A 44,749-nucleotide genomic window follows, 5' to 3' on the forward strand; every position below is an offset into this window, starting at 1 on the left:
GGCTTTAGTAAATAGTCAGACGCTCCATAATGAATTGCTTTTTGTGCATATTCAAATTCTGAATGTCCAGACAGAAAAATAACTTGCGTTGGTAATTTCTTTTGGAATACTGTTTTCAACAAGTCAATCCCACTAATTTCTGGCATTCGAATATCACTAATCAATAAATCTGGGGCATCCCGTTCAATTTCTTCTTTTGCAATAATAGAGTTATGAAAGGTTCTAACGGAAGTAAAACCATATCTTAACCAGTTGATTAGATTTTTTAAATATTCCACTACATATTTTTCATCATCTACAATCATTAGTTTCAATATTTTTCCTCCTTTATCCTTTTTATTTTTATTCTGCGTTCTTTATTAAAAATCGTACCGTTGTTCCACCCCAATCATTTTTGACAAATTGAAGACGACTTGCTTCTCCAAGTATATTAATCAACCGTTGATTCACATTCCAAAGGCCTACTCCATGGTCTTCCAACGGAGGGGAAGAAGCATTAATTTGTGTATATATTTCTTTTATTCGTTTTTCATCCATACCGAACCCATCATCAGAAATTTCAACAACCCATTCTCTTCCTACCTTTTTACCATGAATAGAAATCCTTTCAGCTCCTTGACGTGCCTCAATTCCATGAACAATTGCATTCTCCACCAGCGGCTGAAAAATAAGTGGGACAATTTCTTGCTTTTTTAATTCTTCCGCTACATCAATCGAGAACGTAATATCTTTTCGAAGAGACATAATGTGAAGATAGGCATCAATCATTTTTAATTCCGATTCTACAGTAACGGTCTGATGGGTACTGGTTGTTATACTTTGGTAATATTCTGCTAGATATAACGCCATTTCTTCCACTGCATCGGCATTCATATGAGCCATTGAGACAATATAAGAAAAATTATTATAAAGGAAATGAGGATCTATTTGTGCTTGCATTTGTTTCATTTCCGCATTTTTTCTTAATTCATTTTCTTTTTGTAGGGTCATAATAAGCGTTTGAGTATTCTCTGACATTTCATTAAAATTTTGGAATAACGTTCCAAATTCATTATTAGGAATCGTTTCTATCCTTGTCACGTAGTCACCCTGAGTTGCTATCCCTAAATAAGTTGAAAGGGTTTGCACTTGTTTATAGATATCCGTATCAAACTTATAAATTAAAAAGATTCCATATAATGTAATAACGAGTAAGTTGATAGAAAAAATAAGATTAAAGGTGTCAATAGGTGTTGTGGATTGTTTGGAGTCCATATACGTAATCAAGCTCAAATTTAAACGTGGTATTTTTGTCATCACGAATGAAGAATCCTGATAGTAAAAGGATTGAATTTCCTTTCCATTTTCCCACTTCGTAGCCACTTCTTTTACAACCTGTTCATCCACAATAGTATTTGAAAGAACTTCTCCATTATCTGTAAGAAATAAACCAGAAAATTTTTCATCTACAGATACCTTATCTACAATTTCATCCAGATATTGATCACTTAACTTTACGATAATAATATACTCAGAACGAGATACTATATTACTTTTTTGATAAGGGTACCCTAAAAAGAAATACAAGGAACCATCGATCACATGCCATCCTTTTTCTTTTCTTTCAGCAAAAGGGTAGATCGTTGGCATATCAATTGGAGAACTAACCGCTTCTCGTGTCTCTGGCCAATATACCGCGATTCCCTCAATCGCACGACTAGCGAGTAATTGATCTTGAAAGCGAGTAAGAATCAATTCTTTTGCTAGTAATTGTTCTAGATAAGAATCACTTACCTTTCTGGATTGGTAATAGCGAATATTATCTTCACTTAAGTATTGTGCCCCATATATTTCAGCTTCTCGCACCGTTTCTGTCAGCCGATTTTTCATATAAAGAACTTGATTGACAGCAATTTCATCCAACGACTCTCGTAGAGCACGTTCTCCTTTAATATTTAATAATGATAGGAGAGCAAGAATTAAAACTAAAAAAATACTGAAAAATAGTACAAACTTTTTTATGACACTGTTTTTCATTTTCCTCATTTTTTTACTCCTATCATTTTTAAAATTTTCTAGTTATTTAAATGTAATAACTTGGGTATCATCTAACTGGACTGAATCGTAAAAGGACATCTCCACATTTTCACCTTCTAATTTTAAAGGTAGAGCTACGTAACCGGATTCAAAATAATGGTCTGCATTCCATCTGTCTCCAAAATAAAGAAATTGATCATCATATGTTTTCAAAATAAAGGATGGTTGCGAATGATAGGTTGTTTCATCCCCAAATTCTTGTAAAGAAGACCAATCCTCTTCTATCCCTTTGCTCGATGCATATTTGCCTTGATTTGGATACCAACCGGTACAAAATGAGGACAACAAATAATACACTCCTTCTTTTTCTACAACTGCAGGAGCTTCTCGATACTCTCCTTGCCATAATCGATGTACAAGCTTATCAATATTTAAATAATCTTCAGATAAACGATACACATGTAAATCTCCATTGTCTCTTGCAGCAGAGATGAAGTAAGCAACATCATCTTTATCTTGATAAAGCGTACAATCTCGAGACATATATCCAAATGGATTAAAGTGTCCATGATAAGTGAAGTCTCCATCTGGAGTATCACAAGTTGCTACTGCACAGGCTGCATCTGTATAATCATTTCCATTTTCATAATGAGTCCATAAAACAAATGTATTTGTACTCTTATTATATAACACTTTTGGTCGTTCTAAGTTCACTTTTTTCCCATCTTCATTTATTAATTTACAAACCGTACGAACTCGATACTCTTCCATCTTTGAATCTGTAGTTAAAATATGATTGCGGAACTCCCAGTTCACTAAATCTTTTGAACGGTAACAACTCACGTAAATATTGTCTCTTCTATCTTCTCCATACCAATAGTAGTAATTATCTTTTTTAAGAATATGTCCTCCATGGGCATGAATTGGATTCCCTTCGGTATCCTTCCATAATTCCCCATTTTTTAATTTATTCATCAATATCATCTCTTCCTCTCTAGTGTATGATTATTAGCAAAAGATAGCTGGAATTTCTTTTGGCTTTTGTTTAGTTGGTTCCTTTTCATTTATATGAATCGAATATAGTTGTTTATTCGTTTCTTTTACTATTTCTGTCATGCTCAAGTACTCTTGCATACAAATGTCCACAAAACCGATTTGGTAATTTTCTCCATCATATCTACCTAGACAGCTTTGATCATTCAACATAAAATAATGGGCTCCTACAAAAGCTGGATGAGAAGCAGCTTGTTCCATATAGTAACGATACGCAACTCCCCGTTCTTTCTGATCCAAAACGCCTCTTATACCTGTAGCAGTAAGTCCTTTATCAATGGATCCAAAATGAAACTCTCCAATCATTACTGGCTTATCAATAATAGCTGCAATTTCTTCCATTTTTTTATTAGGTGAGAGTTGATAGCTATTAATAGAAAAAACATCAAAATAGTTTGCACCCGAAAGCATCATTGGATCCGCAACATAAGCATAACGCATTCCTAAATTTAAATGATGTGGATCTACTTCTCTACACGCTTCTGCTGGAACGGATACGTAACGTTCAATCATTTCCTTAGAAAAAATTTCTAAATCCTCTTTAGCTTTATCAGAATAGGAAGTTGCTTTCCGAAGCGGTCTATTTAAATCATCAAAATCAATATAATCTGTTTTCCATAATTCATTAAATAACTGTATAGTTGAATATTTTCCTCTCATTTTTTGGATAAATTTCTTTTTAGATCCACTTTTCGCTGGATTTTCTAACATTTCTTCTGCTATATTCAAATTATATACAAATCCCCAAGCTGGTTCATTGCGCATAAAATATCCAATTAAGAAAGGGTCTTTTTTAAAAGGTAATAAATTTTGTGCATATTTTTTTGCTTGTTCAGAATATTCTTCTGAAAAAACATCAGGAAAATCACGAAATATTTTTTCTGTTGTAGATGGAAACGGAGCATTTCCTACAGAATCTAATGGAATCACATAAGGCATTTGTACTTGTTTTATAAATTTTTGAGAAGACCAGTTACCAATTGTATTCATTCCCCATTTGTGTAGATACATTCGGGTTATTTTATACCATGCCTCCCACCAATTTTCTTTTGAAAATACGCTAATGAGGTTCTGGATTCCAAAATCTACAGAATGATTATCTATTGCTTGTTCATCTAAATGGTTCACTAGCTCACCTAGATATGGTTGAACAAATTCAGTCCCTGTATGTGTACCCGGATTAATTCCATCTATACCCATTGAAAAAAACGGATAACCATCTGGTGTAACAAAGATCCATTTACCATCTATCTTCTCCGTTCGAAACCAGCCGGTAGCTTCTACTTGTTGACTACTTGATCCGTAATAGTCTCCTTTTCCTTCGGCATGTTTATAATCAAACTTTTCTGCTTCTTGTAAGAGGCTTTTTAAAATATGTTCCAACTGATTTTGACTTGATATTTTTGAATCCCATTCTTTTTTATTCCATTGACCCCATTGATCAATAAGGATTTCTGGATTATGGATTTCTTCTTCTTTTTTATTAGATAATTCTATAGAATCAATAATCAGTTCTCTTGTTGAGTGGAATTTTCTCGTGGATAAAACAACCTTTGTAACCTCTTCTTTCCGAATCGGTTTACCAGTGACCATCATCCGCAATCTCCCTTTCGTTCTAGTAGGAAATAAGTTCTGACTATTCAGTAAAGAAAGTGAAATCGGTACGGTTACTTTGGTAGTAGGCAAAAGACTAAACGAAACCGTTAAAATTTCTTCTTGATTTTTTGTAGAGAAAATAAGATCAGTCGTAAGTGATTCTGTATTGGTGTTATGTAAAGTAATTATTAAATAATTCCAATTTTGTAAGTTTTTTCCTTGCAAACAGACTTCCTTGGAATCCATCAAGACTATTTCACTTCCTGCTTTATCAAGAATAACTTGCTTGTTTTTTCCATGTATAACTTTTTCATGATTTTTTAACAATTTTTTCAACTCCTATTGTTCATCGAAAAAGGCTCTTTTTTCGTTAGAAAAAAGAACCTTTTTATTTTGGTAAACCTTATTTTACGCTATCATACCATTCATTAATTTCTTCCGTAATCTTATCTCCACCTTTTTCATGCCAATCTTGAACAAATTGATCATAAGCATCAATATCTTTTTCACCGTAAATAATCTTCGTAAATACTTCGTTTTCTAAAGTATTTAACTGTTCTCCATTTTTTGCCATTGTCGCAGTTGGTACTCCATTAAAGGCATCTGGAATAAGTGTGTCTTGTTGCTCTGCAGAAATAGCGTACCCTTTAATATGAGTAGGTTTTTGCGAAGCAGCTTTCAGTTCAATACCATTTTCTGGCTCTTCTCCTTTATAAACTTTAGCAAATGCGTTTATTTCATTAACTTTAGGAGCATTCTTAAAGAATATCATTTTTCCAGCATTTATGACTTCATCCATTGGTTCATTAAATTCTTTAGGGTTGTAGGTAGGTTTTCCATCTACCATATCATAGTCATACCCTTCAAAGATTCCATACTGGAAATCTCCTTCTCCAAAACTAATATCATACATTTTATCGTAGTAGTCAAAGAAGGCTTCCATGTTAGTAAAATCTTTATTAAATACAAACCAACCATCGTTTGTTTCACCACTTTGATACGTTTTATCTTCTTTAATTCCTTCAATCCAAGGGTAAGCTCCAATTTCTGCTCCCTCTACGTTGGTTTCTAAGTCGGAAACAGTCCCATACATCCAAGGACGTCCTAAAACAATCCCAGCTTTTCCTGTTGTAAAGTCGCCCATAGCATCCCAAGGTTCTAATACAGCCATCTCTTTGTTTATATATCCTTTTTCATACCAATCTCGCAGAGTTTGTAATGCTTCTTTATTTCCTTCTTGAATGGAACCATATACTAGTTTTCCTTCTTCATTCTCTACCCACAATTTAGGAAGATATTTTCCAGTATAGGCACTAAAAATCATCACGGGATCACTAACCCAACTTGTATTGTATCCATTCTTCCCAGAGAAAGTGTATCCGTATGTGTCTTTTTTACCATTTTGATCTGGATCGTCATTAGTGAACGCGTCAAGCACTTGTTCAAATTCTTCCATGTTTGTTGGTGCTTCTAAACCTAAATTATCTAACCAGTCTTGTCTAATCAGCATAACTTGACTTTCTGTCAAAAAAGGTGCAATTGCAAAGCCATATGTCTTTCCATCTTTAGTAACAGGATTAAATGTATTTGGAAATTCATCATAAATTTCTTTTAAACGTTCTGGCATATACTGCTCCATGTCTTCTGATACTTCTTTTACTTGACCAGATTCAATTAAGTCTGCTAAGAGTTGCGTATCATATACGGGAACAACGTCAGGTAATTTTTCTGCACCTGTCAAAGCTAAACGAAGTTTTGTATTATAATTATTTGCGTCTCCACCTAGAAGTGTAGTATCTATTTTTATACCTAATTCTTCTTCTCCCCATCTAGTTAAAACGTTATCATTTAAACTTTCACCAGTTTTATACTTACCTGCTAATTCATCCTGCTGTTTCCCAACTGTAATTGTAACCATTGGATCATATTTTCCATCAACTTTTTCAGGCCCAGCTGTTGATTCAGTGCCTGCATCGTTTGTTCCGCCGCAACCTGCTAAAGTTAGTGCTAGTAAGCTTGTTGTCATAAGAAGTGTTTTCTTTTTCATTATTTTTTTCTCCTTTTTTTATGTTTTTTATTCTTTTACTGCTCCCATTACAATCCCTTTTACAAAATATTTTTGTAAGAACGGATAAACAGATAAGATTGGTAAAGCTCCAATAAAGATCTGTGCAGCTTTTAACGTTCTTTCGGACATAGCTGCTGCCGAATCGGCATCTAGTTGCATATCTTGCATATTTCCTTGTACTACGACAGTTTGCAAGAAGGATGCTAGCGGATATTTATCTGTACTAGACATATACAAAATTCCATCAAACCATGAGTTCCAATTCCCTACCATGATGAACAAGCCAACTGTAGCAAGTCCTGGTAATGAAAGTGGTAAGTAAATTTTTCTGAAAACGGTAAAGAAACTAGCTCCGTCAATCAGTGCGGCTTCTTCTAAAGAAATAGGTATCGTACTAAAAAAGTTTTTAATTAATATTAAGTTATAGGCTCCAAATGCTCCCGGTAAGATTAATGCCCAAATCGTATCTTTCAATCCAAGGCTTGTTACAAGGATGTAGTTTGGAATCAATCCACCTGAAAAGAGCATCGTAAATACGAAAAACCACATGAAGAAATTTCTACCTCTAAATTCTTTTGAAAGTGCATAACCTGCCGTAGTAATTAAAAACATACTCAAAAGTGTTCCTAAAAACGTTCTTTTTAGAGAAATCCAGATAGATGTTAGGAAAGTAGAGTTTGTAAATGTTTTAGAATATGCATTTACGGTAAAGTTTACGGGAAGGAACGTAACTAGATTCCCATTAGCCGCGGCTTTATCACTTAGAGATACTGCTAGTAAATGCAAGAGGGGTAACAAGCAAAGTAACGCTACAATAATAAGAAAAATAGTATTGAAAAAAGTAAATGCTTTATAACCTTTTGATTTATGATGCACGATATATTTCTCCTTTCTTTAGAAAATTTTATATCCAGAAACTTTATAAGCAATTCGATATGAAGTCATAATTAAAATCAAACTAACCCCTGATTTAAAGAGCCCTACCGCTGTACCGAATCCATATTGTCCATTCAATAGAGATGCTCGATATACATAGGTGTCAATAATATCACCGGTACTGTATACCAATGGGTTATACAAGTTAAAAATTTGATCAAATCCTGCATTTAATATATTTCCAAGGCTTAATGTTGTCATCACAATAACCATTGGTAACATAGAAGGAATCGTGATATATAATGTTTGTTTCCACCTGCTTGCACCATCCATTTCAGAGGCTTCGTAAAGAGATGGATCAATTCCGGAAAGAGTTGCTAAATATACAATCATTCCAAAACCAAAGCCTTTCCAAACATCACTTGCAATCACAACTTGTCGAAAGATACTTGCGTTCCCAAGGAAAAAGAGTGGCTCCATTCCTAATTTCATCATAAATTGATTGACAATCCCGTCCAATGACAAGATATCAATCATCATTCCTGCAACGGTTACCCAAGATAAAAAGTGAGGAAGGTAAACCAAAGTCTGAACACTTTTTTCAATCCTACTTGCCGAACCTCATTTAAAAGTAGAGCCATCGTTACGGGAACAATAATCCCGAAGATTAATTTTCCAGTTGCGATAATCAGTGTATTGATAATTGCTTGTTTTGCTTCGTCATAGACGAAAATTGTTCGAAAGTTTTCTAATCCAATCCATTCCGAACCTAAAATACCTAACCAAGGTTTATAATTTTGAAAGGCCATAATTAGACCGCTCATAGGAATATAAGAAAAAACAATTGCAAAAATCATGCTAGGTACTAATAAGATATATAAAGGCCATTTTTGTTGGAGTTCTTTTTTCCAAGACATTCTCCTTTTTTTCACCTTTACTTTTTTCTTTTTCAAAGTTTTCTGATTGTTGATTGATACTTCCTCCATGTTCTTGCTCCTTTCTTATCCGAGCCAAACTGTTTTTTTACTCATTACATGTTTCATTTCTTATAAATCAACTTTAACAGAAGCGCTTCTATTCGGACATGCTACTTTTTTAACATATAGGCTATTAAATTTACTTGTTGGAAACGGTTGCAAGACTTCACTAAAAAAATATCCCTCTTCCTATTTTAAAAGGAAGAGAGATATTTTTTTAATCGAGATAAATTTTTTTATATCCTTTAAATATAGCGATCCACAAACTTCCACATAGACTCCCAATATAATTCAGGATTTACAAATACCGCATCAGCATGTTCTGCACCAGGTATTACTACTTTTTCTTTCTCCACTTGTGCAGCTTGATAGACTTGATCTAACATCTCAAAGGGAACAAAGGTATCTTGATCTCCATGAATAAATAGCATCGGTGTGGTACTTTTCTTTACTTGATTAACTGCCGAAGCTTTATAAATATCAAAGCCTGCTCGTAATTTAGTTATACTATTCGCTGCATTCATCACTGGAAAATTAGGCAGTTTAAATAAATCGGCTAGTTGATACGAAAACACATCACTAACGGAAGTATATCCACAGTCCTCTACAATTACTTTTACCTGAGGAGGTAACGCTTCTCCAGATGCTGCCATAACAGCGGCAGCTCCCATCGAAACACCAAATAAGACAATTTCTGCATCTAGATTCTGATTCGTAATGGTTTTCACCCAGTCTAAAAGGTCCAGGCGATCATGCCACCCCATCCCGATATAATCCCCTTCACTTTTACCATGTCCACGTAAATCTGGAGCTAAAATATTGTATCCATGTTCGTAAAAAGGACGGATCCATCGAGTCATTTTAGAAGCTTGGTCCCCATAACCATGTACAGCAACTACCCATTTCGAGTTATTCATTTCATTTTCGTAAACTTCCGCATGCAATCTCAATTGTCGCTTATCCGTAGAAGTGAGGAAGCGTGCTTTAGGAATCTGTTGTGCTATAAACTGTTCATCTGCTATTTTTTCTTTTGTTTCTATATCTGGGTCAATGGATTTATTTTCATCTAGATGAGGATTATTTTGCAAAAATTCTTTTTCTTCTTTTGCATTTAGTGCATAGTTATAAAAATAATTTCCTAATCCAAAATAAACTCCTAGTGGAACAAAAGCCATTCCGAATGATAAAAGCGCTATCTTTTTTTTCATTTTATCGCGTCCTTTGTTTACGATTTACTTTTTCGTATTCTATATTAAGCTTTAAAATTATAAACTGGAGTTAGTACCGATTTTACTGTGAATGTTTCAGATGTACGAGATAAAATTTCCTCCATCGGCTTATATGCAAAAGGAGCTTCATCTAATGTATTTGGACGAACAGAAGTTGTGTATACTTCTTGCATCGCTCTTTTAAAGTCTCTCATCCGTAATTTTTTTTAGCTTGCGTACGAGATAGTAATCTTCCTGCTCCATGTGGGGCAGAATTATTCCAATCTGGATTTCCTTTTCCAACGGCTAAAATGCTACCATCTCGCATATTTATCGGGATTAAAATCTCTTCTCCTTCATGAGCCGAGATGGCCCCTTTACGAATGATTTGATTAGGCACATCGACATAATTATGAATCGTATCAAAAGTAGAAATAATTTCTACTTTCATCTTTTGGATAATTTCTTCCATCATTGCTTTTCGATTTAGATGAGCAAATCGTTGACAAATTTGAACGTCATGAAGGTAATCTTCCATGTCCTCCTCTTCTAAATAAGCAAATTCAGAATCGACAAAATGTCCTTCTTCGTTTTCATTGCCTCTTTCTTTCCACTGTTGAACTGCTTTCTTTTGATAATAACTTGCAACATCATGGCCTAATGCGCGCGAACCAGAGTGAATCACGAAATAGTGATTTTCTTCCTCATCTTTATCCAGCTCAATAAAATGATTGCCACCTCCTAAAGATCCAATCGCTAATGCGCTTCGATTTTTTCTTCTTATCGGGGCCCGAACATCATCCAAATTAATTTCTTTCAACAAGGGATGACTCTTTTTACGGATGCCACTTCCACTTGGAATTTTATCGTTAATTACTTGATCCAATCTCTTAAAATCAGATTCGTTCCATTTCGTTTTGCTGAGTTTTGCTAGATACATTCCGCATCCAATATCTACACCAACCACATCAGGAACCATTTTATCATGATACGTCATGGTTGTCCCTACCACTGCCCCTTTTCCAATATGAGTATCTGGCATAATTCGAATTTTGATTCCTTCTGAAAAAGGATGATTTAATAATCTAGTAATCTGATCAATGGTTTCTTGGTTAATATTGGTAGTAAAAACTGTAGCATCGGCGAATGTCCCAGTCAGTTTTAGTTCGTCCTGTACGTCCATGTTATGGTTCCTCCTCCAAATTTCCAAAGAAATAGCCTGCAAGTTAATTGTATCATCCATTATCGTTTAGACAAATTTATTAGGAGTGGATACAGATATTCTTTGTCATCGAGTTGATTGAGTAAGCAAAAACTATATAAAAATATTTTCCTTACCTAATCACTACTTATTAGGTAAGGAGAAAGGTAAATCTAATCCTATACTTACTTAATAAAATTTTCCTTTCTCATATAAATGTAAATGATTTTTTTGATTAATTAGGTAACGAAATGTACAAGAAAAACTTTTAACTTACCTAATTCATTACTATTTCCAAAAAAAGAAAGAGGATTCCGTTTAATAAACGGAATCCCTTTCTTAATTACTCTTTTTTATTTTTTAAATTTCTCTTGAAACGCAGTTGCTACTTTTTCTGGAGTAAATCCAAGAGCTGCAGTAACCGTGTTTCCTTCACCGCTGGCGCCATAACGGTCAATTCCGTATGCCAAGCCATCTAGACCGACATAACGTTCCCAACCCGATGTTGCACCCATCTCAAGGGACATACGGTTGCGTACTTCATTTGGTAACACAGATTCTTTGTATGCTGCATCTTGTTTATCAAACAAGAAAGTACTTGGCATTGAAACAACGGAAACATCTACTCCATTATTTTTCAAAAGTTCTTGTGCTTCTATTGCTAAGGATACTTCAGAACCAGTCGCAATAAGAATTCCTTCTGGTTTGTCACCTTCTTGAGGAGAAAGTACATAAGCACCTTTTCGAACTCCTTCAGATGCCATTTCTTTCGTTCCTTTTAGAACAGGTAAACCTTGACGAGTTAATACTAGTAGAGTTGGTGTTTCTTCTGATTCCATCGCAATTCCCCAAGCAGCACTTACTTCATTGCCATCTGCTGGACGAACTAAGTTCATGTTTGGCATACCACGGAAACTAGAAATATGCTCTACTGGTTCATGAGTAGGACCATCTTCACCAACTGCAACAGAATCGTGAGTCATTACATATGTTGCAGGTATTTTAGATAACGCTGCAAGACGCATAGCTGGACGCAAGTAATCTGTAAAGACGAAGAAAGTTCCTGCATAGGTTTTTGTACCACCATGAAGAAGAATTCCGTTCATCATTGCACCCATTGCAAATTCACGCACTCCGTACCAAATATTTCGTCCCGCATAATTTTCAGGACTAAAGTCACTAGCTTCTTTATTCATTGTATTGTTTGAAGAAGATAAGTCTGCTGAACCACCCCATAGTGTTGGGATTGCTTCACCTAATGCTTGGATTGCTTCACTACTTGTTACGCGAGTAGCCTTGGCAGCATCCCCGACTTCATATACAGGTAATTTCTCTTGCCAACCATCAGGTAATTTACCCGCATAGGCATCCTCAAATTGTTGTGCTGATTCAGGATAAACCGTACGATATTCCTCAAATAATTTGTTCCAATCTTCTTCGGCTTTTTGGCCTTTTTCTACCATCGTCTCTTGGAAGCGAGTTTTCACTTCTTCTGGAACGTAGAAATCTGGGTGATCCCAATTGTAGTTCTTTTTAGCAAATGTAATGCCCTCTTCACCTAAAGGAGCTCCATGGACTTTACTGGTTCCCGCATCTGGTGCACCAAATCCGATAACCGTTTTGATTTCAATTAAGGTTGGTTTATCTGTTTCAGCTTTTGCTGCTTCAATTGATTTCGCAATTTCTTCTAAATCATTTCCATCTTTTACAAGAATATGTTGCCAACCGTATGCTTTGAAACGATCGCCTACATTTTCAGTAAATGCTTTTGAAGTCGGGCCATCTAAAGAAATATCATTAGAATCATAGAGACCAATCAATTTACCTAATTTTAAATGACCAGCAAGACTAGCTGATTCATGAGAAATTCCTTCCATCAAGTCACCATCTCCACATAGGAAATAGGTATAGTGATCCATGATGTTAAAGTTTTCTTTATTGTAGACACCTGCCTGGTGAGCTTCACTCATTGCCATTCCTACTGCATTAGCAAATCCTTGTCCTAATGGACCGGTTGTTGCTTCTACACCATCTGTATAATGAACTTCTGGGTGTCCCGGTGTGTTACTTTCATACTGACGGAAATTCTTTAAATCATCCAAAGTCACTTTATAACCTGCTAAATGAAGCAAACTATATAACAAAGCTGAACCATGACCTGCTGAGAGAACGAAACGATCGCGATCTACCCATTGACTATTTTTAGGATTCACCTTTAAGTATTTTGTCCATAAAGAATATGCCATTGGAGCTGCTCCCATTGGTAAACCTGGATGTCCAGAATTTGCCTTTTGAACTGCTTCGATACTTAATGTACGAACGGTATTCACTGCTAAATCATCAATTTGATCAAACATTGTTTTCCTCCTCATTTTTAACTACCCTTATTTTAGCTTAAAAACGATTATAAAGAAACATATTCTACTTTTTTAGGTTCTATACATTCAGCTTTCTTTTATCGAGTTTTTTTATATCTTACTTCTTCTAAAGTTTACTGTTCATTTTTCAACATTTTTTCGCAAAGTTCGTGTGACGCTAACGCAGATGCCGGAGAAACTGGATTCAGACCTGTATGAATGGATTCAACAAACTGATGAATCAGAGGTGCAAATCCTCGTTTATTCAAAGTCGGTTCCCAGTCTGGAAATGTTATCTTTCTTTGGGTTCCTTCTTGAAGAATTTCTATTTCATTTAAATCAATCACGCGATGAATTCCTCCATTACTTTGAACTTCCATAATCTCACGATTAGCTCCTGCTTCATAGTTCATTGTAATGACACAACTCGTTTGTTTGGTTTCTAAAATCATCCACGCTCTTTTTAATATTCCTTTTTCTGAAATGATATGAGAATCCATTCTCTCCACTGGATGGTCCAATAAAAACAAGGCGACATCAACCAGATGTAAAAATAAATCATAAATTGCATAACGAGACTCTTTCTTGCCTTGAATTCGGTCTTTTTGAATAAAAATCATTTCTTTATTCGGGATGGGCTTTAATTGTTGAACCAATGGAGCAAAGCGGCGGTTAAATCCGCAAGTTAGTACCACTCCTCTTTGTTCAGCAAGTTCTAATAACTCTTTAGTTTCATCTATATCTTCACTAATAGGCTTATCCACATATACATGAATGCCCTCTTCTAAGAAACGTTTAATCAGAGAGTAATGCACAGAAGTAGCCGCATGAATGAACACCGCTTGAATTCCACTATTTAATAAACTTTCTACCGTAGAATGAACATGAGTCATTCCATATTTAGCTGCTACTTGATGTAACACATCTTTATTTCGTGTAGATAGATGCCACTCCACTTCATCTTGCATCATTGCCATAACAGGTAAGTATGCTTTTTGAGAAATCATCCCTATACCTAGTACACCGATTTTTAACATTGTTATCGTCCTCCTGCCTTTTCATACGATTCTTCTTTATTGTACTGTTTCTAACTCTTTTCATCATCCTTTTTCTTTCTATTATAATTTTATGAAAACTGTTACAATACAATCAGTGAAAAGAATACATACAAAGAAAGGATGGAAAAGGAATGCATATTAGTCAAAAAAAATTTGGAACGTTCCAGAATCAAGAGGTTCCAGCAATTACTCTTACGAATAAAAATGGCGTTTCCATAACGGCAACTCCTTTTGGAGCATCCATTGTAGAATGGAATGTTCCCGATCAAAAAGGGGTATTGGATAATATTATTTTAGGTTTCAACCAGTTGGATGAATATATTGAATATCGCCCTTACTACGGTGCAACAATCGGACGAGTAGCTGGAAGAATTTCTCAAGGGATGTTTTCTATTGATGGTAAATCTTATCAAGTTTCCCAAAATGAAAATGGCAATCATTTACATGGAGGCATCCAAGGTCTCGATACTAAACTTTGGAACTTTGAAACGAAGAAACGGGCACACGAAGCTAGTATCATTTTTTCTTGTGAAGATCAACATGGTTCAAACGGTTATCCCGGTAATATAATGGTACAAGTCACCTATACGTTAACGGATGAAGATGAGTGGAAAGTAGCTTACTCTGCATCCACCGATCAACCTACTCTCTTTAATCCAACTAACCATGTTTATTTTAATTTACATGGAGATATCTCTAAAAATATTTTAGATCATCAACTTTTTGTACATGCGGAAACGTATGCTGAATTAGGAGACAGTAACAATCCAACGGGTCGTCTTTTACCAGTAGAAGGTACACCTTTTGATTTCCGAGAGGCGGCTTCCGTTTCACAATCAACAGAATCTGATCATCCACAAACTAAAAAAGTCAGTGGCTTGGACCATCCATTTGTTTTGAATCCTAAAAAAGATCAACTGGATGCTAGTATTTTTGATGAAGAGACGGGTAGAAAAATCGAAATGACAACTGATCAAGCAGCTGTGGTTATTTTTCTTCATAATGGAAAAGCGGAAGGATATACTCTAAATGGTCAGCCGATTGAGGCTTATTCGGGAATCACTTTAGAAACACAAGCTCTTCCAGATGCCATTAATCAAGAGAATTTTGGAGATATTATCTTACGTCCTGAAAATCCTTACACTTCAGAAACGGTGTATCGTTTTGTATTAGAATCCTAGTTCTAGTAAACATAAACCGGGCAAGCCCCTATTGATGGAGGCTTGCCCGGTCTTTTTTGATTTACTTATTTATTTAAATGAATCTCGTGTACCATTTCTGGCGAATTTACTAAGGAATCTTGTACAGGGCAGGTTCTTTCAATGAACTCAACGAACTTTTGGATTTCTTCTTCCGTGTTATCTGCTTCAATATGAAATTTCGAAGTGATTTTAGAGAATCCAATTTTGGCTTCTTTATTTTTCCCAGTAAAACCATCTGGATCTAATTCGCCTTCTTCTTCTAAAGTGATGGATTTTAAATTAATTTTTTGAGACCTTGCGAATGAACGTGCAACGATTACTTTACAAGCACCCAGTGCAGAAAGCAAAGCTTCAACTGGATTCATTCCTTCATTTGTTCCACCTAAGTTTTCTGGCTCATCTAAAATAAAACTCATGCCTCTAGAAGTACATTTAACTTTTAACCCTTCTTGCGATTCCGTTAAAGCTTTGTATGTTTCAATTGCCATGATAATGCCTCCTTCTTTCCTCTTTGCTCATATTTTAACATATTGAAGGCGTTAATGAAAGCGGTTTTATTTTATAGGTGCTTACTTTTAAATTTTTTTGTGATTTATTTAACTTGATTATTAAAAAAAGAAACGGAGATAAATATCCCAGTTTCTTCTTCATTATCTAAAAGTTTATTTGTCGATTCATAATTTCTTCAATCTCTTCAGCTTTAGTAGCCTGTTTCAGTTCATTACTAATATCTTCTTTCATTAACATACGTGCAACTTGGGATAGGATTTTTAAATGTCCTTCCCCTTTTTGAACTTCTGGAATTAGCATGGACAAAATAAAATTGGTTGGTTTTCCATCCATAGATTCCCATTCTATCCCTTGATTTAATTTAACAATTAAAATTCCAGGTTCTGTAATGGCAGTACTTTTTCCATGAGGAATTGCAAATCCATTCATCATTCCTGTCGTTCCTTCTTTTTCACGTTTGACAAGAGCAGTATAAACCTCTTCTTCATCATTTGTAAAACCTTCTGTAGCTGCTTTCTCTGCTAAAAAATGAAAGACTTCATCTTGAGTTGAAAAATTTTGTTCTATAAAAATTGCTGTTTTTAACTGTGTCATTTTTTCTCCTTTCAAATTTTTTTAATTATACTTTTACTTTCTGATAAGCTAATTTACGTACCATACCTAGTAATACTCCTCCAATGAGTGAACCTACCAAAATAGATAGTACCCATTGTAATCCACCTGTAACAACTGGCAATACTAAGAATCCACCATGTGGTGCTGGAACTTGTACACCAAACATGTATGTAAGAATAGCAGCTACTGATGAACCAATCATCATAATAGGTAACACTCTTAAAGGATCTTTAGCTGCAAAAGGAATCGCTCCTTCTGTAATATGAGTTGAGCCCAAAATGATGTTTACCAGACCAGAGTTACGCTCATCCTTATCAAAGTATTTAGGGAAAAGTAATACAGCTACTGACGTAATCAGCGGTGGTGCAATACAGGCTGCTGATACACCAGCCATAAAAGCAGTATTTCCTTGTGCTAGTAACGCTGTTCCCGTTACATAAGCTGCCTTGTTTACTGGCCCCCCATATCAAATGCACACATACACCCAACTATTAGTCCCAGTACAATAGGGTTTGAATCTTGGAACCCAGCTAAGAAATCCATCATTCCATTGTTAATTGCTTCCATCGGTTGAGAAAGAAGGACCATTCCAACCCCAGTAATGAGTACCCCTAAAACGGGTAGAATAAAAATAGCTTTTAATCCCTCTAAAGAATGAGGCATCCCTTTAAGCATTTTGCTTAATAGTAATACTACAAACCCTGCAAGAAAACCAGAAACAATTCCTCCTAAGAAACCAGTTCCACCACTTAATGCAATCATTCCACCAACAAATCCAGCTACCAAACCTGGTCGTTTTGCAATACTCTCCGCAATATATGCAGATAAAACTGGAACCATCAATCCCATTGCGGTTCCTCCAACATCTTTTAGAGTCGCTGCAATTTGACTATATTGATCACTTGTTGGATCAGCTGAGTAAATTCCAAATAAGAATGATATCGCAACAAGAACACCTCCACTTACTACAAACGGGAGCATATGGGAGACACCATTCATTAAATGCTTGTATATCTGACGACCGATACTCGCTGAAGAACCTCGATCTGATTGATCAGTACCACTGTTTTCTGTACTACCATTGACTGATTTTGTAGTACCGCCCATCACTTTTCCTTTTCCATCTAAAGCATCTTGAATGAGTTTATCTGCTTCTTTAATTCCTCTTCCAACTGAAACATCAATTACCCGTTTCCCAGCAAAGCGTTCTGCATTAACGTCTTTATCTGAAGCAATAATAACTGCATCTGCACCTGCTATCTCTTCAGTCGTTAGTTCATTTTCTACTCCAATTTGACCATGTGTTTCTACTTTTATGGTAATACCTTTCTTTTTCGCTGCTTGTTCTAAAGCCTCTTGTGCCATATACGTATGGGCAATCCCTGTTGGGCACCCTGTTGCTGCTATTAATTGATAATTTGCCATTTATTTCACTTCCCTTTCTCTGTTTTTACTTGGGTTACTTGTATTTGTTTCATTAATTCTTCTACATCAGTGAAATCTGTTAATCCTGAAGAAAATGCTGTGGAACTTCCAGCTGCACTTGCTTTAAGCAACGCTCCTTCTACTTCGTGTCCTGTTAAAAGCATTCCCATGAAGGTTCCTAATAAAGTGTCTCCAGAGCAAGCTGTATTAATCACTTTTCCCTTTGCTGCATTAACAAAGGTCATTTTATCTTTTTCGATATAAACTGCTCCCTCTTCTCCTAACGAAAGCAAGACACGTTGCGCTCCCATTTCAATTAATTTTTTACCGTATTGTAATAATTCTTCTTGATCTAATTTTTCACAATTAAACCAAGCAGCGAGTTCTTCATCATTTGGTTTTATAAGCGCTGGCCGATATTGTAAACATTCCAATACTACTTTGGAGCTAGAATCTAAAATAAGTCGGAAACCATTTTCTTGAGAAATCCTAGCCGCTTCCAATAAGAATGAATCATCTACGCCTTTAGGATTACTACCTGAAATAAACAAAGTATCTTCAGAATTTAATTTTTTTATTTGATGTAATAATTGTGCTAACTCTTTTTTAGAAATCATTGGACCTTGATTAACTAGTTTATATTCAGTATTTTCTTCCTCTACTCGAGTAAATACGTTGATGCGAGTTTGTCCAGTCACTTTTATAAAATCAGTTTGAACTCCTGCTTTTTGTAATTCCTCTTCGATATACGTTCCGGTAAAACCTCCAAGAAATCCTAGTGCAATATTTTCAATTCCTAACATTTTTAGTACAAAAGAAATATTGACCCCTTTTCCATTAGCCTGTGCCTCATCTTTTAACGTACGATTGACTATAGAAGGTTGCATTGTCTTCGTCGCAATAAATAAATCTATCGCTGGATTAGTAGTACATGTATAAAACAATTTACCTTCCTCCTTTCTTTTTGTTCCATCATTCCTTATAATTCATTATAATAGACAATTATATGTAAAGGTTTTCAAAAGTGCTTATATACCTCTCGTATTATGAAAAAATTTACAATCTTTAAAAAAGGAAGGGATTTAATTTATGATCTATTCATTTATACCTCAATCAAAAGTAACCTCTGTTGATTTTATCGAGACACTCAGCTCTTCTGAAAAATATCTACTAAGCTACATTGATGATCATCTCGAAGATATTCCAGAACTTTCTATTGTAAAGCTCAGTGAATCAGCAAATGTTTCAACGGCTACCATTATCCGCACAATGAAAAAGATTGGATTTAAAGGATACACTGCTTTTAAATATCACCTTCGTGCACAAGAAAAAAACAATCCTAAATTCAATAATATGAATCAAATTGACAAAAAAATTCGCGAAGCAATTTTAAAAAATGAACAAGAAGTGATAAGAACTATTCAAATGTTGGACAGTGGAACTATTGAAGATGCAATCCAAAGTATTAAATCAGCTAAACGTGTAATGATTTTTGCTCGAGGTTTTTCTGAATTGATTGCAAAGGAAATGGTTATAAAATTTCAACTACTCGGAAAGTATAGCGAGTTACACGATGATCCAAATATCGTTCGTACTATTAGCAAGCGACTTTCTTTGAATGATATTGTAATTTTCATTTCTCTAAATGGTGAAACGGAAGAATTAGTTCAAGCTGCTAAAAATTGTGTCGATAATCACATTCAAACAATCTCCATTACTGCCAATGCATCTGGCAAATTATTAGACTATACAACTTTATCTTTTATTGGTTTCAAATCACCTTATTCTTATTTTCCAGATTATGAGGTTCGTTCGCGTTTACCTCTACAAGTAATCGCTCGAACACTTATGGATGCCTATGCTATTCGCTATGAAGAGATCTAATTGTTTAAATAGAAAAATCATCGTTAGAGTCATTAAAACTCATTTAAGACAACAGAAATTCCATTTCACCTTTCTTTGTCTTAATAAGTCTTTATCTGTACACAAATTGATTATCTTTTAGTAGGAGTGTCTTAATAACGCCTTAATCGTAGTTAAAACTTATTTATTCGGACAAAGATCAAGTCTATATTACTTTTTAGTCTAAATTATGTTTTATTGTATCTGTTTCACCAAAAAAGTAGTGTCATTAGGACACGCTAGAGGTCCTTTCCTCTACCTTTGTCCGAATGGAAAACTTTTTGGACAAAGATAGAGGAATAACTAAAATCCTGTCTGAATAAATTGAGTACAAAAAGTATCTGGTCTTATAGTCTTGACTTTATTGCAGATAAGCCATACTATAAATCTATTGTTTTTAAGAAACTATTACTTTTACAAAAAGGAACTTGAGATGAAAACTAATAAAAAACTTCGCTTTTTAATGATGGTATCCGGTGTACTATTTATTGGGATATCTGTATCTTTCTTACGCATGTCTAATCTGGGAACGGATCCTTACTCTACCTTTAATCTAGGTCTGAGTTCCTTACTAGGAATTCAATTTGGAACCGTTTCTTTGATAATGAATGCACTACTCCTTCTATTAATTTTTATTTTTGCTAGAAAAAATATTGGCTGGGGAACTCTTTTCAATATGGTATTGGTTGGATATATTTCTGACTTTATTACATCTATCTTTACAGATACATTTGGTGAAATGGAAAACTTTGGTATACGGATTTTATTTACCGTTATTGGAATTATCATTTTAAGTATTGGTGCTGCTCTATATATGGCTCCTGAATTGGGAGTCTCTCCCTATGATGCTTTGCCTTTAATTTTAATTGAGAAAATCAGTCCAAATATATCCTTTCGAGTAGCTAGAGTACTTCTTGATTTTCTGTTTTCGGGAATCGGTTTTCTACTAGGAGCCACAATTGGAATTAGCACGATCGTCACTTCTTTATTTATGGGACCAATCATGCAATTCTTCTTAAATGTTTTTGGAAAATGGATTGAGAGTGCTGAAAAAATAGAGCCTTCTTCTGTTGAAGAGACTCTTTAACAAATTATATTTTAAAAAAAGAGGGTGGAGCAAATTTGCTCTACCCTCTTTTTTATTATCCTGTAAATTCTAGTTGATTCTTCTCTACTGTTATTTCCAAGATTCTTGTGTCTTTTACCTTTATTACATGAACCAACATATTGCCATAAGTTACTTGGTCGGTCTCTTTGGGAAAACGACCTAACATTTCTGAAACGAATCCACTGATTGTATTGGAAACAAAAATTTCTTCCCCTTGAAGTTCAAATAGATCAAATACTTTTTCAAGACTAGCTTCCCCACGTACTTGATATTTCCCTTCTTTAAGGAGGATGATTTCTTCTTCGATATCATCGGTTTCGTCCCAAATTTCTCCTACCAGTTCTTCCAGAACATCTTCCATCGTCACAATCCCTATTGTACCACCGTATTCATCGGAAACTACAGCCATATGTGCCTTGCTTTGTTGCATGATTTTCAACAGTCGAGATAGTTTCATCATGGCCGGAATATAAATTACTTCTTTCATTGATTCAGTTGGTGATAACTCTGCTTCCCCTTTTGCTTTTCTACGCATATAACGATTGAAATCTCTCTCATGTAGAACACCACGTACTTCATCAATAGAATCATCATATAACAAGATTCGTGAGTAGCCATGTTCGTCAAAAGTTTCTTGTATTTCCTCGTCTGTATCATGTAGATCAGCAGCCACCACATCCACACGCGGTGTAAGAATACTATCCACTTCTAAATCATGAAATTCGATAGCAGATCGAATTAATTGATGTTCATCATCTTCCAGTGAGCCGCCGTTTTCTGCTTCATCTACAATTGATAAAAGCTCTTCTTCACTAATTCTCTTATCTTCTGATTGTAGACGCTTAGCCAACATGTTATTCCATTTTGCAAAAATCCAATTAAGTGGTTTTAAAATTCTCATTAAAACACTTAAAACGGGTGTGGCAAACTTAGCGACTCTTTCTGGTCGATCTTTTGCGATTGCCTTCGGAGTAATTTCACCAAAAACTAATACAAGTATAGTCATGACGATTGTGGAAATCGTTACACCATATTGCGGGAAATAACTGATGAAAAGAATGGTTGATAAGGATGAAGAAGCAATATTTACAATATTATTTCCTACTAAAATAGTAGAAAGAACATTGTTATAATCTTCTGTAAGACTTAATGTGCGTTCTGCACGCTTATCTCCTTTTTTTGCATCATTTCGCAATCGGATTCGATTGGCCGATGTAAAAGCTGTTTCCGAGGAAGAAAAATACCCCGATAATAAAAGTAACACCACCAAAATCACAATCGTCATTATACTACTACTACTGTCACTGTCCATTAGACAGAATTCCCCCTTATAATCTTTCTTATTTTTATTATACAACAAATGAGTAGTTATAAAGTAGCATCTATTTCATTTTAATACAATAATAATGTACGATTCTTCATTTTTCCTTAACCTTTAGAGCCTTCTATACTTCCGAATCCTTTTCTACAGGGTTTTCATGATAAGAAACCCAATCACTATAACTTCCTGCATACAGACTCACATTTTGAAAACCTGCCATCTTTAAAGCTAAAATATTTGGAACGGCTGTAACTCCCGAGCCACAATATACAATCACAGGTTTTTCTGCATCTAATTCTGAAAAACGCTTCTTCTGCTCACGTTCTCCTTTAAAAACTCCATCCTCTAGCCCATCTGTCCAGACTTTGTTGATGGCTCCAGGAATATGTCCCGATATTCGATCCATAGGTTCAAAACCTCCCAGATATCGTTCTTTCGCTCGCGAATCTACTAACGTTATCGCTTCATTTTTTTCAGATATCATCTGCTTTATTTCTTTATAAGAAGTAAGCATCTCTTCTTTAATTGTAACTTCAAAATGAGTTTGTTTCCCTACTTGAGGGGATTCTGTGGATAATGGATATCCCGCTTTCTCCCATCCTTGAAATCCTTGTTCCAATAAATAAACCTGTTCATGACCCATGTACGTTAACAACCACCATGCTCGAGATGCAAAAGCCATTTCTCCGTCATCGTATACAATCACCTTTTGGTCACGATCGATTCCTATCTTTTCAACCTCTTTTTGGAGTTTTTTTAAATCAGGAAGAGGATGTCTCCCTCCATGTTCCGAAACTGGTCCAGATAACTGTTTTTCTAAATCAAAATAAAAGGCTCCAGGAATATGTCCTTTTTCATATAAGTTTCTTCCTTCGGATGAATTTTGCAAACTAAAACGACAGTCTATTATTTTCACATTTGTTTGATTCAATAATTTTTTTACTTCTTCTTTCTTTATTAGAAATCCCATTTTTATAGGCTCCTTTTTCATTTTTTTCTATTATCTCATAAATATATTAAAAAAATTTCTAATTATTCATGTTTCTCGCTTCAATTTGTAGTAAAATAGAATAAGACTTAAAATTTAAGGAGCGATACTAGTGGAAAGAATAGTTGGAACTGTAGTAAGAGGTCTTCGTAGTCCCATCATTAACCAGGGAGACAAAATTGAAGAAATCGTTGTGGAAACTGTTTTAAAAGCATCTGAAATTGAAGGCTTTTCTATTCAGGATCGAGATATTGTTTCGATTACCGAATCAATCGTTGCTCGGGCACAAGGGAACTATGCATCTATTGATGATATTGCATCGGATGTACACGAAAAATTTGGTGATGATACCATTGGAGTTATTTTTCCTATTTTAAGTCGAAATCGTTTTTCACTTAATTTATCAGGTATTGCTAAAAAAGCAAAAAAAATTGTTTTAATGTTGAGTTATCCTTCTGATGAAGTTGGAAATCACTTAGTAGATTTGGATTTACTTGATGAAAAAGGAATCAACCCTTGGACAGATCTATTGACCGAAGAAGAATTCCGAAATCATTTTGGTTACATCAAACATACTTTTACCGGTGTAGACTATATAGAATATTACAAATCACTAGTTGAACAATATGGTGTGGAATGTGAAGTGATTTTCTCAAACAATCCTCAATCGATTTTAGACTATACAAAAAATGTGCTCACTTGTGACATCCATTCTCGTTTTAGAACAAAGAGAATTCTTCTTGCAAATGGTGCTGAAAAAGTATTTAGTTTAGATGAAATCTTAGCAAAACCAATAAATGGTAGTGGCTATAATGAGAAATTTGGTTTGTTGGGATCCAACAAAGCAACAGAAGAAAGCGTAAAACTTTTCCCTCGCAACAGCCAACCTGTTGTGGACGAAATTCAAAGAGTCTTAAAGGAAAAAACTGGAAAAGACGTTGAAGTCATGATTTATGGAGACGGAGCTTTTAAAGATCCAGTTGGAAAAATATGGGAACTTGCTGATCCAGTTGTTTCTCCTGCTTACACAGAGGGCTTAGATGGAACACCTAGTGAAGTGAAATTGAAATATTTAGCTGATAATAATTTCTCTGAATTAAAGGGAGACGACTTAAAAGCTGCTATCTCTGATTACATTGAAAATAAAGGCGCCGATCTAGTTGGTACGATGGAAGCACAAGGAACGACTCCTCGAAAACTAACCGATTTAATTGGTAGTCTTTCTGATTTAACTTCTGGAAGTGGCGATAAAGGAACTCCTATCGTTCATATTCAAGGATACTTCGATAACTTTACAAGTTAATAAAGAAATTGATAGGACGCTAGAGTCCTTCAGCATAAAACATCTTTCTTACGTTCAAGTAGTACTTATGAGCGTAAGAAAGGTGTTTTGTGGTTTTACAGCCTGTTATCTATTCAATTACTACCGTTGTTTCCTGCTTAAACTCTTCTATATTCTTAACGGTTGTGATTATTTAGACATTCGAGGAAGAAATAAGAGTATCAGTGATGATTTCAAAAAAAATATTGATGATGGAAATACAGAAACAGTTAGTTCTGGCTTCTCCACTTCAAATAGTTAAAGCCACAATAATTGCTGGAATAGTACCAATGATAGGTCTTACAAAGGGAATTAAATTTGTACAAGAGCAATAACTGCCAAAAGAAAAACATACGGAATATCAATCACCAAATAGCCTATGAACATTAATACCTTGCTTAATAAGGGAATCTTCTTTTATTAAGTATCTTTACTTTAGCAGACTTCCATTAAGCTTTCATTGAAACAGAGTTCTTGTTCAAAAAATAATATTTATAGGAAGGGTTTATGAAATAAAGTAGTACCCTATCTCCTTTCTGTAAAGGAAATAAGGTACTACTTATCTAAGTGATGAATAAGGATGAATTACCTTTATAATAGATGTAAACACCTATTTATAAACATATTCTTAATAGAAAATTCATTTTATTTTGGAATATAAAATTGTAATCGATCATAAACAACTCTTTTTATTTTTAATTGCCATTGGCTATTTCTAGGGTAATTCGAAAACGTTAACGGCTCAATATTCTTTTCAAGAAGTTCTATTACTGCTTCTTTTCCTATATAGGACTCTAATAAGTGTAAGACTCTTAAATCTTGCAAAGCTTCATTGAATACTTTTAAACGAATAGAAGGTAGTGGCTGATCTTTACCCGGATAAACAAGAAACGAATCTCCTGACGAAAAGTTTCCTCCGGCATCTGTCTCAGTAAAAGGATCCACTGCTTGCTTTGAAAATTGTGTGAAATAAAAATTGTAGCCCCAATGTAGGAAGCCTTGGATATCATATTTATACAACTGATAGCCTATAATCCGATTGCGATAGGAAGGCATATCAAAGAAGCGATTTGATACTTTTTTATTTTGTGATACACAGTAATAGACCCATAGTGGCCTTATCTTATTTTCAATAAATGGTTCAATATGGTCACTAGCGGGTATTGGAATATCAACTAAATTTTCTTGGTAGAAATCATAATCGGATAAAGCATCAATAACGGGTATATCACCAATCAATTGTCTCAAGAACTGACTTGCTTGCGCATAAGAGGTGATATTTTCCATAGTGGGTTCATCAGAAGTATGGAAAAACGTTTGGTCTTTCCAATCATTTTCTTCTATCCAATTAATCAAATGAGGTATAAATTGTTTTAAAAATTCACGGTAAGCACTCCCACTCGCATCCGTTTCCCAACCAAATAATTGTTCTTCTTCACCATCAATTTCTACCATTATTTTAGGTGCAGCTTTAGCTCCCCATTGGGTATATAAATGAGCCATCTCTAAATATTTAATCCCAACTTTGCGGCATAATTTAGACCAACGATTTAGTTGCGTAAAGTCAAATGTAAATAAATTCCCATTTTTTTAATCCCCACTAACTGAACTGTAGGACGTTCTCCACCTATTTCAGTATCTAATGGTGGTGTCACAATTGGTGTTAAAATCATATTTACACCATGTTCTACGGCCATCACTAAATATTTTTCTACCCACTCCCAGTAATCTTCGCTAAAAACTTCTACTCCATAATAACTAATCATTCCATCTGTATGAAACCATTCTGTATGAATTAACTTTTGAGGTGGTAGTTGCAAAGGTAGGACTGTTAATGTAAATATCTTTTTAACTTCTTGGCAGGAAGTCCTTCGACAATTAAATCCACTTCATGATTACCAACCAATTCACTATCGGCCGATATTTCAATCCAAAAACTATGCCATTGGCCCGCTGTACCATTCACTTCAGTCGGTAGCGTGACAGGATAGAGAACATCCGGAAAAAGTCCAGGAATCCCTTTTAGAATATCTTCATCATGTCCTTCGTTGACTGGTAAATGCGACATAACCTGCCCAACTTTAAATATATTCACTTCTGTTAGAGTGTTTGATTCTATCTTAAAATTTAGCTTTTCACTTCCTTTAAACGCTACTTGGAAAGAAAACTTTTCGTCAATTAATGCCATTCCTTCAGAAATTTGATTCCCATCACTGGGGCCCTCATCAAATACCTTATCTAATGAGCTTAACACAACCATTTCTAACGTTTCTTTATCTGTAAGCACCAAAAACCACTCCTTTTTCATACCCCATAACCCTTTCAGGTTAAATTTCTAATGTTGATAGTTTTTTTAATCTACAGCCTCTAAGATGAATATCCTTGAATCAAAATCAACCGATTCACCAAATCCTAAAGAGGCTTGAAATTGCCCAGATGAGGCATCTGTTGTTAATAACCCAATATTCATCAATTCATCCCCATGGAATTTTTGACTCGTCCCTTTTAATTGATAGTTTATAGTTGGCTCTAGTCCTAATAATCGGACACGTTTAAATGAAACGTTGACTTCGTTTAATTTTTTATAGTAACCAACGATTGTTTGTTTTTTATCTTTTGAAACAACCATCCAACTAATAATATTTCCTTCAAAAGGAGAAGCTAAACGATAAAAATTTCCATATTGCAATAATTCACGATATTCCTTTATAAAAGTAATTTGTTTTTTTACTTCAGTAAATTCTTCCGTTGATAAACGGTTTAAGTCTAACTCATAACCAAATGCCCCAAAATATGCTACATTCCCTCTTGTTTTAAGAGAGGTTACGCGATTAACTTGATGATTTGGCACAATAGACACATGGGCACCGATTGAAGATAGCGGATAAGCGAGACTTGTTCCATATTGAATACTCAAACGATCAATGGCATCGCTATTGTCGCTAGCCCAAGCCTGAGGTGCGTAATAAAGCATCCCTGCGTCAAAACGACCCCCACCAGAAGCACAGGACTCGAATAACACTTCTGGAAACCTATTAATAAGTTGTTCATACAACTGATACACACCTAAAATATAACGGTGATGAACTTCACCTTGTTGCTTGCTACTACGGCTCGCATCAAAGGCTTCAGAGATACTACGGTTCATATCCCATTTAATATAAGTAATATTGGCTGAAGACAAAAGGTTAGAAATTTTATTAAATAGATAGGTAACAACTTCTTCATTGGCAAAGTTTAATACATACTGTTGACGTCCAGGGCTAGCCATACGTCCTGGCGTATGCAATAACCACTCAGGATGGTTGCGGTATAAATCAGAATCCTTATTAATCATCTCGGGTTCAATCCATAAACCAAATGCCATTCCTAAATCATTAACTTTTTTAGCTAGCCCATTTAATCCGTCAGGAAGTTTTTCTTTATTTTCTACCCAATCTCCTAGGCCGGTATAATCATTGTTTCGTTGACCAAACCAACCATCATCAAGAACAAATAATTCAACTCCTGCTTTCTTGCCTTTTTCGACAATAGAAAGTAACTTTTCCTCATTGAAGTCAAAATAAGTTGCTTCCCAATTATTTAAGACAATAGGTCTGGGTTTATGTCGCCATTTTCCTTGAACAACTCTACTATTCAATAGATTATGGTACGTTTGACTCATCTGATTGAGCCCTTTATTCGAATATACTAGTAATACCTCTGGACTTTGAAAGGATTGACCTGGTTCTAGCAACCATGAAAACGACTCTGGGTTCATACCTATTTGTAATCTCGTAACATCATAGGCATCTACCTCAGCTTGTATCAAAAAATTACCAGAGTAAACGAACATAGCACCAATCGCTTCACCCTGAATTCTGTTGTTGTCTTTCTTTTCAATGTAACGAAGGGATTGTGGTTATGGCTACTATGTCCGCGATTAGAACTAACTTCTACTACACCATAATCTAAAGCTTTCGTAACGAGATGACGCTCTCTCCCCCATGCACCTGATAACTGCATCCAATCGTACTCTTTATCTGGTAAGTCCAAATTAAGACTCATCAACCGCGTCAATAGTAGCTCTTTTTGTCCGTGGTTTACTATACATGTACTTCGAGCAAGTGCACTGTGATCAGCGAACACAGTATAATTTAATATTACTTCTAACTGCAAAAGCTCGTCCTTTAAGGTAATCGCGAGACTTACGCATTCATCTATGTTTTCAGCATAGCTTGCAGGCAATCCTTCTAAGAGATTCTTCCCCTGAAAAATACGATGACTCTGGTAAGTTAAGTCGGTTATCTCTGAACCATTTTCTTGAAGTACCTTTATGCCAGCTTTTCTAAAATCTGACCGACCATATTCAGGTAATTCCTGTTTCAAATTATCATAAGAGTAGAAAGGATGCTGTTCACTTAAAACTGGCGACATTGGTCGGCTTGATTCTTCCAATAAATAATTAAAACTTGACCGATGAGTAACTTTTTTACCATAGTAAAGTTGAATTAATTTACCATTAAAATCTACTTTAAAAATATAACTAAAGAAATTATTTTGGAGGTGAAACGTTTGCTCTTCTTCTTCATAATAAATATGGGCTTCATGATTCATCTTCACTTTGTCCTTTGCTTGTTATTTTTTTAGTTCAACATGGTATTGAAAATATTATTATTTTCGGCTAAGCAGTTCTTACTGTGCGAAAATTGAATGACTCCTTCATATTTTTCATTGTAAATAGGTAATTCCATTGTACTAGAGCCATAGTCGGCACAGCTATAATCACGTTGTCCCCCATTTATTAGCGCATTATCATGAACCCAAACATTTTCACAGGATGACAAGAAACAAGCAAGGCGAGGAAAGTCAACAATCGTGTTATGGGCAATCTCAATATCTTTAAAAATTGGATAAGTCGTTCTTCCTTTTGGTAAATAAACACCCATATAAATTACTGCCATTTGCCATGCATTTAAATCACAGTGACGAATGATATTATGTTGAATTAATAGATCTGTTACTCCTTGTCCTTCACTCCATCTGCTTTCACTACCGGTCTCTATTTGGATTGCTGCACCTTGAATATTTTCAAAAGTATTATTTTCTACAATACCATGGCTTCCTTGTAACAATAACCCCCGTGCCCGGTTATTTGTAAAGCGACAGTTACGGATAATATAATAGTCAGTCCCATAACTTCGATTAAAAACGATGCAATCCTCTACTAGGTTGCTAGGAAGTGGCAAAGCTAACTGTAGTTGGCAATTGTTTTTTTCAGGAAAATACTGAACCTTAGTGATTCTTGACGAATAACCACTTGGAGACAAGTCGGGCATCCTAATCTCAATGGAACCACCAATTTCAAATTGTAGTTTATCCTCATTAACGCGTTCCAACAGAATTGTATCATCATTTATTTTAGTAATACCCATACTCGAGTTATCATGGAGGTTAACGCAATCATCTCCCGCGCCTGAAAAATCACAATCTTCAATTATAATGTAGCCTTTTGAATTACCTACATGTAAACAATCGACTGATACCGAAATGCTTCGGAACGTTCCTGGTCGTGGCTGAATTTTACAATGACTAAAATGCAAATGATGTACGGAACCAACATTTAAAAAACCACCACCGGGACAGCCGTATATCGTTACACGTTCAAAGGTAATATGAGAACTTTTAGTCGTTCTGATTGCTTCACAATCGTACTCAAAATGACGAAAATTATAGCAATCTCCTTCATGAAAATGATTAACAGCCCAAGACGAATCTTGAGGAAACATTCTTAGTGTATTATCATTTACACGTTCTATTCTTTTTGACAAAATATTATCTAACTCTCGTACAAGTGCAGTCATTTCTTTATTACTCTCTGCATCAGAAGTAGCTTTGGTATGTTGATTTTCGTAAGGCCGAAATTCAATTCCTCCTTCAGCTCCAGGAGTATAGCGCTTAGGATCAAACGGCCCTACAATACGAATGTCCATATTAGAATCGATGACATCATATCCGGGAAATTGAATATCTAGATAAGAGCCTTTATTTCCCACTTCTTTAATGACACCAACACTAGCTAAAGCGCCCGCGTTCCAATCCCAATCTAATATAAGATTCTTTATCATGAGGCGTTTGCTGAATTTGATATCAAGAAAGTCTTTTGCTTGATGAAAAATAAATTCACTACCAGAACCTTCAATGGTAAAATCACTTAAATGATGCAAACCAATAAAGTAAGTTAAGTCCGTTTGATAGAAATGGTATACTCCTTTAGGTATTAAAAGTGTTACTTCAGGCTTATCTTTACAGTAAGCAATAGCCCGCTCTATCGCTAAAGTATTACAAAATCCATTTTCAGCTTTTGCTCCCCATTCAGTAATATCGACAATTTGACCGACACCTGTTGGTAAATCAATGATGATGCTATTGTGATTAAAGTGATTCATTAATCATCATCCTTTCACACCAGAGGACATGATATTAGCCTTTAATTGTTTAGAGAAGAGTAAGGTCACAATGATAACAGGTAGAATTGTGACGAGAGCAATCCCCATTAAAGTATTCTGTTTCGTACTTGTATTATTAGACAGGCTGTAAAGAGCCACATTTAGCGTCCATAAATCTTGACGTTCGGTAACCATCCAAGCCCAAAAAAATCATTCCAATTTCCTAAAAAAGTCTGTAAAGCAATCATCGAAATGATGGGTTTTGAGAGAGGCATACATATTTTTGTAAACAAAAAGAAGTTGGAAGCACCATCTAAACGAGCAGCTTCAAAGAAAGAACCAGGAATACGATCAAAAAAGCCTTTAAATAAGTAGATATAAAAACCAAATGGATACAAGAATGGTAATAATAATCCTGCATAATTATTATACGCTCCCATCTCTCGGTACATGATTAGCTGGGGTACCATGATACTAACGAATGGAACCATCATTGCACCAAGGAAGAAAAGTAAAGTCCATCTGGCTGCCTTAGGACTAAGAAGATGGCTAATGACAAAAGCACAAATCGAGCACAATAATACTTGAGAGATAATTGCAAAACTAATTACTAAAACTGTATTGAAAACAAAGGTCATGAAGCCATATTTAGCAATTTTTTCATTATTACCGTAGACATACTGTGGTAATTTCATATAGTGTACGAAACTTTCTAGTAGCAAAGAATTTTTCTTTGTCAGACTCGAAATACTAAGTTGCCCTACAATCGGTAATTTTTCTTCTGTAAAACCAATAATCTTTTCTTGAATATCTAGTTGGCTAATTGTTGGAGCAACTTGTTTTTCTAAACCATCTTCATTAAATTCGTAACCAATTTTAGTTGCAGTTCGCTCTGCTCGATCTTTATGTAATAAAGTATCTTTATTAATAACGGTTCCTTCATAAATACCATAATCCTTTTCAAGTTGAAGCTCTACTTGATGAGCACGAGAGTGAAAAATGGTTTTTCCTTCTTTCACTCCAAAAAAATTAATTTCAAAAATTGATTCACGATTTAACTTTGTATAAGCACCAAACATAATACTAACTAAGTCTTTTTGAATCATTTCTTCTAAAGAATCAGGTGACTCTAGCTGAGTGTAGTCTAAAACTACATCTAATGATTGAGCAGCATCTGGTATTAACTTAGGTGGTGTGTCGTAAATTTTAGAATTGTCTTTCATAGAATTACTAATTGTTAGGGCGAATGGAAATAATATAAAGAGCACCGATAACGTAGTAATAATAATCGCTACAATTCTTAAAGATTGATCACCTAAAGATGGCTTTATTTTTTTCATTTCTTTACCCCTTTTCTGTATTTTCAAAACGCATTTGAATAGCCGTTACAGTCAATGTGACTAGCATCAATATTACTGAAGCAGCAGACCCTCGCCCATAGTTATAATCATTATTGAATGTATTATAGATATAAATTCCTTGAGTAGTCGAAGCACCACTTGGACCACCTGCTGCAAACATGTATGGAGCATCTAATAATTGAATCGATGCTGATACAGCAATAATGAGTTGAATGAATATAATAAAGCGTATATTAGGCAAGATTATATACCAAATCTTTTTCCATGCTGTGCAACCGTCTAGAGAGGCTGATTCAAAAATATCAGTGGATATTCCTTGAATAGCAGAAAGGTACAATAACACACCTACTCCTCCACCAATCACACCAGGAAAAATAATACAAAATTTAACTAAATTAGGATCACTTAGCCATGTTTGAGTTCCTAACCCTAACAACTTCATTAATTGGTTAGCTATACCATAATCTGGGTGCCAAACCCATCTCCAGATTATCACATTTACGGTAGTAGGAATTAATATAGGTAAGACATAAAGAGTGGACAAAACACCTTTAAATCTTGTTAATTCATTTAAAAATAAAGCTTGAATAATCGGAATAAAAAAGGTCATGGAAATCTGTAAAAGTAAAAATACAGCGGTGTTCATCCATGATTGCCAATAATGTTGTGTATGAAGCATATTTTGATAGTTACTCAACCCAACAAAATTACCAGGTTGATTAATCGGATCATAATCAAAAAAAGAAATATAGAATGCTTTTAATATTGGGTAATATTTTAACCATAAAGTAAAAATAACTGGAACCAAGAGAATAAGCCAAGGTGTCATTTTTTGTCGCCAAAAATAACTTTGGTAGCTTTTTTTCATTAATAAAACATCCTTTCTGTGTACTCATGGTAACAAATAATTCAGAAAATTCAGATACACATTATCAACTAAAAAACTCAACATTTTTATCATTTTTCTATTAAAATTAGTAAACGTTGATTTTTTTGCCTATAAGAGTTGATAATGTAACGTTTACATCAATTTATTTCTACCCTATACTTGTATTGTATTAACAGAAATAATTATGAGGAGGAAAAAATATTATGAAAAAGAAACGCTTCATCTCTTTATTAACCAGTTTTAGTATCATAGCAACTGTACTAGCAGGATGTGGGAATGAAACTTCTGGGGACTCCCAAACAGATTCTTCAGCAAATGTCAGTGGAGGGGAACAAGAAACTGTCGAGTTAACTGTTTGGGAAGTAAGTCGAGGTGCTGATGAATTTAGAGAAGAACAAGAACAAGCTTTTCTAAAGGAGTATCCATGGATTAAATTAAACAAAGTTGTAAAAGAAGGCGATCCAGGAAATGATTTTTATCAAGCGGTTTCTTCAGGAACGGCACCAGACTTTATTGAAGCCTCATTTACAATGATAGATAAGTTTATCGCTGCAGGAGTAGTGGAACCTTTAAACGGATATATGGATTCCTGGGATGAATCGGGTCAATTCAATGAAACGTATTTAGACATGTTTACTAAAGATGGGAATATGTATACTTTACCAAATGAAATATCACCTATGTTATTTGGTTATAATAAAAAACTATTTAAAGAAGCTGGAATTGAGAATCCCCCAGCCAATTGGGATGAAGCCTTAGAAATTGCTAAAAAAATAAATGATCCCGAAAAACAAATTGCTGGATATGCTACCTTGACTGCTGAATGGACCGAATGGTTCTTCCAGTACTATGTATGGCAAGCAGGTGGAGACTTAACTCAAGAAAATGAAGATGGCACAATCGAATTAACCTTTACAGATCCTGCAGTGATTGAAGCTGCTGAATACTATCAAGAGCTTGCTTCCAGTAAAGTATTGCAAAGTGATCGTACACTAAAATTTGGTGATTTGCTGACTCAATTTAGCCAAGATAAAATTGCGATGATGCCTTTTGCAACCGATTGGATCAAAGATGTGGCAAACCAAGGAATGGATATAGATGATATTGGTTTAATCATTCCGCCAGTGGGTTCCTCTGGTGAACCTGTAACTGCCATTGGTGGTAGCGGTTACTTGATTAATGCTAAAACAAGTCAAGCCAAAAAAGATGCTGCTTGGGAATATATCAGTTGGTTTATGAGTAATGAACAACGAACTGCTTTCTATGAAAATGTTGCTGGTAAAGGAGCACTCGCCCCAATTATTTTAGGAAGAACAGATATGAGTGCCTCTGATTTTGGTGATTTCCCTGAGGAATACGATCAAGTTTTAGAAGAAGCTAATGACATTGGTCGATTTGAATTTTATGGAAAAGCTGATTTTGCTTCTTATGTTGATCGCGCCGTTCAAAAAATATTAGCTGATCCAAATGCAGATCCTGAAAAAGAATTTAGAGAAGCACAAGAATTAGCTGAAAAAGAAGTTTTAGAGTCTTTCAACGAATTAAATAAAGTAGAATAAGATTTTATATATCAATATAAAAATAAATTTCAACAAAAATTTAAAGAAATCTGTATCCTTATTTTTAAAGGACACAGATTTCTTTTTTATATGATAAAATGATTAATAGGTTCGAGATAAAAACATAATGTATGCAGACTTTTGGTAACGCTTTCCAAAAATGTGTCATTTATCTGGAAGTCTACATTCATCTTCAGATAAGATCATTCTTATAATAACTTCAATAAAAATAATGATGAAATTGCGAGGAAGTAAGATGAGAAATAAGATAGCTCAATCTAAAGTTGTAAAAAGTTTAATAAAAAAACTAAGAAAAGTTCATATATTTTCAAGACTTTTACTTGTTTTTTGTTCACTAATTATTATACCCACCATTTTCATAACTTTATTTAATCAAAATAGTTACGCAAAAGAGATCGAGCAAAGTAATCGTAATTATCTTTCTATGCTTACAAGAAATGCTCAGTTTAAACTCGAACAAGAAGCCTCTCGTTTTGAAACGAACATGACCAAAATCACTCAAAATGATTCTTTATTGACTGCTCTTAAGGAAAATTTGGCTATTGAGCAGACCTCTTCCAACATAGAAACAAATACTCAATTAGTAAAACAACAACTAGCTACGATTCAAAATAATAGTTCTGGAATTAAATCTTTAATTTTGATTACGAACGATAGACAGTATAGTGTGGCGAGATATGATGGCATTTCTTCTACTGTACTCGTAAAAGATTTATCTGCTTTTTACAGTAGTAACATCTACAAAGAAACAATTAAAGGGAATGGTTACCCTACTTGGATAGATGGAACAAATGAAACCTCTCAGCTTTTTTTTGAAAAGAGGAGTGATTTTGTGGGGTTAATTGGGAGTGTGGTTTTAAGTTATCAATTATTCGAACCTAGTACTAAAACACCTCTTGGAGTTTTAGTTTGTTGTATTTATCCATCATATTTTTCAAATATGATGGAGGAATATTCTAATCAAGATGGAGGAAATACATATATTGTTGGGGAAAATGGATTAGTTGAGGGAATCCATGCTCAGTCTTCAGGACCTGCTTTTCCTGAAATGAGAAAAGGTTTGCTTTCGCAAATTTTTATAAATCATCAAGGCTTTACTCTTCTGGATGTTCATAACAAAGAAATTATAGCTAGTTACAGTGGAAATTCAGCCTTTCCTTTACACATCGTTAATCTCACTTATAAAGATTCCGTCTTGGAAAATGTCAAATCAATTGGGTATAGAAATACGATTATCCTGATTTTTGTTCTGATTATTGGAATTATTCTTTTCTATCTAACCGCAACAAGTGTCTCCAATCCAATCAAAAAATTAATTAGAGCAATGCAACGTGTTAGTGAAGGTGACTTTTCAGCAACCTATAAATCAAAGAGCCAAGATGAGGTAGGTGATTTATGTGTTCAATTTGATAAAATGGTTCTCGATATGCAAGAACTTATTGAGCAAGTTTATATTTCCGAAATTAATCAAAAAAATCTAGAGTTAAGTGAAAAGAATGCTCAATTAAATGTCCTACAAATGCAAATCAGCCCTCATTTTTTATACAATACATTAGATATTATTAGGTGGCAGTGCTTGTATGAAACAAATGGAAAAAGTGATGCTGCGAATATGATCGAAAAATTTTGTCAACTTTTGCGGATGATGACCAATATTAACTCTCATGGTGAGATGTTAAGTGAAAGCTTATCATATGCAACCTCTTATGTAGATATTATCAACTTTAGATTCAAAAATAAAATAAACCTTTATCAAAATTCTACAGTGAATCCAACACAATTTTATCTACCAGTCTTATCTTTGCAACCTATTATTGAAAACTCACTTAAACATGCTTTTCCTGAAAAAATAAGTAAAGACCATAGCATTTGGATTGATATTTCTCTCCACAAAAAAGAAAAGCTATTTATTTCCATAACAGATAATGGACTGGGAATGAATCAAGAAAGATTAAAAAGCATTCAAGATTCATTACTTGATCCTAAAATAAATAAAGAAAATATTGGTATACAAAATATTAATCAACGCTTTAAACTTTTCTATGGAGATCAGTACCAAATTAATATTGAAAGTAAGTTAGGTATTGGGACAAGTGTCACTTTAATCATTCCAACAACTATGTCCAATGAGGAAGGAAATCTAAATCATGTATAAAATTCTATTAGTAGACGATGAAGATATCGTCTTAGAAGGACTTATTCGTTTTGTAGACTGGAAAAAAGCTGGTTTCCAAGTAGTAGAGGCAGTTACTAGTGTTAATCAAGCTTTAATGGTACTGGAAGAAAAAATGGTTGATTTAGTAATTACAGATATACAAATGCCTATTCAAAATGGTTTAGAATTAATTGAATTAGTAGAAAAAGATTTTCCACAAATAAAATCAATCATATTATCAAGTTATCAAAATTTTTCCTATGCACAACAAGCCATTCGTTTAGGGGCTATTGATTATTTAAATAAGCCTATTAACTTTAACGAGTTGGATGAAGTATTAGAAAAAACTAAGAAAATGTTAGATCAAGAAAAAATAATCAATGATTCTGATTTTTATAAAATTATGGCACAAACGACTATCATGAATTTAGTCAATGGATTGCCATATGATTCAGAAAAAGTAAAGACTTGCTTAAATATAGCTATTCCCATTATTGCTATAAGAGTAATCGGACAAAATATTAATACCAATTCAACAGGAACTACGTTATCTGCTTTACTTGAAGAAAAATACTCACCTTGTTGGATCATTCCATTAAGAGAACATGAATTATTAATTATTATAGAGTCCACGATTACCCCTGATTATTTGTATTCGGATTTATTAGGTTTATTCCAATCGCTAATCGTTACGGTAAAAATTGCTATTGGAATTTCCAAGCAACATTCAGGGTATAAGGGAGTGTATAAAGCGTCTTCAGAAGCTGGTAAAGCTGCTCGCTATCAAAACGCTCGTAATTCTAGCGGGATCATCAGTTACGATAATATAAAAGATATTTATAGTGAAGAAAATAACCATAATCAAAAATATATTCAATCACTCATTCAACTCTTACTATCTGAAAACCATTCACAATTAATCCCGACCTTCAAAAATTTTCTATTTCTTATTCAACAAAATGAATCCAATCCTTTATTGAATATTCAACGTTTTTGTACAGAGTTAGTATTAGAAATGGATACACCCGTTCAATCTTATTCATTTTCTGAGACGGAGCGCCATACAAATCTTAGTGAGATACTGATTTATATTCACGATGAAATAAATATATTTAAAATAGAACAATATGTAATTCAATATTTTGATGAAATCTTAAAAAAAGCCAAATTAGAAGTACCTAGTCAATCGATTGAATTGATTGCTCAAATTGAAAATTATATTCAACTCCACTATTCTGAGCACTTAACGTTGAACACTCTTTCAAAAAACTTCTATATCAGTCCTGTTTATTTAAGTCGCTTATTTAAAAATAAAGTGGGTATAAATTTTATAGATTATTTAACAAATTTACGAATTAAAAAAGCAAAACTTTTATTTAGTGATGAAAACCTAAAAATTTATCAAATTTCAGAAATGGTCGGATACAATAACCCTAGATATTTTGCCAAAGTATTTAAAGAAATGACTGGGTACACACCTCAAGAATATCGAAATATTCATTTTTGATATAAAAAAATTAAAGTTCATTTTTTAAGAAATCTCGAAATTAAAGAGTACTATGGAAAGTTCTCTACAAAAGAACTTCCCATAGGTATTTTAACTTATTCGCCATCTGTAATAGGTTCGTAATCCATGATCCCATTTATATGGCTCCTTACTTTGCTTTCAACTTTGTAAATAGGAAAATTATATTTTATTAAATCTTCTAGAATTATTTTAAAGAGAGGTAAGAAAAATAAACTTACTTAAATAAGGCTTATGAAGAAGCGTTTTTTTCTTTTTTATGATTTTCTTGTCTTTTTCGTAAGGTTATATACCCAATGATTACAATTACTAACGTTCCTAACGTGTCCACAATAATATCTTTCATCGTGTCTCCCAAGGCTGCTCTCCCAATGAGAACCTCTCCTTTTGCAGTAATAAACTTTTGCATATTCGTTCCCAGAAAACCATCTGCTAAAAATTCGTATATTTCCCAAACTACACCGGCTGTAATTGAAAAACAAAAAGCAAAGAATGATACAAAGAAAGGACTCAATTTTAAATTTAATTTTTCAGTGTCATTTAAATAATCAACCAGAGTAAATCCTAATGCACCTAACATCATTGCGCTAAATCCATGAAGAATAACGTCCCAATAAGGAATTCGATAATAAAAATCACGAACTTCTCCTAGATAAATCGCACAAAATAAAAAGATAAAATACATAATTTCAATCCCATTGGGAATATGTATTTGAAAGCGATTCTCTACTTCTTTTGGTAGAAAAATAACAATGGTACCAACTAAACATTGTAACACCATCAAGACATAATCACTTTTTACTCGTTCACCTTGAATCGTAGCCACTCCACTAGGCGCTAAAATAAACATGATTACAGAATAAATTAAAGAAATAACTAAAAGTGTCAGTACAATATAAAAAATGATCTTTTTCCGCTTTTCATACTTATCCATTTTACTTGTCATAATTTTTTACACTTCCTATCTTTTTCCGATAAAACATCTATACTACCTTATGCTCTCTTCTTTGTACAATCATTAAAAAAAGAAGAAACTAGAAATAGTCTCTCCTTTACAATTTATTTCTTTTTCGAGGTTTTTTTAGGTTTCTGTAAATGCTGATTTAACCAATTATAATAGTAGTCCTCTGCGGTTAGCAATAAGAAATCATCTTCCAGTTTATCAATTGCCATATAAATTTCTTCCACGCTTCCAGGACTATATTGTTCGTCATCTACTGTTTCTTCCCACTTTTGAATATCTAATTCTTTTTTACCGAATACTTTCCGGCAGTTTTTATTGGATTCTTGAAGGATTTTATAATAGCGTTTTGCACTTAATTCATCATCCAATTTAATGGAAAGAACAATCAATGGTAGCAACATTAACGCATTCGACTCTTCGTATCGGTTATACAACGAGAGTGCTTTTTCTTTTTCTTCCAATTCACAATACAAAGCCATCAAGTCATAACGACCACCTAAATTATCCATTTCATTTAGATATAAAATCTCTTCTAATTGTTCAACTGCTTTTCGTTTCATTCGTCTTTCTTCGTATGCATGGACTAATTCATACTTTGCTAAAATAAAAGGACGCGTTTCTAGAATAAGCCAATAGGATCCTATGGAATCTTTTCCCATCAATCCTTGTTTTTTTAGTGATTCTTCTGCATCCTGAAGAACCTTTTCTAAATTTTTCAAAAATAAAGGAGAGTTCTCTTCTAAAGCCATTAGACGTGCCTGTAAATTATCTGGTTCTTCTTTTAAGATTGCTTTAATAAGGCTTTGGTATTCATTTTCTGACTCCGCAAAAGGTAGCTTTTCAAATAAATGAGCGGTTTTATTTTCGCTAGGGAAACGTGCAGGAATGACATTTTTATTTTTTTCCACATTTTGACGAAAAAAGCTTCTACTGCTTCATCTACAGAAGAGTATTCTTCTTTATGTTCTGCCATAAATTTTTGTAACTGGCGGAAAACTTCCTCTTTATCTTTCATTATGTCTCTCCTTCTCAAAATATTAACCATATTTTACCATATTCATTAGCGAAGAGACTACCATAAAAAACAACATCTAGGTTTGATGTTGTTTTTTACTTTTTATAGGAGATGAAGTAGTTGTGTAGCGATACTAAAGTAAATCAATAATCCCATTGCATCATTAATGGTCGTAATAAACGGACCAGAAGCAATTGCGGGGTCAATTTTTAATTTATTAATGAGAATTGGAATAACAGAACCCACTACTGTTGATAAACTCAAGGTTATAAATAGTGAGAATCCGATAATTAACGCCAAAACTATATTCTGATAAAAAATTCCAACACCCAGGGCTAATACAAATCCAGCTGCAGATCCAATCATCATTCCTGCACCTAATTCTTTTAACACATTTTTCCAAAATTCTTCACGTGTTCGTTCTTCACCCATTGAAATATTTCGGACGGCTACCGCTAAGGATTGAGTCCCAACATTCCCAGCCGAGTCCATTATAACAGGAATAAAAGCTGCTAAAATAACAACTTGGTTAAGAGTATCTTCAAAAGAACTAATTAATGTGGCACTGATCATTCCTAAAAAGATTAGAATAATAATCCAAGGCATTCGGACTTTTGCAGTTTGCCAGGTACTTTCTTCTCCTCGTTCTACTTTTTCTTTGGCTCTACGAATAGCAGAAAAATCATTAAAGTCTTCGGTAACTTCTTCTGCTAAGATATCCATTACGTCATCTACTGTTACAATCCCAAACATCACGTCGTCTTCATTTAAAACGGGTACTGCTAGTAAATCATAATCTTGAATCATTCGAGCAACTGCCTCTTGGTCATCATCAATCCGCACAAAAGCTAATTGTGTTAGCATAACATCCTTAACTAACGTATCTTCTGGATGAATAATCATATCACGAAGCGATAAGATTCCAACTAATTTACTATCTGTATCTACTACATAAATATAATAAACCATTTCTGTTTCTTTCGCGAAAGTACGAACCAGTTCGGTTGTTTCTTTCAAAGTATTTTCAGAAAAGACACTAATAAACCCTTTATTCATAACCGAACCTGCTGTTTCTGGTTCATAAGCAAGCATTTCTTCAACTTTACTTCTTTCTACAGCATCTAAGAAATTTAAAAGAGTTTGCTTTTCTTCTTCATCTCGATAGGACAAAAAATCTACTACATTATCTATTTCCATATAAGGAAATAAATAGGCTATAAATTTAGCAGAAAAGGCTTCGTAGGCTTCCGTTTGATCAGCAGGATCCATCCATTCGAATAAATCAGCAAACTCACCAGGTTCTAGAAAATTTTCTACCTTTTTTCTGTTTTCTGGATAAAGAAGGTGGAACAACTCAACTTGGTCATTGGTATGAAGCTTTAGAAATAATTTTCTGAATTTTTTCCGATTGTTCTCTTTTGCTGCTTTGTAGACTCCTTCATAATATATATCTTTTCTGTCATCAATTCTTTTCAAAATTATCATTCCTTTCAGGAAGGCTCAATGGATAACCTTCTACTGTTTTTCTTTGTAATGTATGTACGAAGTCTTGCAAATTTCTTATCGTTCGACAAGACGGAACGGAATCCATCTGAACCACCTCCCTTAAGGTTTTAATTTTGAACACAAAAAAAGCACACCTCAAAGAGCGTGCAAAGAAACTACTAGTAGCAGCTCTTTAAATGGTTCTATTTTGCACCCCTTCATTGAGTTTCAGCACTGTACAGCATAAGGCAAAGCCCAGCTACGTTAAGAATTTCCTTAATTCGAAAACCCCTGTTAACCCGTTGGCGTCTTTGGACATTTCTGGGCAGCAGCATATCTCTTATACAGTAGCCTCACCTAACAAGGCTATTTAATTTTGTCTGTTCATTCATTGTAGGACAAACCAGCTTAATATTCAACTACCTCACTTGCTCCATTCACTTTCTTTGTCTTCCATCTTAGATTGCCTTACAATACTCACATAAGAGAAATATATATAAAATATGGAGGAATCAATATATGAAAAAATTATTATTTATTAGTATGGCAAGCTTCGTGTTAGGTGCTTGTGCAACCGACACAACTACTGAGGACGAAACAACTTCATCTGAAGCTGCTGTTTCTGAATTCATGTCGACAGAATCTTCCATTGTTGAAGAATCTGCTACCGTAGTTGAATCAGAAGAGATTGAAGCAGATGAGGGAACAACGGATGCCGACCTCGAAGATGTCTCCGATTCTGAACTAGAAGGCGCAGAAAAAGTTTCTGAGTATGCAGAATATGAAGAGCTAGATGCACAAGATATTTTCAATCCATCCGATTATGATGGTCATTTAGTAACGGATAACCAAGGAACACGTGTATTCCTTTTCAGTGATGGAGATAACCAAATGTACAAAACTATTTTTGTGAAAAATAATAATCGTTTGAAAGTAATTGATTTACAAGCAGATCAAATGGTTTACAACGAACAAATTAATTAAAGTTACAAATTAAAACTTCGTAGCCCTTTTAAAAAGGCTACGAAGTTTTTTAATAAAAAATAAAATTTAATATGAATAGAGCCTCTTTATCCTAGCCTTCTTAATAAATATAAGGGTTTTCATTTTTACTTCATCAAAAAATATCTTATACTACATATAGAGATAAACGTTTGTATATTCGGGTATTCGTCCATTGGCGTCTCTTGATTTATTAAAGAAATTTATGTATGGAGAGGAGAAAAAAGAATGAGTAGAGTATCAAGTTTCTTAAAAGGTTTAGTAATCGGTGGAGGTTTAGGTTTGTTATTTGCACCTAAATCTGGTGATGAATTGCGTAAAGAGTTAATGAGTAAGGCAGACGAGGCAGCAGATCGTGCCAAAGATGCTTCACAAGATTTAGCAGATAAAGGTGAAACAATTGTCGACAACGTAAAAGATACTGCACAAACTGTTGGAAATAAAGCAAAAGAAACAGCTAAAGAAAACAAAGAACAAATGGAGCAATTGGCGAAAGAGTCTGCAGATGTTGTAAAAGATAATGTAGAAGATACGAAGAAAGAATTAGATAAAGCCGATCATAAAAAGAATAATTCTAACAAGTAGAACGGATTTTAAAAATGAAACAAAAGGTTGACCCAACAAACTGTATCTAAAAAATCCACTTGAGCTATTGTAGAGCTCAAGTGGATTTTTTTATCATAAGAGATTGCTATTCGTCATTTTCCTTATATAAGTTAATGCTAGATCAGAAATATCTTCTCTTAAGAAACAGAAAATCCGTACATCATCTCTATTTTATTAAAAAAATTGATTTATGATAAGATTAAAATAAAATTTCAAAGGTGGTTCTTATGCAACAGTTATATTTCGTTCGTCACGGACAAACTGAGTTGAATGCGGCTAATCGTGTGCAAGGTGGAGATATTGACTCTCCCTTACTAGAACAAAGCCGAAAAGATGCTATTAAAACAGGTTTGGCATTAAAGGATGCCTCTGTATCAAAAGTAGTCGCTAGTCCCCAGCTACGGGCTAAAGAAACGGCTCAGATTATTGTCAGCCAACTTGATTCCCGTCTTTCTCTAGAAGAAGATGTGCTTTTAAAAGAATTTGGATATGGTGAGTGGGAAGGAAAAGATATCTCCGAATTACATGAGAAGTATCCTACATTACTCCATCAACTGAGAAAAGAGCCTCATCTTTACGATCCTTCCTCTTTTGGTGGGGAGACTTATCCAGATTTAATTTTACGGGGAACTCAATCGATTCTGTACCATGTGAAAAATAATCCTGAAAAAAACATTCTTTTTGTTGGTCACAGTATTACTTTAACGGCAACAATCTTATCGTTAGTAGGTTTTCCATTAGAAGAAATCCGTTCTCAGACACCAATGGAGAATACAAGTATCACTCGCCTCATTTATAATCAAAATGAATTCAAGTTGGATCAGTGGAATTACATTGAACATTTAAAATAAAAGAAAGAGGAGCTGGGACTTTATCCAGCTCTCTATTTTTCTTCAATCTTTTATAATAGATTGAAGAAAGATACAAGTTCCCGTAT

The 44,749-nt window shown here is 34.4% G+C and carries 39 protein-coding genes, 2 pseudogenes and 1 riboswitch (1 of these 42 running past the window's edge); of the genes and pseudogenes, 11 read left to right on the forward strand and 30 right to left on the reverse strand.

The features are described 5' to 3' along the window. The 13 genes from LZ578_RS11705 to LZ578_RS11765 all read right to left on the reverse strand — a co-directional run. Window positions 1–305 carry the 5' portion of a response regulator gene (locus LZ578_RS11705; RefSeq protein ID WP_235146464.1) on the reverse strand. Its footprint begins 919 nt before the window's first position, so 305 of the gene's 1,224 nt are visible here — the first part of the coding sequence; its start codon is at window positions 303–305; its stop codon lies beyond the left edge, outside the window. A gap of 37 nt (window positions 306–342) precedes the next feature. Beyond that, window positions 343–2,025 carry a sensor histidine kinase gene (locus LZ578_RS11710; RefSeq protein WP_235145344.1) on the reverse strand — a complete coding sequence of 561 codons (1,683 nt, stop codon included), beginning with the start codon at window positions 2,023–2,025 and terminating at the stop codon, window positions 343–345. Window positions 2,026–2,058: 33 nt separating this feature from the next. Continuing rightward, complete coding sequence (locus LZ578_RS11715; RefSeq protein ID WP_235145345.1) at window positions 2,059–2,991, reverse strand: family 43 glycosylhydrolase; 933 nt, start codon at window positions 2,989–2,991, stop codon at window positions 2,059–2,061. 33 nt (window positions 2,992–3,024) lie between these two features. Continuing rightward, window positions 3,025–4,992 carry a beta-galactosidase gene (locus tag LZ578_RS11720; RefSeq protein WP_235145346.1) on the reverse strand — a complete coding sequence of 656 codons (1,968 nt, stop codon included), beginning with the start codon at window positions 4,990–4,992 and terminating at the stop codon, window positions 3,025–3,027. 76 nt (window positions 4,993–5,068) lie between these two features. Continuing rightward, the gene (locus LZ578_RS11725; RefSeq protein ID WP_235145347.1) at window positions 5,069–6,712 is read right to left on the reverse strand and encodes a hypothetical protein; all 1,644 of its coding nucleotides are present in this window, start codon (window positions 6,710–6,712) and stop codon (window positions 5,069–5,071) included. A 27-nt stretch (window positions 6,713–6,739) separates the two neighbouring features. Continuing rightward, window positions 6,740–7,609, reverse strand: coding sequence for a carbohydrate ABC transporter permease (locus tag LZ578_RS11730; RefSeq protein WP_235145348.1), 870 nt, complete (start codon window positions 7,607–7,609; stop codon window positions 6,740–6,742). An 18-nt stretch (window positions 7,610–7,627) separates the two neighbouring features. Then, window positions 7,628–8,194 carry an ABC transporter permease subunit gene (locus tag LZ578_RS11735; RefSeq protein WP_235145349.1) on the reverse strand — a complete coding sequence of 189 codons (567 nt, stop codon included), beginning with the start codon at window positions 8,192–8,194 and terminating at the stop codon, window positions 7,628–7,630. Next, window positions 8,161–8,595 carry a hypothetical protein gene (locus LZ578_RS11740; RefSeq protein WP_235145350.1) on the reverse strand — a complete coding sequence of 145 codons (435 nt, stop codon included), beginning with the start codon at window positions 8,593–8,595 and terminating at the stop codon, window positions 8,161–8,163. Before LZ578_RS11740 ends, LZ578_RS11735 begins: the two co-directional genes overlap by 34 nt. A gap of 236 nt (window positions 8,596–8,831) precedes the next feature. Continuing rightward, a complete protein-coding gene (locus LZ578_RS11745) occupies window positions 8,832–9,794 on the reverse strand; it encodes an alpha/beta hydrolase (protein ID WP_235145351.1) in 963 nt (320 codons plus the stop codon). A 44-nt stretch (window positions 9,795–9,838) separates the two neighbouring features. Then, window positions 9,839–10,009: an RtcB family protein gene (locus LZ578_RS11750; RefSeq protein ID WP_235145352.1), complete on the reverse strand. Its 171-nt coding sequence runs from the start codon at window positions 10,007–10,009 to the stop codon at window positions 9,839–9,841. Continuing rightward, window positions 10,006–10,977, reverse strand: a complete 972-nt coding sequence (locus LZ578_RS11755; RefSeq protein ID WP_235145353.1) for an RtcB family protein — start codon at window positions 10,975–10,977, stop codon at window positions 10,006–10,008. Before LZ578_RS11755 ends, LZ578_RS11750 begins: the two co-directional genes overlap by 4 nt. 371 nt (window positions 10,978–11,348) lie before the next feature. Further along, window positions 11,349–13,352, reverse strand: coding sequence for a transketolase (tkt, locus tag LZ578_RS11760; RefSeq protein WP_235145354.1), 2,004 nt, complete (start codon window positions 13,350–13,352; stop codon window positions 11,349–11,351). Window positions 13,353–13,486: 134 nt separating this feature from the next. Then, entirely contained in the window at window positions 13,487–14,389 is a 903-nt protein-coding gene (locus LZ578_RS11765; RefSeq protein WP_235145355.1) for a Gfo/Idh/MocA family protein, read from the reverse strand. Between the two features lie 152 nt (window positions 14,390–14,541). On the opposite strand from LZ578_RS11765, the gene LZ578_RS11770 reads away from it, so the two are divergent. Further along, window positions 14,542–15,591 (forward strand): aldose epimerase family protein, encoded by a 1,050-nt coding sequence (locus LZ578_RS11770; protein ID WP_235145356.1) that lies wholly within the window; start codon window positions 14,542–14,544, stop codon window positions 15,589–15,591. 65 nt (window positions 15,592–15,656) lie between these two features. Here LZ578_RS11770 and LZ578_RS11775 read toward each other — a convergent pair whose 3' ends face one another. The 5 genes from LZ578_RS11775 to pfkB all read right to left on the reverse strand — a co-directional run bounded on the left by LZ578_RS11775 (window position 15,657) and on the right by pfkB (window position 19,106). Next, entirely contained in the window at window positions 15,657–16,100 is a 444-nt protein-coding gene (locus tag LZ578_RS11775; RefSeq protein ID WP_235145357.1) for an OsmC family protein, read from the reverse strand. A gap of 166 nt (window positions 16,101–16,266) precedes the next feature. Next, window positions 16,267–16,716 (reverse strand): PTS sugar transporter subunit IIA, encoded by a 450-nt coding sequence (locus LZ578_RS11780; protein WP_235145358.1) that lies wholly within the window; start codon window positions 16,714–16,716, stop codon window positions 16,267–16,269. Between the two features lie 25 nt (window positions 16,717–16,741). Continuing rightward, window positions 16,742–17,131 (reverse strand): hypothetical protein, encoded by a 390-nt coding sequence (locus tag LZ578_RS12765; RefSeq protein ID WP_396326683.1) that lies wholly within the window; start codon window positions 17,129–17,131, stop codon window positions 16,742–16,744. A 56-nt stretch (window positions 17,132–17,187) separates the two neighbouring features. Then, on the reverse strand, window positions 17,188–18,162 hold the full coding sequence (locus LZ578_RS11785) for a PTS fructose transporter subunit IIC (protein WP_396326684.1): 975 nt from the start codon (window positions 18,160–18,162) through the stop codon (window positions 17,188–17,190). Between the two features lie 5 nt (window positions 18,163–18,167). Further along, window positions 18,168–19,106 carry a 1-phosphofructokinase gene (pfkB, locus tag LZ578_RS11790; protein ID WP_255763889.1) on the reverse strand — a complete coding sequence of 313 codons (939 nt, stop codon included), beginning with the start codon at window positions 19,104–19,106 and terminating at the stop codon, window positions 18,168–18,170. Between the two features lie 145 nt (window positions 19,107–19,251). On the opposite strand from pfkB, the gene LZ578_RS11795 reads away from it, so the two are divergent. Both LZ578_RS11795 and LZ578_RS11800 read left to right on the forward strand, forming a co-directional pair. Further along, on the forward strand, window positions 19,252–20,046 hold the full coding sequence (locus tag LZ578_RS11795) for a MurR/RpiR family transcriptional regulator (RefSeq protein WP_235145359.1): 795 nt from the start codon (window positions 19,252–19,254) through the stop codon (window positions 20,044–20,046). 451 nt (window positions 20,047–20,497) lie between these two features. Beyond that, window positions 20,498–21,151 (forward strand): YitT family protein, encoded by a 654-nt coding sequence (locus LZ578_RS11800; RefSeq protein ID WP_235145360.1) that lies wholly within the window; start codon window positions 20,498–20,500, stop codon window positions 21,149–21,151. A gap of 55 nt (window positions 21,152–21,206) precedes the next feature. On the opposite strand, the gene LZ578_RS11805 is transcribed toward LZ578_RS11800, so the two are convergent. Both LZ578_RS11805 and LZ578_RS11810 read right to left on the reverse strand, forming a co-directional pair. Further along, window positions 21,207–22,484, reverse strand: a complete 1,278-nt coding sequence (locus tag LZ578_RS11805; protein ID WP_235145361.1) for an HlyC/CorC family transporter — start codon at window positions 22,482–22,484, stop codon at window positions 21,207–21,209. 133 nt (window positions 22,485–22,617) lie between these two features. Beyond that, window positions 22,618–23,463, reverse strand: a complete 846-nt coding sequence (locus LZ578_RS11810; RefSeq protein ID WP_235145362.1) for a sulfurtransferase — start codon at window positions 23,461–23,463, stop codon at window positions 22,618–22,620. Window positions 23,464–23,593: 130 nt separating this feature from the next. Between LZ578_RS11810 and LZ578_RS11815 the strand changes: the two genes are divergently transcribed. Then, window positions 23,594–24,784, forward strand: coding sequence for a coenzyme F420-0:L-glutamate ligase (locus LZ578_RS11815; RefSeq protein ID WP_235145363.1), 1,191 nt, complete (start codon window positions 23,594–23,596; stop codon window positions 24,782–24,784). Between the two features lie 206 nt (window positions 24,785–24,990). Continuing rightward, window positions 24,991–25,137 (forward strand): hypothetical protein, encoded by a 147-nt coding sequence (locus LZ578_RS11820; RefSeq protein ID WP_235145364.1) that lies wholly within the window; start codon window positions 24,991–24,993, stop codon window positions 25,135–25,137. 310 nt (window positions 25,138–25,447) lie between these two features. Here LZ578_RS11820 and LZ578_RS11825 read toward each other — a convergent pair. The 7 genes and pseudogenes from LZ578_RS11825 to LZ578_RS11855 all read right to left on the reverse strand — a co-directional run. Then, window positions 25,448–26,323, reverse strand: a pseudogene (locus LZ578_RS11825) (DUF4091 domain-containing protein); the annotation flags it as partial. Between the two features lie 29 nt (window positions 26,324–26,352). Beyond that, window positions 26,353–26,622 carry a glycoside hydrolase domain-containing protein gene (locus LZ578_RS11830; protein ID WP_235145366.1) on the reverse strand — a complete coding sequence of 90 codons (270 nt, stop codon included), beginning with the start codon at window positions 26,620–26,622 and terminating at the stop codon, window positions 26,353–26,355. Window positions 26,623–26,633: 11 nt separating this feature from the next. Further along, a complete protein-coding gene (locus LZ578_RS11835; RefSeq protein ID WP_235145367.1) occupies window positions 26,634–27,089 on the reverse strand; it encodes a hypothetical protein in 456 nt (151 codons plus the stop codon). A 66-nt stretch (window positions 27,090–27,155) separates the two neighbouring features. Continuing rightward, window positions 27,156–29,398, reverse strand: a pseudogene (locus tag LZ578_RS11840) (alpha-galactosidase). Window positions 29,399–29,427: 29 nt separating this feature from the next. Then, a complete protein-coding gene (locus LZ578_RS11845; RefSeq protein ID WP_235145368.1) occupies window positions 29,428–31,230 on the reverse strand; it encodes a right-handed parallel beta-helix repeat-containing protein in 1,803 nt (600 codons plus the stop codon). 161 nt (window positions 31,231–31,391) lie between these two features. Beyond that, on the reverse strand, window positions 31,392–32,570 hold the full coding sequence (locus tag LZ578_RS11850) for a carbohydrate ABC transporter permease (protein ID WP_235145369.1): 1,179 nt from the start codon (window positions 32,568–32,570) through the stop codon (window positions 31,392–31,394). 4 nt (window positions 32,571–32,574) lie between these two features. After that, window positions 32,575–33,459, reverse strand: coding sequence for a carbohydrate ABC transporter permease (locus LZ578_RS11855; RefSeq protein ID WP_235145370.1), 885 nt, complete (start codon window positions 33,457–33,459; stop codon window positions 32,575–32,577). Window positions 33,460–33,683: 224 nt separating this feature from the next. On the opposite strand from LZ578_RS11855, the gene LZ578_RS11860 reads away from it, so the two are divergent. From LZ578_RS11860 to LZ578_RS11870, 3 genes are all read left to right on the forward strand, one after another. After that, window positions 33,684–35,039 carry an extracellular solute-binding protein gene (locus LZ578_RS11860; RefSeq protein ID WP_235145371.1) on the forward strand — a complete coding sequence of 452 codons (1,356 nt, stop codon included), beginning with the start codon at window positions 33,684–33,686 and terminating at the stop codon, window positions 35,037–35,039. 256 nt (window positions 35,040–35,295) lie between these two features. Continuing rightward, window positions 35,296–37,215, forward strand: coding sequence for a sensor histidine kinase (locus LZ578_RS11865; RefSeq protein ID WP_235145372.1), 1,920 nt, complete (start codon window positions 35,296–35,298; stop codon window positions 37,213–37,215). Beyond that, window positions 37,208–38,722 carry a response regulator gene (locus LZ578_RS11870; RefSeq protein WP_235145373.1) on the forward strand — a complete coding sequence of 505 codons (1,515 nt, stop codon included), beginning with the start codon at window positions 37,208–37,210 and terminating at the stop codon, window positions 38,720–38,722. Before LZ578_RS11865 ends, LZ578_RS11870 begins: the two co-directional genes overlap by 8 nt. Window positions 38,723–38,972: 250 nt before the next feature. Here LZ578_RS11870 and LZ578_RS11875 read toward each other — a convergent pair whose 3' ends face one another. From LZ578_RS11875 to mgtE, 3 genes are all read right to left on the reverse strand, one after another. Next, entirely contained in the window at window positions 38,973–39,686 is a 714-nt protein-coding gene (locus LZ578_RS11875; protein WP_235145374.1) for a hypothetical protein, read from the reverse strand. A 113-nt stretch (window positions 39,687–39,799) separates the two neighbouring features. Further along, on the reverse strand, window positions 39,800–40,612 hold the full coding sequence (locus LZ578_RS11880; RefSeq protein WP_235145375.1) for a hypothetical protein: 813 nt from the start codon (window positions 40,610–40,612) through the stop codon (window positions 39,800–39,802). A 209-nt stretch (window positions 40,613–40,821) separates the two neighbouring features. After that, on the reverse strand, window positions 40,822–42,195 hold the full coding sequence (gene mgtE / locus LZ578_RS11885; protein ID WP_235145376.1) for a magnesium transporter: 1,374 nt from the start codon (window positions 42,193–42,195) through the stop codon (window positions 40,822–40,824). A 217-nt stretch (window positions 42,196–42,412) separates the two neighbouring features. Further along, window positions 42,413–42,576, reverse strand: a riboswitch (M-box (ykoK) riboswitch). Between the two features lie 147 nt (window positions 42,577–42,723). On the opposite strand from mgtE, the gene LZ578_RS11890 reads away from it, so the two are divergent. From LZ578_RS11890 to LZ578_RS11900, 3 genes are all read left to right on the forward strand, one after another. Beyond that, window positions 42,724–43,188, forward strand: coding sequence for a hypothetical protein (locus tag LZ578_RS11890; RefSeq protein ID WP_235145377.1), 465 nt, complete (start codon window positions 42,724–42,726; stop codon window positions 43,186–43,188). A 246-nt stretch (window positions 43,189–43,434) separates the two neighbouring features. Then, window positions 43,435–43,791, forward strand: a complete 357-nt coding sequence (locus tag LZ578_RS11895; RefSeq protein WP_235145378.1) for a YtxH domain-containing protein — start codon at window positions 43,435–43,437, stop codon at window positions 43,789–43,791. 248 nt (window positions 43,792–44,039) lie between these two features. After that, window positions 44,040–44,663, forward strand: a complete 624-nt coding sequence (locus LZ578_RS11900; protein WP_235145379.1) for a histidine phosphatase family protein — start codon at window positions 44,040–44,042, stop codon at window positions 44,661–44,663. Window positions 44,664–44,749 lie beyond the last annotated feature (86 nt).

The sequence above is a fragment of the Jeotgalibaca sp. MA1X17-3 genome (assembly GCF_021513155.1).
Lineage (GTDB): Bacteria > Bacillota > Bacilli > Lactobacillales > Aerococcaceae > Jeotgalibaca.

Bases quoted from the DNA above. Each gene is read 5' to 3' on its own strand.
- LZ578_RS11860 (WP_235145371.1), top strand. From the start codon at position 33,684: ATGAAAAAGAAACGCTTCATCTCTTTATTAACCAGTTTTAGTATCATA.
- LZ578_RS11770 (WP_235145356.1), top strand. From the start codon at position 14,542: ATGCATATTAGTCAAAAAAAATTTGGAACGTTCCAGAATCAAGAGGTT.
- LZ578_RS11875 (WP_235145374.1), bottom strand. From the start codon at position 39,686: ATGACAAGTAAAATGGATAAGTATGAAAAGCGGAAAAAGATCATTTTT.
- LZ578_RS11865 (WP_235145372.1), top strand. From the start codon at position 35,296: ATGAGAAATAAGATAGCTCAATCTAAAGTTGTAAAAAGTTTAATAAAA.
- LZ578_RS12765 (WP_396326683.1), bottom strand. From the start codon at position 17,131: ATGGCTGGTGTATCAGCAGCCTGTATTGCACCACCGCTGATTACGTCA.
- LZ578_RS11845 (WP_235145368.1), bottom strand. From the start codon at position 31,230: ATGAATCACTTTAATCACAATAGCATCATCATTGATTTACCAACAGGT.
- LZ578_RS11755 (WP_235145353.1), bottom strand. From the start codon at position 10,977: ATGGACGTACAGGACGAACTAAAACTGACTGGGACATTCGCCGATGCT.
- LZ578_RS11805 (WP_235145361.1), bottom strand. From the start codon at position 22,484: ATGGACAGTGACAGTAGTAGTAGTATAATGACGATTGTGATTTTGGTG.
- LZ578_RS11780 (WP_235145358.1), bottom strand. From the start codon at position 16,716: ATGACACAGTTAAAAACAGCAATTTTTATAGAACAAAATTTTTCAACT.
- LZ578_RS11715 (WP_235145345.1), bottom strand. From the start codon at position 2,991: ATGAATAAATTAAAAAATGGGGAATTATGGAAGGATACCGAAGGGAAT.
- LZ578_RS11710 (WP_235145344.1), bottom strand. From the start codon at position 2,025: ATGAGGAAAATGAAAAACAGTGTCATAAAAAAGTTTGTACTATTTTTC.
- LZ578_RS11810 (WP_235145362.1), bottom strand. From the start codon at position 23,463: ATGGGATTTCTAATAAAGAAAGAAGAAGTAAAAAAATTATTGAATCAA.
- LZ578_RS11745 (WP_235145351.1), bottom strand. From the start codon at position 9,794: ATGAAAAAAAAGATAGCGCTTTTATCATTCGGAATGGCTTTTGTTCCA.
- tkt (WP_235145354.1), bottom strand. From the start codon at position 13,352: ATGTTTGATCAAATTGATGATTTAGCAGTGAATACCGTTCGTACATTA.
- LZ578_RS11795 (WP_235145359.1), top strand. From the start codon at position 19,252: ATGATCTATTCATTTATACCTCAATCAAAAGTAACCTCTGTTGATTTT.
- LZ578_RS11785 (WP_396326684.1), bottom strand. From the start codon at position 18,162: ATGGCAAATTATCAATTAATAGCAGCAACAGGGTGCCCAACAGGGATT.
- LZ578_RS11890 (WP_235145377.1), top strand. From the start codon at position 42,724: ATGAAAAAATTATTATTTATTAGTATGGCAAGCTTCGTGTTAGGTGCT.
- LZ578_RS11740 (WP_235145350.1), bottom strand. From the start codon at position 8,595: ATGGAGGAAGTATCAATCAACAATCAGAAAACTTTGAAAAAGAAAAAA.
- LZ578_RS11820 (WP_235145364.1), top strand. From the start codon at position 24,991: ATGATTTCAAAAAAAATATTGATGATGGAAATACAGAAACAGTTAGTT.
- LZ578_RS11850 (WP_235145369.1), bottom strand. From the start codon at position 32,570: ATGAAAAAAATAAAGCCATCTTTAGGTGATCAATCTTTAAGAATTGTA.
- LZ578_RS11870 (WP_235145373.1), top strand. From the start codon at position 37,208: ATGTATAAAATTCTATTAGTAGACGATGAAGATATCGTCTTAGAAGGA.
- LZ578_RS11855 (WP_235145370.1), bottom strand. From the start codon at position 33,459: ATGAAAAAAAGCTACCAAAGTTATTTTTGGCGACAAAAAATGACACCT.
- LZ578_RS11765 (WP_235145355.1), bottom strand. From the start codon at position 14,389: ATGTTAAAAATCGGTGTACTAGGTATAGGGATGATTTCTCAAAAAGCA.
- LZ578_RS11750 (WP_235145352.1), bottom strand. From the start codon at position 10,009: ATGAGAGACTTTAAAAGAGCGATGCAAGAAGTATACACAACTTCTGTT.
- LZ578_RS11775 (WP_235145357.1), bottom strand. From the start codon at position 16,100: ATGGCAATTGAAACATACAAAGCTTTAACGGAATCGCAAGAAGGGTTA.
- LZ578_RS11900 (WP_235145379.1), top strand. From the start codon at position 44,040: ATGCAACAGTTATATTTCGTTCGTCACGGACAAACTGAGTTGAATGCG.
- LZ578_RS11895 (WP_235145378.1), top strand. From the start codon at position 43,435: ATGAGTAGAGTATCAAGTTTCTTAAAAGGTTTAGTAATCGGTGGAGGT.
- LZ578_RS11725 (WP_235145347.1), bottom strand. From the start codon at position 6,712: ATGAAAAAGAAAACACTTCTTATGACAACAAGCTTACTAGCACTAACT.
- LZ578_RS11800 (WP_235145360.1), top strand. From the start codon at position 20,498: ATGAAAACTAATAAAAAACTTCGCTTTTTAATGATGGTATCCGGTGTA.